Genomic DNA, 57,671 nt, shown 5'->3' on the forward strand with positions numbered 1-57,671 from the left:
ATAACCATGTTGTTAAGGGTTCAAATGCGTTGCAAGTAATTCTAAGCAATGGCCGCAAGGTGGATGCTAGTCTTGTTGGTTCAGATTCTGCGACTGATTTAGCAGTTTTAAAGATAAACTCAGCTAACGTTAAAACGGTTGCCGAATTTGGAAACTCAAACTCAATCGCGGCTGGTCAAGACGTTTTAGCAATCGGTTCACCAATGGGTAGTGAGTATGCTAATACCGTGACTAAGGGGATTATCTCTGCAAAGAGTCGGACGCTAAAGAGTGGGACAGACGGAACATTAACTTCTGTTATCCAAACTGATGCAGCAATTAATTCAGGTAATTCCGGTGGTCCATTAATTAACATGGCTGGTCAAGTAATCGGGATTAACTCGATGAAGTTAGCCGGAAGTAGTGATGGCTCTTCCGTTGAGGGGATGGGCTTTGCTATTCCAAGTAACGAAGTGGTTAAGATTATCAACCAGTTAATTAAGAATGGTAAGATTTCTCGGCCTTCACTGGGAATTAGTATGATTGACTTAAGTCGAGTAACAACCGATCAGCAACAGTCTGTTCTCAAATTACCATCAAGTATTACTAAGGGTGTCGTTATCATGGATGTTCAGAGCGGCTCAAATGCGCAAACAGCAGGTCTTGAACAGTATGATGTTATTACAAAACTTGGCGATACTAAGATTACGAATACTAGCTCGCTAAAATCAGCATTGTATAAGTACAAAGTAGGCGACACGACTAAGGTAACTTATTACCGTGATGGTCAGTCTCATACAGCAACATTGAAGCTGGCAAAATAAATTAAGTATGAGGGAGCTGGAAATTAACCCATTTAAGAGTCTACTAGGGGTTGTTCAAATACTGATCGATCAGCATTTGAACTGCCAGCCAGCTACTGCGCTGTTGCAGTATTATCTTTAAAACAGTGAAGAGGTCGGGTTATTTCCTGACCTCCTTTTTTGAAAATTGAAGATAGGTTGTCCTTAGTATTATTTGCATTATAATAAAATCATTAATAGAAGTGGGGAGAAATGAAGATGAATAATCCTAAATTTAAGTATCCTGATACTAAGGCCTATGATTTTGTGGTAGACAGGCTTGCAAAGCGTGGAGTAACTCAATCAGATTTGGCAAAGATTGTTTATGAAACCCAGCGTCAGTATGAACCTGATGTTACGCTGAAAGAGTGTGAAGATGCTGTTGTTGACGTTATGCATAAGCGAGAGTTAATGAATAACGCAATGGTCATGTTGGAATTGGATCGGTTAACAGAAGAAGGGCAAGTTGATGAGCCGCTTGCTTCAATTATTAAAAATGATGCTGGAGTGTTTGGAGTAGATGAAACAATTGCGCTTCAAATTGCAACGATTTATGGAACAATTGGAACAACAAACTTTGGCTATTTTGACCGGGTAAAGTCTGGGATCATGAAGAAGTTTGATACTTCAGACTTGCATGTTAATACTTTTATTGATGATCTGCTTTCAGCAATCGTAGCTGCGGTTTGTGGAAAGATTGCTCATAAGTATGCTTAATCTTGAAAAAAAACGAATGATTGAACTATTCTATTAGTTAAATATTCAGCAATCCACGGATCGTGATTTTGGGACCACAATCCGTGTTATTTTTTAACCAAAATTGGCTGTGAATTAGCTTGTGGAAAAGTTAGTGGAAAAATCAGCAAAATTATTTTACTATTGTAAAAGTGCCTTGATAACAGTCATTATCGATGTGTAAAACTTATCCACAAGTTGGAAATTATGTTGTGGATAAGTGGATTATCTTAAAAGCGGTAAGAGAAAATCCTTGTCATATCAAGCAATTCAAGCGTTACTGACGAACGGTTGTTTTTGTTGATAACTGTGGATAAGTAAAAAGGTAGTAAGCGCATTCAATTTGTTTTTCCTACCGAACATTCGGGAAAAAAGGAATTATAATTAATTACTTGTGGATAATCCTGTGGATAAAATGTTGAAAGTGGTGGATAAGTTGAATATTAAAATTATTGGTGTTGGCAAATTAAAAGAAAAGTATTTTAAAGCAGGAATTGCGGAATATTCAAAGCGACTTGGTCGTTTTTGCAAATTTCAAATTGTTGAAGTTCCAGACGAAAAGGCGCCAGAGTCACTAAGTCAGGCTGAAATGAATGAGGTAATGGCGAAGGAAGGCGAGCGGATTCTGGAGAAGATTAAGGATAAGGAGTACGTTTATGCTTTAGCGATTAAGGGAAAAGAGCGGACTTCGGAAGAATTTACTAAGGAGATTAACCAGTTAACCACGTATGGTCATAGTGATATTACCTTTGTGATTGGTGGTTCTTTGGGTCTTAGTCCAGAAGTTTTAAAACGTGCTGATACCCAAATTTCATTTGGTCGTTTTACCCTCCCTCACCAATTAATGCGGTTGGTATTAACCGAACAGATTTACCGGGCATTTACCATTATTAATGGTTTGCCTTATCATAAGTAACAAAAAAGTTCACAAATGCTCAAACTTTCATTTGTGAACTTTTTTTGATCAAATCCTTAAGAAATATTATGATCCAACTTAATAATATTTTCCCTGTGATGGCGTTATAGTAATATGTTACATAGAGATTACAAGGATATTACAATAATGTATCTAAAAGCGGATAAAGATAGGTTTAACCCCCTATGAAATAGTGCGGATAGATAGGAAGTAACTTTGTAATAATGCTACTTTTTATTACTAACTCACAGGAGGATTAACACATGTTATCAAAGAACAATATACAAATGATGATTCGCAAAGGTCAACCGCAAAAACAGCGGTTTGGTCTTCGAAAACTAAGCATTGGTGTAGCATCCGTTCTTTTAGGATTAACTTTCCTTGGTGCGAGTAGTGCTTCAGCCGATGAAACAGTTAATCAAGGAGAACAAGCAGTTCAAACAGAATTAGCAACACCCCAGCCAGTAGAAATTACTGGAAGTGAAAGTGCGAGGCAACCGGACAATGATGAGGTAGCGAGTAGTAGTACAGCAGAAGCGATACCAGTTTCGGGTGAAGTTACTTCGCAAGTGGTGGCAAACTCAGCAGGTGCAGTACAAGATCAGACGCCACCTAGTGCACAGCCAGTAACTAGCGCTACTCCAGAAATTATGGGGGGGGGGGACGGTAGGCTCAACTAATGACCCTGCTTCAGATATTCCACAACAGAATGGGGTAGAAATTAAGTTCCATGATCAAGATGACTACAATAGTGTCCTCCCTGACTATGTTTATATCTCTGGAAAAAATCCGGGTGATAAAATCACGATGGATGAAATTCTTAATTACCTGCCTGCAGGATTAGAAATCGTGGGTAATCAACCTCAAGAATTTGAAGTGACTGGTGAACCTTTACAAAGTATCTCAGTCTACGTAAGGCACATTATTGAAGAAAAGACGGAAAGCAAAGATGTTGAGCAGATTATCTATGGTCACTATGGGACTAATAAGGAGATTCTCAACCATCAAGTAGTGACGTTTACCAGAGTTGTAAGGTATGACAAGTACACCAACCAACTAGTTGTTGTTCAAGACTGGCAACCAAGTTTAACGTTCCAAGACTACACGGTTGTTCCTAAAGATGGTTTTTCAGCTAACCAATCAGTGGTTAAGGGGACAACGGTGAATAGTGATTCTAATACGGTAACGATTGATGTCATGATGAAGAAAAATGAAGTCAGGACAGAAACAAACACGGTCACTCGGACGATTATCCTGTACTTACCAGATGGAACAACGAGAGAAATTGTACAGACGGTAGTGTTTACTGGTAATATTATTACTAACCCGTGGACGAATGAGACAACATATGGAGAGTGGACCACGGATAAAGATTCATTTGATAGTTACCAGGCAGGAGAAATTGACGGAGTAATGCCAGACCGGACAGAGATCAGTCAAGTTACGGTTAAGCCAGGAACTAATAGCTGGATTGAGGAAATTAAGTACCCTCAAAATGAAGTAACAACGGAAACTCGTGATGTCACACGGACAATCAAACTAATCTTACCGGATGGTAATACCAAATATGTTCGCCAAACAGTAACATTTACTCGTCAAGTGATTAAGAAAGCGAATGGGGAAGTCGTTTATGGCGAATGGGATCAACCGGGAAAGATGTTTGATGACTATTATCCAGCTGAAATTGACGGAAAAAAACCTGATAAAACATATATCCCAAGAGAGGTAGCTAATCCAGATACTAAGGATTATGAAGTTGAAGTTCGTTATGAGGCAGCGTACTCAATTACAACTGAAGAAAAGGTAATTAATCGGGTAATCTACCTCCATCACCCGAACGGAACGGTTGAACCGATTAAACACTCAGTAACGGTAACTCGCGAAGTAAGGACGAATTTACAAACGGGTGAAAACGAGTACGGCGATTGGACAAGGGCTCATTTTGCAGAATTTGTTGTGCCACCTGTTGAAGGACACGCTCCAGACACTGAAAGATTCGATTCCGTAGAAGTGGATGGTGAGACAGGAGATCTAGAACACCATGTTAACTACCTTGCCCATGAAGTTAATAGTGAAACTAAAACAGTTAACCGAATAATTAAAATCGCAATGCCAGACGGAACTTTGCAGACGATTATTCAAACAGTAACATTTGTTAAGCATGTTACTAAGCACCCAGTAAATGGTGAAATTATCAGTGAAACTGAATGGGTAGTCGATGGTGATTCCGTATGGGATGAATTCACAACTCCGGCACTTGATGGTTATACACCAGATATTACAAAGCTGGATGCAGTAACTCCTGATGCTGATACTGAAGATAAGCACATTTACATTAGTTACCGAGAAAATAAGGTTGAGACTAGTGACAAGACGATTAACCGAGTAATTAAATTAATCTTGCCTGATGGTACGGTAAAGGAAATTCCACAGACGGTTACGTTCACATACGAAAAGGTTATCAACCCATGGACTGGGGAGATCATTTCTGAAGGCTGGCGCCAAAGTGAATTGTCATTTAATGAACAGGAAATTCCTGAAATTGACGGCAAGAAACCCTCAGTAAGTGTCGTTCCAGAATTAACAGTAACTCCAGATACTGAAGATTCAGTAGTAGAAGTTCGCTATGAAGCGGCATATTCAACTGCAACTGAGGAAAAGACAGTTAACCGGGTAATTCACCTTCACCACCCAAACGGCAAGGTCGAAAAGGTTAACCACACCGTAACACTAACTCGTGAAGTAAAGACGAATTTACAAACCGGTGAAAAGGAATATGGTGAATGGTCGACTGGGCAGTTTGCAGAATTTATTGTGCCAACGGTTGAGGGGCATGTTCCAAATAGTGAAAAGATTGAGCTGATGGAAGTTAATGGGGAAACAGAGGATCAGATCCACCACGTTAACTACCTGGCCCACCAAATTGATGCTAATACTAAGACGGTTAATCGGGTGATTAAGGTTACGATGCCGGATGGAACCGTAAAGACGATTACCCAAACCGTAACGTTTGTTAAGCACACTACTAAGCATCCAATAAATGGTGAAATTATTAGTGAAACTGAATGGCAAGTTGATGGGAATGGAACATGGGCTGAATTTATCCCAGAAAAGGTTGATGGTTACACACCAAGTCAGGAAAAGGTAGAAGCCGTAACGCCGGATGTTAATACTGAGAATGTGTTGGTAGAAATTAGCTACAAGCAAAATGAAAAGCCAACAGATCCGGTAGTGCCAGGTGAACCAACAGATCCGGACACCCCAGATAAACCAATCACCCCAGATACACCTGATAAGCCGGTAAGTCCCGAACAACCAGGAAATTCAAATGGACCAATAGACGCAGATAAACCAGCAGGCTCAGATACGTCGGCTAATTCAGGCAACTCCGGTCAACAGGGGAATGAAAATTCAGCTTCTGCAACTACTAGTACAGTAAATGCCGCGGCTCCGGCAACTGTTCAGCTGACTTCTGCAGCAATTTCTGAACAAGTTAATGTAAAAGAAGTTGATAATAACGTTAAGAAGACGAGTCAGGATAACCAGCAATTACCACAAACTGGTGAAAAACAGAGCCCAGGATTAATTACTGGAACAATGCTCGTCCTGGTAAACCTTCTTCTCCAATTACTAACATTTGGTTTAGTGAAAAAGAAGGGAAAGACTGAATAGTAAAAGAATAGGACTGGAAATTAACTTTCCAGCCCCATTCTTTTGTTTTAAAGGCTAAATATGGTTATGATGAAGGCAAAGACAATTGATGGGAGTGATTTCAATGAAAAAGGTTGGAATAGTTGTTGGTAGTACACGTCCTGGTCGGCGGAGCAAGCAAGTTGCTGATTGGTTACAGAAACAATTAGCGGTAAGCACAAAACTGGAATTTAATGAAATTGACTTAAGAGCAATCGACTTACCATTTTTAGATGAAAGTAAAATACCAGCACTCGGTCAGTACGAACATAGCTATACACGTGAATGGAGCAGCCTAATCTCAAGCTATGATGGCTTGATCTTTGTTTTCCCGCAATATAATTGGGGCTACCCGGCAGTACTCAAGAATGCACTTGACTATTTGGCAAACGAGTGGAAGGATAAGCCAGTCAGTTTAGTAACGTTTGGCGCTCACGGTGGAGCTCAAGCACAGATAGCAATGCGACTAGTGATTACCGGGTTTCACATGAAACAATTGGCAATTAACCCGCAATTAAAGATTAGTCCATCCGATTCAGTTGCAGAAGTTGATCGGATTCTCCATACTTATGATCCAGTTGCTCAATTACTACGAGCAGAATTTGAAAAAGATTTAACAAAAAAGGCGGAATAAATAATCTAAAAAATCTTGTAATGAAACAAATGAGTTAATATGTCTATATTCTAATGGTTATTAGGCAATTATAATTTGCAATGATCTTCACAATGATTCATAATGTAAGTGCATACAAGTAATCCAAGGAGGCTATTGCAATGAATAGACAATTTGACTTTCTGATGCCTAGTGTTAATTTCTTTGGCCCAGGTGTAATTGAAAAGATTGGTGATCGTGCTAAGATGCTGGGAATGCACAAGGTACTGGTTGTTACCCAAGATAACTTGGCTGCGATCGACAATGGACCAGTTAAGCAAACCCTTGCATCATTGGAAAAGGCTGGTGTTGACTACGCTGTCTTCACTGGTGTAGAACCTAACCCAAAGATTCGGAACATCAAGGCTGGTAAGAAGATGTACGAAGATGAAGGTTGTGACTCAATCATCACTGTTGGTGGTGGATCAGCTCACGACTGTGGTAAGGGAATCGGAATTATTTTGACTAATGGTGACGATATTACTAAGTTAGCCGGAATTGAGACTTTAAAGAACCCACTACCACCATTGATGGCTGTTAATACTACTGCCGGAACTGGTTCAGAATTAACCCGTCACGCAGTTATTACTAACGAAAAGGACCACTTGAAGTTTGTTGTTGTTTCATGGCGTAACATTCCATTGGTATCATTTAACGATCCAATGCTGATGTTAGATGTTCCTCAATCAGTTACTGCTGCTACTGGTTGTGATGCCTTTGTTCAAGCAATTGAACCATACGTTTCAGTTGACCACAACCCAATCACTGACAGTCAATGTAAGGAAGCTATTCAATTAATCCAAACTGCATTGCCTGAAGCAGTTGCTAATGGTCACAATATTGAAGCACGGACAAAGATGGTTGAAGCAGAAATGCTTGCCGGAATGGCATTTAACAATGCTAACTTAGGTTATGTTCACGCAATGGCTCACCAACTTGGTGGTCAATATGATGCTCCACACGGTGTTTGCTGTGCATTATTGCTTACTACAGTTGAAGAGTATAACATTATTGCTTGCCCAGAACGGTTTGCAGAATTAGCTGAAATTATGGGTTACGACACTACTGGTTTAACTACCATGCAAGCTGCACAAAAGTCAATTGACGGAATGAAAGAAATGTGCAAGGCTGTTGGTATTCCAGCATCAATCAAGGAAATTGGTGCTAAGCCAGAAGACTTCCCATTGATGGCTGAAAACGCATTGAAGGATGGTAATGCATTCTCCAACCCACGGAAGGGTACTAAGCAAGAAATAATTGACCTTTACCAAAAGGCTTATGATGGTATCTACTAATAAATAGGTAAGATAACACAACTAAAAACTTAAACAACTCCTAAAAAGAGCTTCAAAGTTCGAAAAAAAACGAATTTTGAAGCTCTTTTACTATTTGTTTCATGTGAAACCGTTACTTAATAGTGTTATCGCCACTAACGTTCTTGAGGTAGATGACGTTTGGCTCAGTGGTATTTCGTTCGAGCGAACCACCGCTACGATGTTTCCGCCTTAAATTGTTATCACCACTTTTAGTTGTGAGTTTAGCACCGTCAATGGTCGATTTAGTAATCGAATTATCCCCGCTTTGGTTAGTAACTGAATAATGACCGATAATAGTTAATCGCTGACCGTTAAAGTCACCAGATGTTAACGAAGAACATCCCTTGGTTAATGAAACCTTATTTAAATTAATATCACCACTAGTTGAAGAAAGTTTTGTCTGGATAAGGGACGAGTTACGAATGGTAATATCTCCGCTGGTAGTAATAATTTTTCCTTGATCAAACTCGCTGTTAAGGACATTAATGTCGCCACTATTACTCTCTAAATTAACCTTTTTGGCAAGAATTTGATTAAGCAGAAGTTCATTATTGACGTGACCTTCTATCTTAGTAAGACTTGCCTTTTGGGGAACAGTAACGATACAACGCTCTTCATCGGCATTGTTAAGTAACTGAAATTTAGCTAGTTTCGAATGGGTAACGGGTGTCTGCGTAATTTTTAGGACACCGTCTTTAACCTGAGCATGAACTGCATGGTTTTTATTTCCGTAATAGGAAACGGTAAAGTGGTTTCCTTGCTTAATAATTACATCAGCTGAACTAGCAGTAACTTTAATTTTATTAAATGACTTTCGGGTAAGAACATCACGATTAGCTGTTGATTCTTCAATTGGGGTCATTGGATCAAATGGTTGTTTATGACCTAAATAGGCGATTCCAGAAATGATTAATCCGCAAACAATAATAATGCTTCCCCATTTAAATGCGCGCTTCATTGTTTATTATTGCCTCCCAATCGCTTTTTAATAGCACTGATCACCCATTTTTTTACTGCTTTGATTAGCCATTTAATGACCCAGACAAGAATAGGAATAATGATAACCAGAAGGCCAATCTCTATAACTAATAACCCAAAATAGAAGAAACTTGTCCAGATATTACTTGACCATTGCCTCATCATTTCAACAAGTGCAATGTTAGCAAACGAAAAGCCGGTAATAAGGATAGAAAGAATAGTCATGATAGCGATAAAAATTGCTGGAAGAATTGCTAGTACACCAACGATTATTAAAATTGCAATCAGAACATCTTTAATGCGTTTGGCATTTTCCGTGTTCATTTTAATTCCTCCCGTAAATTAGAAAATTGGTGCTAGAAGGTGAGAGAATTGCTGCTTAAACTTTAGCCACCGTGATTGATTTTCAAAATACTCTTCTGTCATTGGTGTGCAGTTGATCAGGTCATCTTCAAAAATCTTTTTAAGTTCACTAGAGAGCTGTGAATTATAGGTAAATGCATTTACTTCAAAATTAAGCTTATAGCTTCGGTAGTCCTGGTTAGCTGAGCCGACAGATGCAATGTTGGAACCACTAACCATTGTCTTAGCGTGGATAAAGCCATTATCATAGCGGTAAACCTTAACACCATTTTGAACAAGATACTTAGCATAGTATTCGGTCATTCGGTAAACAAAGGGATGATCAGGCATACATGGGACCATGATTCGGACATCGACACCACTTTTAGCGGCAATGATTAATGCTTCAAGAATTGAATCTTCAGGAATTAAGTAAGGAGATTGGATATAAACATATTTCCGTGCAGTAGCGATAATTCCCTCATACCCTCGTCGAATTGCGTAATTTTGGTTATCCGGACCAGAGGAGACGATTTGCATGGGAACTTCATTCGGATCGGCTGATTGAGGATGCTCAATCGTAAAGTTCTTTAGTTCATCATCAATAGAAAACTTTGGCTTATGGGTTTTGCGGCAGGTGGTATTCCAATCCATTGCAAAACGAATCTCCATCATGACTGAAGCTTGACCAACCACTCTTAGATGAGTATCACGCCAGTAACCAAATTTAGGACTATCACCAAGATACTGATCGCCGATATTAAAACCGCCAATGTAGCCGATCTTGTGATCAATAATCACTAATTTTCGGTGGAGGTGGTAGTTAAGTCGTGGTGAGGTATACCACTTAGATGAACTTGAAATAAATGCTTGAGCCTCACCACCAAGAGCTTCTAGTGATTCAAAGAACGATGGCTTGGTTCCACGAGAGCCACTAGCATCATAAAGAACACGAACTTTGACCCCTCGTTTAGCAGCACGAATTAATGCGGCAAGAATCCGTTTGCCAAGGTGATCAGCGTAAAAAGTATAGTACTCAACGTCAACTATTTTTTTGGCGTGGTTGATATCGTCAATTAGCTGTTCAAACTTAGCATGACCGTCAGTAAAGACTTCGACACGATTATCAAAGGTTAAGAGTGCCTCGTCATTATTAAGGTTTAAATTAGCAAGCATTCGTGCCCGGGGTTTCTGATTGCTTTGCGGTAGTAATTCGTGTTTTTCTAATAGTTGATGTTGTTTCTTGAGGAAAGTATTTTGATATTTAGCTTGTTCTTCTTGAATTGTAAAAATATCATCATGTGATAATTGACGACCAACGAACATATAGAGAATAAAGCCGACTACGGGAAATACTGATAGGACGAGCAGCCATGCCCAAGTAGCGGCAATATCCCGTCTGCTCCGAAAAACGGTCCAAATAGCAAATCCAATGTTAATTAGCCATAGTACTTCAATGATGCGCCGGATAACGTCCCAGGTCCAAATCATAATTTCTCTCCTTAATCGCTCTTACTACATAATAAAACTATTCTAGCATAATTAACGAAGAGGGTAAGTTAATGAGATAGGCAGCAAAACGAAGAAAAAGAAATCATCCCCACATTCTGAATTAAACAGAGTATGGGGATGATTTATCTAATAATCTCTATAATTGTTCGACATAATTTTTAATCAGCTGCCACATTTCAGAATGTTGGTCATTGAAGAACTTTGGTGGTTCTTTTGCAAGATCAAAGTACTGGACTTTAACAGTTTCATCGGGCTTAGTATTAAAGTGCTTTTGCGTAGCCAATTTAACGAGGTAGAAGGCATTAACTGGTTGAACTTGATCACCGTTTGGATAAGTATAAAAATCTTGATCCTGAAGTTTCAACAACTTCACGGGAGTAATTTCAAAACCAGCATCTTCTTTAAATTCTCGTTTGACAGTGTCGCTAAACGACTCACCGTATTCCATATAACCACCGGGGAAGCCCCAATCACCAGTATCGGCACGAGCTTGAAGAAGAACATGCTGATCGTGGTTAAGCAATGCTCCTGAAGCACTAGTCATGATTAAGGGCTCGTGACCAACCATGCTCCGGATCTTTTTAATGTATGGCATTATCCTAGCACCTTATTCCCGTACAAAATTATTGGCGACAAATTTTGTACCAAATTCAAGGGTATTCCTTACTGGACACTTCTTTTCGACATCGGCAAGAAACTGTTTAATATCTTCGTCAGATTCGTCTGAGCGAAGGTGGGGTGTAAAGCGGATTTCAGTAAATTTCCGTCGACTTTCTCCAGTAGCGACATCTTCGCGGTCAAGATCACCGTCAATATCGATCCAGAAAGCTTGTAAGTCGAAATTCCGCTTGTCCGCTAAGGCTTGGGCTGTAATTGCAGTACAAGCACCAAAAGAAGTTAAGAGAATTTCTACCGGATTCATCCCTGTATTAGTACTATTTGGTTCATCAAAGGTAATTTCAAATCCTCGTGTTCCAGCAGCAACCTGCATTCCAGTAGTAGTTTTTGTGGCTTTTACCTTAAATGTACTCATTTGCTTATCCTCCCTTTATTTGGTAGCAATGGATCTAAACTTTTATCCAACTGTTTCAAGTATGCCTGAATCGATGATGGTAAGCAATAAAAATGCTTGTTCAAATTAATGGCTGTTCCTTAGCAAATTCTCATAAAAGAGAGTAGGACAGAACTATCTTTAAAATAGTAAAGAGACTGGGTTAATTCCCAGCCTCTTTGCTGAATTGGAATGAGTAAAGTAGTAATTCCCAGACGCTTGGGGAACATCTGGGAATGGAATGTTAGCACACAAAAGAAAAGGGATTACAAGGATACTAAATTATTCATTCCTCAATTGATTAAGAGATTACTAATATTCTAATTCATTTTTAATTAAAGTCAATAACTTTTTAAAATTTTTTGGATTTTTTGATACTCCACACTTGTGTTATACCACAAATGTGATATAATTATTAATGTAAAGGAAGTGAAAATATGCGGATTAATATTAAACAGTACTTGGAAGTCCATAACTTAACGATTTATCAGGTATCAAAACGTTCCGGATACGGTTACACCACTTTACATAAATCCTTTAATAAGCCACAGTCGAGCGCAACGCCACTGAATTTAAGGGATTTGGATGCTTTAGCTCAGGCACAGCATAAACATATGTGGGAGGTCCTGAAAGAATTAGAGGAACACTATTTAACATAGATAATGCGTTATATTAGCTTCGAGATATGAAAGCACCTATAATAAACATAACAATAAATTTTTTGTTAATTTGATTAAAGGAAATTAAGGGAGGAATGTACTTATGGCACAAAATCCAATGAACCCATTTGACGGAGATATGAACGACATTTTTAACCAATTAATGGGTGGAATGAATAGTCTCAATTCTGATAACCGCCGCTACCTCATTAATGGTAGAGAAGTTACTCCTGAAGAATTTGCTCAATATCGTCAGACTGGCAAGCTACCTGGTGGGGCTGCTCCACAACAACCAGGTCCACAACCTAATGAAGGTAAGGAAAGCATCTTATATAAGTTGGGACGGAACCTAACTGAAGAAGCTCGTCGTCACGAACTTGATCCAGTTATTGGACGGAATAAAGAAATTCAAGAAACTGCTGAAATTTTAAGTCGGCGGACTAAGAATAATCCAGTATTAGTTGGTGATGCTGGTGTTGGTAAGACTGCTGTTGTAGAAGGACTTGCTCAAGCAATCGTATCTGGTGATGTTCCAGCAGCCATTAAGGATAAGGAAATTATTAGTATCGATGTTTCTAGTCTTGAAGCTGGTACTCAATACCGTGGTAGTTTCGAAGAGAACATGCAAAAGTTGATTGATGAAGTGAAGAAGGCTGGCAATATTATCCTCTTCTTCGATGAAATTCACCAAATCATTGGCGCTGGTTCTGCTGGTGATGCTGATGGCTCTAAGGGTATGTCTGATATCATGAAGCCAGCACTATCACGAGGTGAAATTACCGTTATTGGTGCAACTACTCAGGATGAATACCGAAACACAATTATGAAGGATGCAGCTTTGGCACGGCGGTTTAACCCAGTAACAGTTAACGCTCCAAGCAAGGCTGATACAATTGCTATCCTAAAGGGAATTCGTGACTTGTATGAACGTCACCACAACGTTAAGTTGCCAGATGATGTTCTTCAAGCTGCAGTTGACTACTCAGTTCAATACATGCCACAACGGTCATTACCTGACAAGGCAATCGACTTAGTAGATATGACTGCTGCTCACTTAGCTGCTAAGCACCCAGCACACGATGCAAAGCAAATTGAAAAAGACATCGAAAACGAAAAGAAGAAGCAGAAGGAAGCAGCCAAGAAGGAAGACTACAAGACTGCTCAAGCTGCTAAGGAGAAGATTGCTGATCTTGAGAAGCAATTAAAGGAAGGCTCCGAAAATGACAAGGTTACAGCAACCCCTGAAGATGTTGCTAACGCTGTAGAACAAATGACTGGTATTCCAGTTTCTAAGATTGGTGCTAGCGATGTTGAACGATTAAAGGACATGGACAAGCGGCTTGAAGGCAAAGTCATTGGTCAAGATAAGGCTGTTGAAGCAGTAGCTAGAGCTATTCGTCGTAACCGTGCTGGATTTGATGAAGGCGACTCACCAATTGGCAGTTTCCTCTTCGTTGGTCCTACTGGTGTTGGTAAGACTGAACTTGCAAAGCAATTAGCTCTCGACATGTTTGGTAGTAAGAATGACATTATTCGTTTGGATATGTCAGAATACTCAGACCGGACAGCCGTTTCTAAGTTAATCGGTGCAACTGCTGGTTATGTTGGTTATGATGACAATGGCAATACCTTAACTGAAAAAGTTCGTCGTCACCCATACTCAATTATCTTGTTAGATGAAATTGAAAAGGCTAACCCGCAAGTTATTACCCTCTTGCTCCAAGTTCTTGATGATGGTCGTTTAACTGATGGTCAAGGAAACACTATCGATTTCAAGAACACGGTAATTATCGCAACCTCAAACGCTGGATACTCCAATGATGCTCCAGTTAAGTTAGGTAACGACAACGATGAAGAAGACTTGATTAAGAAGTTAACTAATTACTTCCGTCCAGAATTCTTGAACCGGTTCAACGCAATTGTTGAATTCCACAGTTTAACTAAGGAAGACTTGAAGAAGATTGTTGACTTGATGTTAGCAGATGTTAACAAGACTTTGGCTAAGAAGGGAATGGACGTTAAGGTTACCCCAACTGCAAAGCAATACCTTATTGATGAAGGTTATGATGAAGCAATGGGTGCTCGTCCACTTCGCCGGGTTATCGAACGTGAAATTCGTGACAAGGTAACTGATTACTACCTTGACCACCTTGATGCAAAACACTTGGTTGCTGAAATGAAGGATGGTAAGTTAGTAATCGTTGATGCTAAGGATGCTGCCAAGGATGACAGTGACCAATACAAGTCAGAAAAAGCTGACAAAGACGAAGATAACGATAAAAAAGCTGAAGACGACAAGTAGTCATTAGGCTTTGATGAGGAAAGAAGATAGGGAACTTGTTTCCTATCTTTTTTCTTTTTAAAATGAAACTATAACGATGATAAACCTAAGGAGAAATTTACCGAATGAAGGCAAAAGAAGTAAAACGAGGGGACATTTTTTATGCCGATCTTTCACCGGTAGTGGGTTCGGAACAAGGAGGGCAACGACCGGTTTTGATTGTTCAAAATGATATCGGCAACCACTTTAGCACGACCGTTATTGTGGCACCAATCACCACGCATTCACAAAAGAAGCCAATGCCGACACACGTTCCACTGACGGCTGAAGTAACCGGGATTCTCCGAAATTCAGTTGTTTTGCTGGAACAAGTTCGGACGATTGATAAGCAACGACTAATGGATCGGATTGATCACCTTGATGCTTTGGTAATGAAAAAGGTTAATCATGGATTGCAAGTGAGTCTTTCTTTGTAATTAAAATGACGGGGTTAGAAAAGTATATCATTTTCTAGCCCCGTCGTTTTATTCTTTTATTATTTTAAGTGCTAATTAAGCAGCGTTCTTTTTTAGTTGGTTGATCTTAATTTCAATCAATCCAGCTCGTTCACCGAGATCAAAAAATTCTTTTTGAAGCCTAAAGAGGCGACTTTGGATTGCTGTACTAGTAGGCAGCCATTGTTGGTTTAAGTACATCTTCCAGAAGTCATCATCTGGCTTTAAGCCAATCCGCTTACTAAGTTGTTCGATTTCTGGATGAATCTTTTGGATCTTATTGACTAGTTCATTGTGTTGGCGAACTAAATGACCAAGATCATTTTTTGCGTACTGCATAAAATCCCTCCTATAAGTAAAGTTATATCTTACACTTTCTATTTTAGCAGTCCTTTCATAAAGTCGTTAGTAATTCTTGTAACTTTGTAGCCATGATTGAGATTTAGTTCAAAGGCAAGCCGTCTTGGGTCGTTTTTGTCATTAACAGTAACGTTGCCACAACGAACGAAGCCCAAATTGCGAGCCAACCTTTGCATTTGTTTATTCTTTTCGTGTGTATCAAGGCGGAAGTCATTACGTCCTTGGAGTTGACCAACAGTAATTAAATTACTAAACAGAAACTTAGCAAGGCCTTGACCGCGATAGCTACTGGAAATAGCGACCCGATGAATTGTGGCGTATGGAGCGTGAGGATGGCTCCACTGACCGTTACTAATATTCTGGTATGAAGGTTCAGGAGCAAGTTGGAGAACCGCGGTTCCAGCAATTCGATTGTTTACGATGAGAACCCAACTTATTTCCTGGGAAATATCACGACTAATCATTGCCCGATCAGGATGGCCATCTTGCCATTGTGGATTATCTGCTTCTTTAAGCGCTATACGAGCCTCTTCGATAATTTCCATAATGGTGTTTAAATCTGCTAATTTAGCGCGTCGAAGATAAATTGTTGACATAGTTAGGTTAACCTCAATTCATTAATAAATTGGCTATATTATAAAACAAAAAGAAAATCTTTGGAGTGGCCGTTGGTTATCTAATTTTAATGAGTTAGAATTAAGGAGACAAAAAGGGGGTGCCGTAATTGATACTAACGTGGAGTGTTATTAAATGGCTGTTGCTAGCAATCGTTGTTATTAACGAAATTGCGGCACTATTTACAGTTTTTAGAGAAAAACGGGATATTGCTGCAACTTGGGCATGGTTGCTTGTGCTGCTTTTACTACCGGTAGTTGGTTTCATTATTTATGCGTTTCTTGGTCGAAAGTTGCCACAGCGGCGGTTAGAGAGGATTAAATCGCAGACACAGTTAAAACTAAAGCAGGCAGTTGATCGGCAAAAGGTTCAGTTTCAAAACATGCCGAAGCCTAAGCATTCAACTGCTCAGATGTATCGACGGACGGTAATGCTTTTTCAAAGTTTAGATAATGCCTTCTTAACTCGTCACAATAATGTCAAAGTTTATGTAGATGGTGATAAACTATTCCAACAGCTTTTTGCTGACATTGAAGCAGCCCAAAAGAGCATTAATATTGAATTTTATACAATCTATAATGACCAGATCGGAAATGAATTGCGAACCTTGTTAGAGCAGAAAGCAGCAGAGGGTGTAGAGGTTCGTGTGCTTTATGATTCATGGGGTTCGATGGGGGTTCGTGCTGATTTCTATAACGGCCTTCGTAAGCGTGGTGGCTATGCAACACCATTCTTGATGACCCATAGCAACTTTATTGATTTTCGGTTGAATTACCGTGATCACCGAAAAATTGTTGTAATCGACGGCAAGATTGGCTATGTTGGTGGTTTTAATGTTGGTGATCAATATCTCGGGCGGGTGAAGAAGTTCGGCCCGTGGCGTGATACTCATCTCCGAATTATTGGTGGTGGCGTATATAGCCTGCAACAACGGTTTATTCGTGACTGGAATGCTTCAGTCAAACATCAAGAAAGCCGAATTAAGCATTTTCGGCGGTTCTTCCCTGAAATTAAATTAGATAAGAATCAACTTAAGAATGAAACATCGCTGCAGATTGTTTCTAGTGGTCCAGAATCACCACAGGAAAACATTAAATTAGGTTATCTGCGGTTAATTAACGCGGCGACTGATCATATTTGGATCCAAACACCATATTTAATTCCAGATGATAGTGTGATCGATGCGCTTCAAGTGGCTGCTCATTCGGGAGTAGATGTCAGGATAATGATTCCATGTAAACCAGATCATCCATTTGTTTACCGAGCAACCCAATATTACGCTCGGGTATTAGCAAATCATGGTATTACTATTTACTTTTACGAAAAAGGCTTTTTGCATGCCAAAACGATTATGATTGATGGCAGAATGGCAAGTGTTGGGTCTGCAAACCTTGATTTCAGAAGTTTTAAGTTAAATTTCGAGATTAATTCCTTTATTTACGATCGCGATATGACGGATAAGCTAGAGCAAATCTTTGTCAATGATATCCGTAGTTCAAGGGTGATTACTCCAGAAATGTTTGCTAGCCAATCGCGGTGGCTACGGTTTAAACAGACGTTTTCACGACTGCTATCGCCGATTCTGTAAGATTTTATAAGTTAGTTTGATAGGGAGAGAAAAATGGCAGGAATTCCATCGATTGGAACGTTAATTTACTTATTACTTGGCGGTGTTGTTGCGGGAATCTTAGCTTCAGCAGCTTCTTTTGCTTCGCTGGCATCATATCCACTCCTTTTGAGTGTTGGTGTAGCTCCAGTTTATGCCAATGTGACAAATGATGCAGCACTGATTTGGAATAGTCTTGGCGCAGTATTTGCGTCTGGAAGGGAACTTCATGGCCACTGGCGTCAGGTATGGATCTATGGTTCCTTTACTGTGATCGGTTCAATTATTGGCTGCTTCCTTTTACTTGCTTTTCCGGGGAAGGTTTTTGAACGGGTGGTTCCGTTCTTTATCTTAATTGCGGGTGCAATGATTTTAATTTCAGGGAAGCACCAACCCGACTTAACTAAACAGAAACCCCAATGGCTAAAGAGTTTGTACATTTTTCTTCTGATAGTTGTTGGAGGGTATGCAGGCTACTTTGGTGCTGCAAGTGGAATTGTGATTCTAGTATTATTAACATACCTGAGTGATGAGGACTTTCTAGTAGCAAACGCAATCAAAAATGCAGTTTGTGGTTTTACTAATCTCGTTGCCTTGATTATCTATTCGTTTACATCAAAAATTTATTGGTGGGACGCAATTCCAATGGCGGTGGGAATGTTTATTGGTGGTTATTTAGGACCAATTGTTTTACGTTATATCCCTGCTAAGCTGATGCGCTGGGTGATTGCATTACTTGCCTTAATTCAAGCGGTCATCTTCTTTAAGCAGGCATACTTATAAAAATTTTGGAGTGGGACTTTGCTACTAATGGACTGCTCCTTTTTTAAATAACTTACCTAAACATTTGTTCGATGTCTATGGTAAAATAAAATCTGAATTTATGCGAAAAGGATGGATCATCATGGGAACTCTAGGCTTTGTTTTAGGCACTCGTGCAATGGATCATGAACAGGTAATGATCGATCAACTGGCTGACCAAATGAAGAAGGCCTCAGCTGAAGACCGGTTTTTCTACTTGGTTCCTAACCATATTAAATTTGAAACGGAAATAAATATTTTAGCAGGGTTACGAAAGCGGATGGGCCTTGATAATGATCAACGCTTTGCCTCAGAAAAGCTTCAGGTACTATCCTTTAGTCGATTAGCATGGTTCCTCTTACGTGATACACCAGCATTTCAAACGCCACGGATCTCTAAGATTGGAATGACTATGTTGACATCCCAAGTAGCTCAGGAGTATGCAAAAGAACTACACCTTTATGCAAGCGAAATTAAGCGACCGGGTTTTATTCAGAAAATGACGGAGCAATTAGAAGAATTAAAAGGCGCCAATATTTCAGCAGATGATTTTTCAATGATACTGGGTCAAATTCAGCAAGATCAATCATCAGGAGCTAACCGCGTCTGGTTAACTAAGATGCATGATATTGAGATTATTTACCATGCTTATGAGAAACAACTTCAGCAAAATTTCCTGGGAAATAATGAACTTTATTCGCAGTTGGTTAAGTATTTGCAAACTAATAAAGAAGTCCGTCACATGCACTTCTTTATTGATCGATTTGCACAATTTACTGCAAGCGAACAACAAATAATTGATGCTTTAGTAGAAAATGGGGCAACCACAATGGTTTCACTAGTTCTCGACCGGGGGTATCCTGATCAGAATCATCCTAGTCCGAGTGAAATTCCTGCTGAAAATGATTTGTTTTATTCCTCAGCGATGGTTTATCGACGTCTCTGGAAGCTGGCTCAGCAGGCTCCACAACAGATTAAACTCCAGCCGAATGTGTGGTTTGCAACACACCCGCGAGTTAATGATGATCTTCAAGAAGTTGACCATTACTTTAAGCGATATGCAGCAGGACCAATTTCAACAACAGAAACCAGCCGGTTGACAGCTCCTTCGACGGTTCAGTTTTATACAATGGCAAATCATCGTGAAGAATTAGAAAAAGTTGCTACCAAAATTAGGCAGATGGTTGCTACTGGCAAGTATCGGTACCGAGATTTCTTAGTTTTGACTCGTCACCTTGACGGTTATCAAAACATGATCGCACCGATCTTTGCACAAAATCAGGTACCGGTTTTTGATGATCATGAGCGCAAAATGGATCAGCATCCGCTTGTAATCCTATTAAGCACGTTGCTTAGTATTGACCAACGAGGATATCAATTAGGGGATATTATGCAGCTGCTGAAGACGTGGTTATTGGTACCACGATTAGCGACTGGTGATTTAATGCCAATTAAGATTTTCCAAGAAGCAGTCTTTACCACCGAAAATTGGTGTTTAAAGCAGGCAATTCGCGGGAAACAGGATTGGATAAAACCAGATCTATGGACTGTTAAAGATGCCGATGATCAGCGAGAAAAAGCAACCGCATCACGAGTAGAACAATTAAACCAGCAATTATCGATTGTTCATAATTATGTTACTGAAATAATTGTGCCGTTCTTAAGCCAACTAAAGAAAGTAGAATCAGGCCAAGAGTTAGCAACGACGCTGTTTAACTTCTTGCAACAAAATGGGGTTACTGAACGACTATATCAATGGCAACAATACCAGAGTACTCGTGATCTTGATTTGGCACGTCAGCCGCAACAAGTTTGGGAAAAATTTTGTCAGATTCTCCAAGAATATGTTGAGATTCTTGGAAAAGATCGTCTGGACAAGGATAATATCAACGATTATCTTGAAAAATTTAATGAGATTATCCAAGCCGGATTTTCAGCAGCTCAATACTCCCAAATTCCAGCAACGCTTGACCAAGTGGTTGTTTCCGAAACTGGAATTGTGCAAAGTCAAAACAAAAAGGTTGTCTTTATGATTGGCTCGACTGATGATGTGATGCCAGAAGTGCGCGAAAACGATGGATTATTGACTGACCAAGATAAGCAGATCTTAGCTCCATATTTAGACGATGATTTTCAGTACTTACCGGCTGACATGATAACAGAGTTGAATAATGAACCATTTGTGCATTATTTAGGGATGCTTTCCGCAAAGCAACAGTTAATTTTCACAGCGCCACAAGCAACCAATGATGATAAAGAGTTAACAATTTCACCATACATGCGCGATTTGGCTGCCTATCTCCAGCGGCCGATTATCAATTCGCCACTAGTAACTAGTAAGGTTGGCAGAGAAAACGCCCAGCAGTTTATCAGCAGTCCGGAAGCTAGCTTAAGTCAATTGGTGCGTGTAGGTCGTCAAGTACGGGATGATCAAAAATCAATTGCTACTCCAGTCCAGATGCCACCAGCTTGGAAAAAAGTTGAACAGGATTTGATTTTATTAGCAAAGCAGTGGCAACTAAGTCCGGATGCTGTTGATAATGCTTTAGGAAAGAAGCTTCAACAGCGCCTAGAAATGGTAAATCAAGGATTTAATTACCATAACGTTGTGGATGATATTGGAGCAACGTTAGCCCAAGCCTTATATCTTCATGCTACTCCAAATAAGAGTGGGCAACGGGTTTTGTATGCTTCGATCTCACAGTTGCAAAACTTCTACATTAATCAGTACGAATATTTCTTAAAGTACGGTTTACAACTTCAAAAACGGGATCGTCTTGAGATGTCCGCTGATCGGATCGGAACCTTTTTCCATAAAGCAATGGAGACGTTTATTAATAATACCCGTCAACAACAAGTTGAATTAAAGGAGTTAGTATCTAATTCACAGGAACTGAGAAGATTTATTGATGAAGCGTTGCGGACGGCTGAAAAAAGCCAGCCTGATTTAGTCCGACTAACAGAATCATCAGCCCAAGCGAAGTTTCAGTATCATCAGTTACGAACTATTGTGACGACGATGCTTGAAACAATGTGTCAACAAGCCCAATATACTGAGGCACGACCCTTTAAGACTGAAGCACAATTTGGCCGAATTGGCAGTCCAAACCAAGTTAATCTGAAAGCACTAGACTACCCATTAGCTTCTGGAAACCGGATCTATTTGCGTGGCCGAATTGACAGAATTGATCGTCTGCCTAAGGAGCAGCTAACTGATCTCTTGCAGCCGAGTGATTTTCTTACCGTTGTTGATTACAAATCAAGCAACCATACCTTTGACCTTACATCAGCATACTATGGTATTTCTTTGCAGCTATTAACCTACTTAAACGGTCTACAAAACAATCTTCAAGAACTAGACGAGCCAACAGCACGGCTTGCTGGGGCATTATACTTGCACTTAAGTAATCCCAAATTTGATTGGAAACGAAACCAACATAAGGAATTAGAAGAGTTACAGTTAAGTGCTCATGAATACAAGGGAATCCTCTTGAATGAGCCAGCGATCCTCGACTCGCTCGATCAGAAACTTCAAGATAATCAGTCAGCCTTATATCCACTAAAAGTTACTAAAAAGGGTGGCATTTCTGCTAAAAAAGATGCGCTCCTAGTTACTTCCGATCAGTTGCAATGGCTTCAGGAATGGAACAAACAATTAATTGTTGACGCGGGGGACAAAATCCTTGAGGGACAAGTTAAACTAAATCCTTATCGGTTGATTGAGGGAAGTAAACGGGCAACGGGACTAGACTATAGCGACTTTAAAGATATTTACCAATTTGACAATATGTTAGATCAGCAACGTTATCGTCAGCTTGATCCGCAGAAAGCAAAGGAAGACTTTGATAATGCGAAGAAAGAAGGAAGGACTAAAGAGTAATGGCAACATTTAATCCAACACCGAGTCAACAACGGGCAATAGATGATCGCGGAAAGAATATTCTTGTTTCTGCCTCAGCAGGGTCAGGAAAAACAGCGGTCCTAGTTGAACGTGCTATTAAATTGATCAGAGAGGGAATTCATGTTGATCGAATGTTGATGGTGACCTTTACGGACGCCGCGGCAAAGAGTATGCGGGATAAAATTCGTGAAGCACTTCAAGAAGCGGTGCGTCAGCCAGTGCATAACGCGGAAGAACAGCAACAGCAGCGCCAAATGGTTAATGAAATTAATCGGTTAGCCACAGCTGATATTAGTACTATTCACGCTTTTTGCCTAAAGCTAATTAAACGCTACTATTACTTAATCCATTTAGATCCCCAGTTCCGATTATTAACAGATGACACTGAGCGGCTCCTCCTTCAAAAAGAAATTTGGCAACAAGTTAGTGAAAAACTATATGAATCATCACTTGAGCAAGCTAGTGACGAGCGGGCAAGTTTTAGTGAACTGGTGACTAATTTTTCTAATGACCGTGACGCACGGGGGTTAGATGATCTAGTTTTGAAGTTATATGAAACAGCAAATGCTCAACCAGAACCGGAGAACTGGTTACACGGACTAGCTGATAATTATTTCCTGGGAAATGATTCAATTACGAATACCAAATTTTATCAGGAACAGTTAAAACCAGTTGTTAAGAATAATTTGGAACAGTTAGTGAATGACTACGCCGAATTGAGTATCCGAATGGCAGACCTCGGTTATGATAAACCAGCTGAAATTATCAAAGGTGACCAGGAACACATCAGTAATTTGATCACATGTTTGGATCAAGACCAGTGGGGAGACATCAGAGCCGCGTTTCAAGGAGTTAAATATGCCCGGATGAGTGGTGGCGCAAAGAAGAAAGATCCTGAATATGAGACTTACCAATCCTTAATAAAGACACGAAACGGGCTTAAAGAACAACTGAAATCCTTAGTGACGGATTATTTTGAATACGATGAGCAACGGTTCCGACAAATTGCTAATCATGCGGCCGGGATTCTAAATGAATTATCAGCGGTTACAATTGAATTTTCACGAGCTTATCAACAAGCAAAATTGAACCGTCATGTTTTAGAATTTAGCGATTTGGAGCACTATGCTTACCAAATTTTAACGCCACCGGCAGATCAGCCAGATTGGGTTACCCTTGTTAATGAATTACGTGAACACTATCAAGAAATCATGATTGATGAGTATCAGGATACGAACCCACTTCAAGAAAAGATCTTGATGCAGTTAGCTAATCCAGATCAGCAAAACTTATTCATGGTTGGTGATGTGAAGCAGTCAATCTACCGTTTTCGTGAAGCAGATCCGACTCTTTTCCTTACAAAATATGAAAATTACCGTAAAGGAAAGGGTGGCGAATCAATTGTTCTAGCAGAGAACTTCCGGTCAATGCAAAATGTGACTGGTTTTACAAATGTTTTATTTGAACAATTGATGGATCGTCAGGTTGGTGAGATTGATTATGATAAGGATGCTCACTTAAAGTATGCTGCAACTTACTATGATGAAAATCCAGATAATCGAGTTACTCCTGCTGAGGTACTACTTTACGATGCTAATGTTAATCCTAAGCTTCCCCAAGAAGACGATAAGCTAACTGGAGAACTACGAATGGTTGCCATGCGAATTAAGCAGATGGTAGCTAATAAAGAATTAATTTTCGATAAAAAGACACAGCAAATGCGGCCGGTTCAATATGGGGATATTGTTCTCCTCGAGCGAACAAAGAACATTAATAATACTTTAATGGAGCAATTTAACGAGCTGGAAGTTCCGTTGACAGTCCATGATGTTGAAAGCTATTTTCAAGCAACGGAAGTTAGGGTAATGATGGCATTGTTAAAGATTATTGATAATCCTAAGCAGGACATTCCATTAGTTGCAGTTCTTCGTTCACCGATTGTTGGCCTTAGTAATAAAGAGTTAGCTTTCATTCGTCTTCAAAACCGTCGAGCAGACTTTTATACGGCATTAATGACGTGTCAGAGTAACTTTGAAAATCACAGTCTTCAGCAATCATCAGCGTTGAATCCAGATCAATTAACACGTCTTCAGCAAAAAATAACTACTTTCATTGAGCAGTTAACCGAATTTCGGCAAGTAGCCCAACAACAAACTTTAGTTAACTTAATTTGGCACATTTATCAGGAAACTGGTTACTTAGACTATGTTGGTGCAATGCCTGGTGGGCAACAACGACAGGCCAATCTTCATGCACTATATGAACGGGCGCATACTTATGAGCAAAGTAGTTTTAAGGGGCTTTACCAGTTCACGCGCTTTATTGAAAAAATGCAGGAACATGATCAGGATCTCGGGGTGGCGCCAACACAATTAGACACGAATACCGTTAATGTAATGACGATTCATGGAAGTAAGGGCCTTCAATTTCCGGTTGTTTTCTTGATTAATACAAGCCACCATTTTAATAATGTGGCAGTTCGGGAAAATGCGGTTGTTGACCCGAATTCTGGAGTTGGTATTAAGGTAATGGATCAACAACGGCTGGTTTATGATACGCCCCAGCGACAAATTATTTTAAATAGTATTCAGCAGGGAGAACGAGCAGAAGACTTACGGGTCCTTTACGTTGCACTAACCCGAGCTGAACAGCGACTAGTCATTACGGCATCGTTTAACGAAACGCGAAGGGGCCAAAAACTAGTTGAAGCATGGAATAGTTGGCAAAAGGCATTTCAAAGCAGCCAGCAATTGCTTGGCTCGCAGTTACGGATAAACGCGAAGTCTTTTATGGACTGGATTGGTTTAGCTCTTGCACGGTATTCTAACCAGTTTAATGCCGCTAAGTTAAGCATTTCAGGGGATGACATAACAGATAAGGGAATTGTTCTGGAAGAGAGTCCTCTTAATACAGGGAAAAAGTTTACCGGGATGGCGACAGAACCATTTTTCATTGCCAAAACTTTCACCGCAACTGATGTTGATCAACAACTGGAAAAGTTAACTAGTCCAATCAACGTAACGGGTGATGAAGATTTGCAATCACTCAAGTCCCTGTCAGCAGAAGAAATTGATCAGATCCTTGCTTTTCGTTATCCACATGAAGTTGCAACCAAAACGACGGCCTACCAATCAGTTACGGATGTAAAACGGGTGTTTGAAGATCCGGATAATCGTGAAATGGGCCAGTGGGATTATGAACAACAACGAAAGGCGAAGAACCGCGGACTATATTTAAGAAACGATTTTGCGACACCACAGTTTATCCAACAGGGTGATCGGTCGCCAGCAGCAACAGAGGTTGGGACAGCTACCCACCTGGTATTTCAAAAATTGCCACTGGATGGCAAAGAGATCACGTTGGCTCAAGTTCGTAATGAGATCCGGCAGCTGGTCAAGGATCGCCTAATTAACTCTGCAGTAGCACCGTTTATTAATGCGGAAGGGATTGCTGCATTTTTCCAAACAGATCCAGGACGACAGGTTATCGCTAATGGTCAAAAGTATCATCGAGAAGAACCCTTTGCGATGATAATGAATGGCCATGAACTATTTAAAGAGGTTCAAGCAAAAGATGATGAGCGGATCCTAATTCATGGGATTATTGATGGCTATTTAGAAACTCCCAAAGGAATTATTTTAGTTGATTACAAAACTGATCATATTGATCCCCAGTATCGAGAATTTGAACTAGCTAAAATTACTGGTCGTTATCGTGGTCAGCTAGAGTTATACCGACAAGCATTAAATATTATGAAGCCAATACCGGTTGTTCAGATGGGACTCTACCTGGTAGAATTAGGTGAGTTTATTCCATTTGAAATCGAGGGACGGCCGTAATGGTAACAATTAAGGACATTGCAAAACAGGCGGGAGTATCCGTTTCAACGACATCACGGGCGTTGAATGATAATCCGCGAATTAGTGCGGAAACACGAGAACGGGTTAAGAAGATTGCGGCAGAGTTAGGGTATCAACCTAACTACACTGCGCGGAACCTTACTCGTGGAGAATCGAATATGGTTGGGTTAATTTTTCCAGTTACGGAAGATACGGCACCAGCAAACCCATTTCATATTGACCTCATGCGGGGAGTTAGTACAGCACTTCAGCCACTACACTACGAAATGGTGGTAGCAATTGCTGCAACTCAAGATGAATTGCTTGAAGAGGTTCGTTCAATGGTTAATCAATCTAAAGTGCATAATTTCCTGGTTTTCTATGCAATGAGTAATGATCCTATAACAGCTTATTTACGACAGAATAACCTTAACTTTGTTATTATTGGTCACCCAACGGATCATTATCCGGATCGATTCGTTGATAACGATAACGTTGCTGCCGGGAAAGCAGCAACAGAACAACTGTTAAAAATCCATCATTTGACTCATCCGGCTTTTCTTGAATCGGTTGATCCTTGGCTGTTTGAACGAGAACGGGCTGCTGGTTATGATGAATGCATGAGTACTCATCATTTAGAAGCAGTTGTTTGGCAATTGGGTACGAATGCTGATTCGTTGGATGATTTTCTTAATAACCATCCAGAAACGGATGGTTTATTGTTCTCTGATGATTTGTTATTTGTTCGGTTTTCTCATGAATTACAAAAGCGCTCGTTGCCAGTATTTTGCTTTAACAATAGTCGGTTAATGGGAATGCTGACAAATAGTGATGGGCGGATTGATTTGCGTCCCCGTGAGTTGGGAAGAGAGGCAGTTAAGTTGCTTTTCGATCCAATGAGGCACCACAGTTATGTCACATTTCAAGTTAATTAATACGAGAACACACTAGTTAAAATTAAAGAAAAAATTAGGCTGAAATTATTGATATTTCGGTCTTTTTGTTTTTGTATAAAGAAAACCCTTCCAAAAATTTTGTGCAAACGGTTGCGCAAAAGTGAGGAATCTGGTATATTATTAATTGTAAAAAGTCATGAAGCGCTTTCATGACGAGAAGCATTAATTTTAAGATAATTAGGGGTGTAATTATGAGTCAAGAAAAGCCAGCGGGCGCAGGCTTGCCAACACTCTCCAAGAGTACGATTTGGATGATCAACTTCGGGTTCTTGGGTGTTCAGACTGCCTTCACCTTGCAAAGTTCACAAATGAGTCGGATTTTCCAAACTATTGGTGCCGATCCTAACAACTTGGGATGGTTCTTTATCCTACCACCTTTAATGGGACTTGTTGTTCAACCAATCGTCGGTTACTATTCTGACCGTACTTGGGCACCAAAGCTCGGTGGTCGCCGTCTCCCATACCTTCTTTTGGGGATGATTGTTGCTGTTATTGTTATGTTACTGTTGCCAAACTCAGGTAGTTTTGGTTTCGGGTATGGTTCACTGGCTGCTTTGTGGTTTGGTGCTATTACCGTTGCCTTCCTTGATTTGTCATCTAATGTTGCAATGCAACCATTCAAGATGATGGTTGGGGATATGGTTAATGATGACCAAAAGAGTTATGCATATGGTATTCAAAGTTTCTTATCAAACACCGGTGCCGTATTAGCCGCTATCTTCCCATTCTTGTTCACTTGGTTTGGGGTTAAGAACATTGCTCCTAAAGGGGTTGTTCCTGATTCTGTTAAGGTTGCTTTCTATGTTGGTGCTGCTTTGCTGGTTATTACTAGTTTGTTCACTGTTTTCCGGGTTCATGAATATGACCCAGCAACATACGCTAAGTACCACGGAATCACTGAAGAAGATAACAAGGAAGGTGGAAACTGGGTCACCTTGCTAAAGACTGCTCCTAAGGCATTCTGGACTGTAACCCTTGTTCAATTCTTCTGCTGGTTTGCTTTCCAATACCTCTGGACATACTCAGCAGGTGCTATTGCTAAGAACGTTTGGGATACTACTAACGCTACTTCAGCAGGTTACCAAGCTGCTGGTAACTGGTACGGGGTTTTAGCCGCTGTTCAATCAATTGCCGCTGTTGTTTGGTCATATGTTTTAGCTAAGGTTCCTAACAAGTACCACAAGCTAGGTTATGCTGGTAGTTTACTTCTTGGTGCATTTGGTTTTATTTCTGTCTTCTTTATCCACGACCAATGGACATTGATTATTTCATACATCCTTGTCGGGATTGCATGGGCCGGAATGAACACTTACCCATTAACCATTGTTACCAACGCATTGTCTGGTAAGCACATGGGTACTTACCTTGGACTCTTTAACGGTTCAATTTGTTTACCACAAATCGTTGCCTCATTGCTTAGTTTTGCATTGTTCCCACTCTTTGGTCACTCACAAGTTAACATGTTTATCCTTGGTGGAATTGTGTTAGCTCTTGGTGCTCTTTCAGTTGGTACAATTAAGGAAACTTACGCTGAATAAGGCGGATAAGCTGAATAATAAAGTAAATTAAACTAAAATAGGACTGTGACGGGAATTAGCCACAGCCCTATTGTCTAAAGAAGGAAGGAATTGAATTATGAAACAAACATTTGAAATTGCTCCATGGCACGTTGCAACTCATAAATGGGATCCTGAAGATAAACGTCTTCAAGAATCAATGACTAGTTTAGCTAACGAAAATTTGGGTATGCGTGGCTTCTTTGAAGAAGGATACTCAGCCGACCACATGCAAGGTGTATACCTTGGTGGTGTTTGGTTCCCAGACAAGACTCGTGTTGGTTGGTGGAAGAATGGTTATCCTAAGTACTTCGGTAAGATGATCAACGCAGTTAACTTCATGAAGTTAATTATTAAGGTTAACGGCGAACAACTTGACCTTGCTAAGCAAACGCCAAAGGACTTTAAGCTTGATCTTGACATGAAGCGTGGTGTCCTAGAACGTGAATTTACTGTTGAAATTGGCGGTACTGAAATGTACTTCAATTTTGAACGGTTCGTAAGTGCTACCCAAAAGGAATTAGTTGGTCAACGTCTTCACATCAAGAACCGTGGTACTGGTGATGCTAAGGTAGAAATTACTAGCATGATCGATGCTGACGTTTACAACGAAGATGCTAACTATGATGAACAATTCTGGAATGTTCTTAACAAGTCTGCTAATGGTGAACATGCCGAATTAACTTCCATGACTAAGAAGAATGATTTTGGTACTCCACAATTCACTGTTGGAATGAAGACCACTTCCAAGACCGACCTTGATCATGTTGGTGATGGAACTGACGAAAAGGATGCCTACAACACCTTTGCTGGAACAGTTGCTGCTGGTAAGGAAGTTAACTTCGAAAAGCGGACAGTTGTTGTAACTTCACGTGACTTTGACTCTCAAGAAGCAATCGAAAAGCACCTTGATGAATTAAGTGAAAAGCTTGATGATCAAAGCTTTGACGATCTTCTTGAACCTCATGTTCAAGAATGGGCAGATCGTTGGGTTAAGTCTGACGTTGAAATTGATGGTGACGATGAAGCACAACAAGGAATTCGGTTCAATCTTTTCCAACTCTTCTCGACTTACTACGGTAATGATTACCGCCTTAACATCAGTCCAAAAGGATTTACTGGTGAAAAGTACGGTGGTGCTACTTACTGGGATACTGAAGCTTACTGTATTCCAGTTTACCTTGGGGTAGCTAACCCTGAAGTTGCACGGAACCTGTTAATGTACCGTTACAAGCAATTAGACGGTGCCTTTGTTAACGCTAAGCAACAAGACCTTGATGGTGCATTATTCCCAATGGTTACCTTCAACGGGATTGAATGTCACAACGAATGGGAAATTACTTTTGAAGAAATCCACCGTAATGGGGACATTGCTTTTGCTATTTACCTTTACACTAAGTACACTGGCGATAAGTCATACGTTCTCAATGAAGGTGCAGAAGTCTTAACTGAAATTTCTCGTTTCTGGGCTGATCGTGTTCACTACTCACAAAACAAGAACAAGTACATGCTTCACGCTGTAACCGGTCCTGATGAATACGACAACAACGTTAACAACGATTGGTACACTAACCTTCTTTGCCGGTGGACTCTTAAGTACACTCTTGAAATCTTAGACGAAGTTGACGATAAGGTTGCTAAGAAGCTTAACGTTTCCGAAGACGAAAAGCGTCGTTGGAAGGGAATCGTTGATAACATGTACCTTCCTTACGATAAGGAACGTGACATCTTCCCAGAAAATGATGGCTTCATGGACAAGGACTTAACACCAGTTTCTGAAATTCCAAGTGATCAGTTACCACTTAACCAACACTGGTCATGGGACCGGATCCTACGTTCACCATACGTAAAGCAAGGTGACGTTATCCAAGGTCTTTGGGACTTCATTGATGACTTTACTAAGGAACAAAAGAAGAACAACTTTGACTTCTACGAACAATTTACGGTTCACGAATCAAGTCTTTCTGCTTCTGTTTACTCAATCATTGCTGCTGATATTGGTTACGAAGACAAGGCTGTTGAATTATATGAACGTTCAGCTCGTCTTGACCTTGATAACTACAACAACGATACTTCAGATGGTTTACACATCACTTCAATGACTGGTTCATGGCTTGATATCGTTCAAGGATTCGCTGGCATGCGTGTTCGGGGTAACGAATTACACTATGCACCATTCCTTCCTAAGAAGTGGAACTCATACCAATTCCGTCAAATGTTCCGTGGTCGGATCTTGAAGGTTAAGGTTGACAAGCACGGTACTAAGATTGACTTGGTATCAGGTGATCCAATTACCATTGATCTTGACGGTAAGAAACTTGAATTGAAGTAATTACTGGGGGAATTTCGATAATGAAGTTTGAAGATTTGAAAGGTTTTGCTTTTGACCTTGATGGTGTAATCGCTGATACTGCCCGTTTCCACGGCCAAGCATGGCACCAACTTGCTGATAAAGTTGGCACAGAATGGACTCCTGAACTTGCGGACAGTTTAAAGGGTGTTAGCCGGATGGATTCCCTAGAATTGATCCTGAAGGCTGGTGGTCACGAGAATGACTATACTCAAGAAGAAAAAGAAGCATTGGCTACCGAAAAGAATGACAACTACATTAAGTTAGTTGAAACATTGACTCCTGCAGATATTCTTCCAGGGATGAAGGACTTCTTGGACGAATTAAAGGAGAACAACTACCATATTGTTTTGGCCTCAGCTTCTAAGAATGCACCTAAAGTATTAAAGTACTTACAAATTACTGATTACTTTGAAGGAATTGTGGATCCTGCTAAGTTAACTCACGGTAAACCAGACCCAGAGATTTATAGTGAAGCAGCTAAGTTAATGAATCTTCCTGCTGACCAAGTAGCAGGATTAGAGGATGCTCAAGCAGGAATTGAATCAATTAATCGTGCTGGTGAACTTTCCATCGGCTTCGGTTCAGAATTGAAGGATGCCGATGTTAAGTTTGCTGAAACTGGTGATGTTTCGCTGGCAGCAATTAAGAAACAAATGAACTAATGTTAACTCTCTATCAAATGAATAATTAAGAATATTAGTTCAGTTGGATAATTGGGAGGAGGATGGATGGTATTAACAGCTAAATCCATCCTTGCTAAAAGTGAATATCACTGCATAAGGGAAATGCAACGTTGAAATTCTTCGTTGTGTTTCCTTTTTTGGTTAGATCGAGGGGTGAACGATGAAGCGACAAAGGATAATTAAATTTTTAGGATTAGTGGTAGTTGTAATTGGAATAGGAGGAGCTGTAAGTGTTGCGCTAAAAGATAGTCACAGTGAGAAAACAAAAACCGTGCAGGAAACCAGTCAGAAGTCGCGGCTAAGGCTAACTGATCAACAGTTGAGCATTTTAGTTGGTTTAGAGATGGATCCAAAGTGGTTGACAGAACAGCTTAATAACAATCAACTAGTCTATGGAGTCGTTAAACCGTCAGATACCGTTCCAAAAGGAGTTGGGGAGAATGAGAGCTTCCTAATTGCAGCAGGTGAGAGGCAGAGAATCATCTACTTTTCAGTTAATGAAGATCAAACTGTTGAGATTAAAGATAGTCAAAATAACCAAATAAGACGAAAAAAGGAAGTAACGGTAAGACAATTAGCAAGGAGGTTTTATCAAACTTCGAAACAGCAACAACAAGTTAATGAGTTGGTTAGTGAGTTACGAACAGAATAAAGAATAGGCTAAAAGTTAGTGAATGAATAAACACTTAAATTTTATTTGTACTATTACCTAAACGACAGCCTAGTTCAGTAGTGAACTTAATAATCTTTAGTATTTATGGTTGAATATTGCCTTAGAGGAACATAACATGTATATTATTAGAAAATAATGAGAGAGTTATGAGGAGGGACAGCAATGTTCAGTCAAATTGGTCAATTAATCTTTGATAATGAGGCTGTTGCAAAGACTCAGGATTTTACAATGGGCCTTGAAATCGAAATGCAACGGGTGGATGAGAATGGCAATATTAGTCAGGAACCATATCCATCAGCGATTGGCGACGAAAAAACCAATCCATGGATTACCAATGATTTTTTGGAAACAATGTCTGAAACGGTAACGCCGTCTGCTCAACACGCACTTGATGCAATGCACTACTTATATGTCATTAATAATTCGTTACGTTCAGCATTAGCTCCTGGAGAATTGCTTTGGCCATTATCAATGCCGCCACGGTTGCCAAAGGATAAGCGAAAATTACGGCTTGCTAAGATGGGCCCCGAAAAAGAGGCGTATTTAAAAGAATGGGCAAAACGTCATGGCTACTCACAAGGAACTCCCTGTGGCGCGCATATTAACCTAAGCATTGATCAGCACGTTATTGCACTAGTTCAAAAACATTTCCCGGGAAAGTTTAAAGATGAGCGGGAAGTTCGCAACTACCTCTATACAATATTAGCGCAAGGCTTTGTTCGCTATCGCTGGTTTATCACTTACCTGTTTGGCGCTAGTCCAATTGCGGAAGCAAACTACTTTGAAAATGGTCAGGGACCGCAGCACCCACTTCGGAGCATTCGCCAAAGTAAGTATGGATTCGGTACTAAGTTTACTGGTGACTTTACCAATCTTGATCGATACATTGCGCGAATTGAAAAGGGAGTTAAGGATGGTGTCCTAACATCAGACTATGAATTCCACGGCTCAGTTCGCTTTAAAGGTAATCGCAATCTTAAGGATTTGCCGAAAAACGGAATTGAATATCTTGAATTACGAATGCTCGATCTTGATCCAAGTAGTTCAGTTGGGATTCGTACAGGGACGTTACGGTTTATTCGGCTACTTGCTAGTTACTTCATCATGCATCCAGCATTAAATGAAGAGGAAGTTAATGATATCCTTAAAAATGCTGATAAGATGAATGAGGTTGTTGCGGAAGAAGATCCACGAGAAAATTGCAAGTACCAGGCAACCGCTCGGGCATTAGTGAAGAGCCTTGAGCGCTATGCAAATCAAATTCAATTGGGACCAGAATATGCTGAAGTACTTGAAGATTTGGAGGACCGGGTTGAAAACCCATTGACAACACCAAGTGCTAAATTACTGAACTACGTCAAAGATGGTTCGTTAACGGAATATGCACTTCGTCGAGCAAAACGGTATCAGGTTGCAGCTCAGGAATCGATTAATCCATTTAAAGGATTTGAAGATGGGAAAATTTATAGCTCAGACGAGTTACGAAAAGCATTAAGTAGATAAATAAAGAGAAGAGGCAAGTCTTTCTTGCCTCTTCTCTTTATTTATTCTTGTGCTCGTTGAATTAGATCAGCGAAAAGCGCTTGTGAATAATCATAATGCTTAAACATGTTTTCTGGATGCCATTGAACAGCCAGAACACGATCATTATCGATCGATTCAATAGCTTCGGGAATTTGGTCATCAGCCCGTGCTGTTACTCTTAGGTCGTTTCCAATTTGGTTTAATGCTTGGTGATGACGAGAGTTAACATAGGGCCGTGAACCAACCAAGTTAAAGATTCGACTGTCTTGTTTCACATTAACATGGTGGGATGGAAAGTTTCCCGGAGCATTTTGGGAGTGCTTTAGCGTTTGTCGAGGATCTTCTGATAAGTCTTGAAAAACAGTTCCACCGAGTGCAACATTGATTACTTGCATTCCGCGACAAATCCCCATTAATGCCTTATTTGCTTTTAGCGCAGCTTTAACTAACGCAACTTCAAATAGATCGCGCTTGAAGTATGTAGATCCTAATTCTTGATGCGGTTCTTCACCATAGAAAGTAGGGTCAACATCGCTACCACCTGCAAAAATAATCCCATCGAAAAGGTCAAGATAGTTGGGAATTAATTCAGGATCCACACTAGGAAAAATTACTGGGAGGCCTCCTGATTTAACAATTGCTTCGATTAGTGGCCGAGGAGCATAAGCGGCGTTGCGCTCATTAATGATATTAGTAGCCTCAGTTAAAGTGTCTGCTGGAATTGCAATTCGTGGTCGCATAGAAAACCTCCTTGAAATATTTTAATAGTATTATAATAGAATTTTAATGAAGTAGAAAGTCACATTTTAAAAATTACCCTAAATGGGAGAAAGACTATATAATAGTAAGTATGAAAGAAGTGAAAAAGAATGATTGAATTAACTAACATTAACTCAAAGATGAATTTAAATAACGGGACCCAAATTCCGTGTGTCGGTTACGGGACGTTCCGGACTCCTGCTGACGTTGCTGAAAAAGCGGTTGCGGATGCGATTAAGGTTGGCTACCGTCACATTGATACGGCCGCTGTATACGGTAATGAAGAAGCTGTTGGTAAGGGAATTAAGGATTCTGGAATTGACCGGAAAGACCTTTTTGTAACCAGTAAGTTGTGGAACGACAATCGGGGTTATGAATCGACAAAGAAAGCCTTTCAAGAAACTCTGGATCGGCTTCAAATGGACTACCTTGACTTGTATTTAATTCATTGGCCGGCAAACCAAAAGCAATTCGGCACTGATGCAAGTACAATCAACGCTGAAACATGGCGGGCAATGGAGGAGCTGTATAAAGAGGGCAGAATTAAGGCAATCGGTTTAAGTAACTTTATGCCGCACCATATTGTTGACTTGATGAAGACTGCAACGGTAGCTCCAGCTGTTGACCAAATTGAGGTGCATCCTGGTTGGCCACATACTGAACAAGTAAAGTATTTACAAGCACATAATATTCTTGTGGAAGCTTGGGCCCCGCTTGGCGGACAAGGAGCAAGCGTAATGACTAACCCAACAATTCTGCAAATTGCTGATAAATATGATAAAACTCCTGCGCAAGTTAGCTTGCGATGGATTATTCAACAGGGGATTGTGCCACTACCAAAGTCAATTCATGAAAACCGGATGATTCAAAATACCGAAATCTTTGACTTTGCACTGACTGACGAAGAAATGAGAGAAATTAGTCTTCTAACCAACCTGGGTGGCCAATGTGCGGATCCAGACGAAGTTGATTTTTAAGAGCTGATATTTAACTAAGTGATCCTAGACATAGTTGTCGGGATCATTTTTTTACATTTTATCGACCATTTGTTCGATTAAGATGTTATAATAAATAAAAATAGTGAAAGGAATATAGCTGATGAATGACCAACAGAGAATCTATATGGCGATTGATCTGAAATCATTTTATGCATCGGTTGAGTGTATTGCGCATCATTTGAACCCGTTAAATGCTAACTTAGTTGTTGCAGATCGGTCACGAACTAATAAGACAATTTGTTTGGCAGTATCACCAGCTTTAAAGCAATTTGGAGTTCCTGGACGACCACGCTTATACGAAGTTCAACAAATTGTTGATCGGTTAAATCGGGAGCGGGCAAAGAAAGCAACGTGTCACCACCTTTCGAAACATGATTCAATTTATCGGGGGAAGTTGTTAAAGTCACCTAATTTACGAATTGGTTTTCAAATTGTTCCGCCGCGGATGCACTTTTATATGGAAAAAAGCGCGGAGGTCTATGGAATATATCTACGGTTTATCAAACCCGAGAACATTCATACCTACTCAATTGATGAAGTAATGATGGACGTTACAGATTACCTTCATGATCATCAGGTATCGCCTCATACCTTAGCAAAACAGATTATCCAACAAATTCAGTTAGAAACCGGAATTACTGCAACAGCCGGGATTGGTACAAACCTTTACTTAGCAAAAGTTGCGATGGATATTGTTGCTAAACGAATTCCTGCTGATCAAGATGGTGTCCGGATTGCCCAAATGAATGAGTATCAATATCGTCGCTATCTTTGGGCACATCAGCCCCTGACAGATTTTTGGCGAATTGGTCGCGGTTATGCAAAACGGTTGGAAAAATTAGGCTTGCATACCATGGGTGACATTGCCCGTTGTTCGCTTGGTAAACTGTCGGATCCGTTCAATGAGGAAATCCTCTACCGTGAGTTTGGGAAAAATGCTGAGTTGCTAATCGACCATGCTTGGGGGCATGAGATGGCAACTATCGCGGATATTAAAAACTACCATTCAGAAGAACACGGAATTTATTCCAGTCAAGTATTGATGAAGCCGTATAAGTATCATGAAGGGTTAGCCGCGGCTCAGGGGATGGTTGATTCAGTTGCATTGAGTATGGTTAAGCGGCATGTAGTCAGTGCTGATTTTGGTATTGTCATTAACTACGATCCGCAGAGTCTTCAGTATGCGCCAAACTATCAGGGACCGGTAGTTGAAGATTTTTATGGCCGAAGAACAGCTAAGCCCAGTCACGCGCACAAAAAGCTTGATCTGCCAACAGCCGCTGGTTCAGAATTAAGGAAAATCTATAAAGAGTTGTATAAAAAATGCACTAATCCTAGCCTACTAATCAGGAAGATAACGTTAATTGTGACTCACATGATTGATGAAGATGTTGCAGCGCAAACCCCGTACTTCAAACAGGTTAATCTTTTTGAGGATCCACAAAGGGAGATTAAGCAGGAACAAGCAGCGGCAATTAAGCGGCAACGTGACCAAAAACTGCAAGCGACAATTCTTAAGCTTCAGCAGAAACTAGGTAACAAAAACGTTATCCTTCACCTAGCAGATTTGAAAAAGGGATCGACAACTAAGGAACGAAATGATCAGATTGGGGGTCACCAAGCATAGTAATGGAAGAGAAAGAGATAATTGAGCAAAAATTATTTACCGATACTTCTCAGTATAACGACATCATGAAGCGTCCTTATCAACATTCAAGGGGACACATGCCGATGCCACAATCGGATCGTGCTGGTCAATTTTCACCTTTTGCAGCTTTGACGGGGTTTAATAATTTAATTCACCAAAAGGCAGTAATTTATTCTCATAAAAAGTATCTTCCTGCTAAAACACAAGCACATCTGCTTAATGTCCTTCAGTCTTTAGCTGGGACGAAAAAAACAGTTGTGATTAACTACTTTAATGATGAAGTTGGCTACTATGAAGAATTCCGTGATCAGGTATCGGTAGTTAAGCTTGAGCGGGGGAGAGTCTTCTTTAATCACCATCCAGCCATTGCACTTGCCAATATTAAACAGGTTCGTCAATGATGAGTGCTGTATAATGGTGAGGACATAAAATACACTAACTGAGCAATTGAAGAGGGAGTAGTTTTGAAAGCAATTTGGCGTAACCTTTGCCAGTATTCAAAGAATTTTTGGCAACATTGGATATCTTTTATTATCTTATTTGTAGGGATAGATCTTGCTAACCAGCTGATCTTTATCCCGCTTTTTCGGTTAGCAACGACCTATATCTTGCAAGCGGGTGGAATCCCGTTTATCTCTTACCAAAATATTGGAATACTAGTGACACAACACACAATGGTAGTTATTGGACTATTAGTTGAATTAGTTCTCTTGCTTCTTGTGATCTATTGGCAGTTTGCATGTCTTTTATTGGGACTTCGGCTGATTTTGGGAAACCAAATTAGTTTCAAACGTTTGATGAAGGAGTCATGGTTGGTGATGCAGAATATTCGTCCTGGATCTTTGCCATTAATGCTTCTTTATTTTGTTCTGGTCCTGCCGTTTGTCGATCTGGTATTTCGGACACCACTGCTATCAAAGGTTCAAATTCCTGAATTTATCTTTGATTTTATGACGCGAAGTAATATGCTTTTGGCTGGATTGATTGTTTTCTACGTTATTATTACGATTCTTGGTATTCGGTTAATCTTAACCTTGCCTTTGATGATTTATCAACGTTACCGAACTCGCGATGCTTTAGTTGTAAGTTGGCGACTTACCCAAAAATTAAAATGGTGGCAGTACGTTAAACAGTTAATTGTTCTTGGAATAGTGACCACAGTTAGCTTAGGGCTGTTTTACCTATTAATCTATGGATTGCAGACGGTAATGGATTTATTTCCCGGGAAATTAGCGTTTGGAATGGCAATATTTAATTTGACCTTAATTCAAGCTATTAGTGAATTGTTGACAATTTGGACAGGAACAATTGCACTACAGGTGGTGATTTCCCTAATTGATGATTTTTCAGCAGATAAGAAGCAAATAAGGGGAACCAGCTGGTATGGTTGGACATTTTTCACCTTATTAGCAATATTTGCTGGAGGCCTTATCGTGGTTAATAATTACTATTATCTCAAGGGTTCTGGATTGACGCGACCAGATACCATTTCTCACCGAGGAGTTGCAGAAGAAAATGGTGTTCAAAATACAATTCCCGCAATGAAAAAGACCCATCGTCTGCAGCCAACGTATGTTGAGATGGATATTCATGAAACTAAGGATCATCAATTTGTCGTCCTTCATGACGAAAATCTAAAGAAGTTAACGGGAATTAACAAAACTCCTCATGAATTAACGTTAGCTCAACTAACTAAGTTGACAGCGCGTGAAAACGGGCACCGTGCAAAAATTGCGAGTTTTGATCAGTATCTTAATGCAGCGGAAAAACTTCATCAAAAATTGTTGATTGAAGTAAAAACAACCCCTGCAGATTCTAAAGGGATGCTTAGGCGGTTTAACCGTCAATATGGAAACAGAATTATTAAGGATCATGATTTAGTCCATTCACTTGATTACCGTGTTGTTGCGGGATTAAAACAGTTGAATCCTGGGCTAAAGGTCTTGTACATCCAACCGTATAATTTCTCCTACCCGCGGAGTGTTGCTGATGGCTATTCGATGGAATACTCCACGCTGAACTTCGAGTTTATTCAGCAGGCACATCATCAAAAAGATACGGTTTATTCTTGGACGGTTAACGATGCCGATGTTATGAAGCAGATGATGTATAACCATGTTGATGGAATCATTACTGATAATTTAGGTGAGTTAAATTCAACTATCGATGATTATTTAGGTACGAAGAGCTATGCTAACCGGATTCTCAACTTTATTTTAGCTGTACCTGCTAATGGGGGACTAGAACCATAATTGAGTTAATTTAAATTGGTTAATCTCTGAAAAATTATTAATATTTCAGCACTAATTATTTGTCTAGCTTAATTTGAAGGCATTATAATTATAATATAACTATTAATAATTTTATAATAGATGGGGCGATCGTGATTAGTGCAAAACAAAAGATTCCGCGAAAACTTTCTTTCATGTCGATTTATTTTTTAGGAATTAATGGTGTCATTGGATCAGGAGCATTTTTACTGCCACAAGAAATTTATAAGGATATGAACTTGGCGGGAGTTCTGGTAATGTTATTTGCGGCAGTAACGGTTAGTTTAATCGCTCTTTGTTATGCCGACTTAGCCAGTCGTTTTTCTAACTCGGGAGCTGCTTGGATCTATTCCTATAACGCTTTTGGGCGTTTCTGGGGCTACGAAGTCGGTATCTTTGTGTGGTTTTTAGGCTGCTGTACACTTGCTGCAGAGATTGTTGCCTTCCTAACAACCTTAAAGAGTTTTATTCCGGCATTTAATAATGATTGGTTGTATTATTCAAGCGCTTTTGGATTAATTATTTTCTTCTCAATTATCAACTTCTTTGGCCGAACGATTGTTAAAGCATTAGATAATCTTTCTTCGGCTGCTAAGATGCTGACAATTATTATCTTTATTGTTGTTGGGATCTTCTTTATTCACTTTACAAACTTCTCTCCTGTCATTCCACAGGTAGCAACTACTGGTTTAATGCCGTTTGCAAAGCATTTTGGAGCGGCGTTTAGTGTTACTTTTTACATGTTTTGTGGTTTTTCTTTTATTCCAATTGCCGCCAAACAAATGGAGAATCCAGAGAAAAATATTCCGAAAGTATTAGTAGCTGTAATGGTTACAGTTACTGTCTTTTATGCGTTAATGATGGTTGTTGCGATTGGGATTTTGGGACCAGCTACCGCAAAATATAGTACACCGATTGCTCATGCCTTTAGAACTGGAGTTGGTGAGTGGGGATATATACTCGTAATTGCAGGGATGTTGATTAGTATTTTTGGTGTAGCTTTTGCAATTTCTTTTGATACCCCATCATTAATTGCTTCTTTAGCTAGTGAGCACAAAATGTTGCCAAAGTGGATCGGGAAGAAGAACCGGTATGATGCCCCATGGGTAGCAATTCTGGTAACGGCGATTGTGGCTGCTTTTCTGGTAACGCAATCATACCTTTTCTTGGTATCTTGTATTGTGTTGGCTAGTTTTATTCAGTATGTTCCGTCAATTCTTTCGGTAATTAAATTTAAACACACGGGGCAGTTTCCTAATCACGGATTTAAGCTGCCGGGAAAAGATATAATTCCGGTAGTTGCCTTAATAATTTCTGCGTATATGATTACTAACTTTACTATTAAGACATTAATGGTTGCCGTAGTTGTGGCTACTTTGGCTGCGCTCTCCTATTTCTTTATGAAACGGTATAATGAGAAACAACACTAAATGTACCAAAAACTGTGATAAACTTAGTGTAATTATTTAGTAGTGATTGAGGAGAAATTAATGAAGACGGTTCTGGATAGGCTGTTAACGGTTATTGATGCCGTTGTGACAGCGATAATAGAATTAGTTGCCAGTACGCTATAAAAGGTTGTTCTAAATAAAAGCAAGAAGCTGAAAATTTAATTTCAGATTTCTTGCTTTTTATAATTATATTAAGGATCCCTTATTGCTAAAGTGTTTTCTGAAAGCTTGTTATAATAAAAACTAGTTAAAAGATAATAGGAGTGTTGATCATGTCGATCTATGGCCCTTATGAAGAAACATTAGAGGCAATTCTTTCTGACGTTGAAGAACGAATTCGCCAATTAAATCAACAAGAAATTGATAATCATCGACCAAAGTTATATGAACACTTAATTGGGCGGGTCAAAACAGCCGCTAGTATGGAAGAAAAATGCCAAAGGAAAAATTACCCGTTAACGGTCGAGTCTGCATTGCGTCGGTGTCGGGATGCCGTGGGAATTCGAATTGTTTGCAACTTTATTAGTGATATCGGCCGGTATCTTGCAATCCTGCGTGATGCTGATTGGTGTTCAGTTGTTAAAGAGAAAGACTATATCACAAAGGCAAAGCCAAATGGATACCGGAGTTATCACTTAATTTTAGATGTAAGCGAGAACTATCGAGATGTTGATGGTCAAAATCCTGGTCACTTTTATGTAGAAATCCAGTTGCGAACAATTGCAATGGATTCTTGGGCTAGTTTGGAACACGAAATCAAATATAAGCACCAGATAAAGAACCCAGAACGAATCGGTAAGGAATTGAAACGGTGTGCGGATCAGCTTGCTTCCTGTGATATTCAGATGGAAACCATTCGACAACTAATTCAAGAAGATTAGGTGGTAATTAAACATGAGAATTTTACTTGCAGAAGATGAAGAGCAACTGGCACGGGTGTTAAAAATGGCCATGGAGCAAAGCAACTATCAAGTAGACGCTGTTGGTGATGGTCAGAAGGCAGTTGAGCTTTCAAACAAAAATGCTTATGACGTATTTTAGACATTATGATGCCGGTAAAGGATGGTCTTGAAGCGCTAAAGGAAATTCGTGCCCGTGGTGACCGAACCTATATTATGATGTTAACCGCGATGACTGAAGAGGATGATCGAGTTAATGGGCTAGATTTAGGGGCTGATGATTATTTAACAAAGCCGTTTTCACTTAAGGAACTGCTTGCTCGATTGCGGTCACTAGAACGGCGAACAAAAGAATATAGTGATGAGAAGCTTCAGTTTGCTGATCTGCATTTAGATAGTAATGAGCAGGTTCTGGAAAGTAGTAACTCAATTAGCTTATCGCGAGAAGAAACTCAAATGCTAGAGTATTTTATTCTTAATGCAGGCAAGCAGTTAACCGCTGCTGACCTGCTTCACCATGTTTGGACTACTGATGATGAGGCTGATACTGAAGAAGTTTGGATTAATATTTGTTATTTACGTCAAAAACTGCAGTCAATTCAGTCAAAAGCAAAAATTGTTGGTGAAAAGGGCGGCCCATATCGGTTAGCGGGGTGAAAAATAGATGATTCGACATTTTCGGAAACAATTTATTGCCTTTTCAACGTGTGCGCTGTTACTAGTCATTGTCACGATTGTGGGAAGTATCAGTTCAATTACTTATTTTCGCGCGCATCAAGAAGTTAATTCCGTTTTACGGATTTTGAGTGATAATGAAGGTGAGATGCCGGCGCGGATGATTCCCAATCAACCCCAATTATTCTCGCAGCCTCACTTTACGCGTGAGAGCCTTTACCAGTACCGTTATTTTAGTGCCACGCTTAATCGACAAAATAAACGAATGACCATTCAGGACGACCATATTCTATCTGTTTCTCCAGGAGAAATTCAAAAGTTAACACAGCGGGTGTTAAAACGTCAACGAACCCAAGGCCGAGTCTTTTATAAGCAAACGGTCTATGTTTATCGGGTAAAGAATAATGGTGAAAAATCTAATGTTGTTTTTTTGGACGAAAGCTTAATGTTAACGAAAGCGCGGGAGGTTACATATTTAGGAATCTTTCTTGGAACAATTAGTTTGCTGCTTTATACGGTTGTTCTTGTTTTATTCTCTAATTCAGCAATTCGACCAATTATTCAAGCAGAAAAACGGCAAAAAGAATTTATTACGAATGCGGGTCACGAACTAAAGACACCATTAAGTGTTATTTCAGCGAATACTGAAATGCAAGAATTGTTAAATGGTGAAAATGACTTAACGAAAAGTACAAAAGAACAGGTTGGACGGTTAACGAAGCTGATTAATTATTTTGTTTCGTTAGCACGGTTGCAGGAACAACCACAAATGATTCTATCTGTAATTGATGCAAGTCAGATTACTAATCAAGTTGCTGATAATTTTAAGAACGTTATTCTTCAAGACGGCAAACACTTTAAGAAGTCTGTCACTTCTGGTCTTGCAGTAAGGGCGAATGAACATTACTTTTATGAGCTAGTTAGTATTCTACTTGATAATGCTAATAAATACTGTGATCCGCACGGGGATGTTTTTTTGAACTTGAAATTGGGTAAACGAAAGAAGAATGTTATTCTCTCCGTAACTAACTCGTTTGTGGATGGTAAGGATGTAGATTATAATCGGTTCTTTGAACGGTTTTATCGCGAAGATAAGGCCCGAACAGTCAGTAAGAAGAAGTCGGGCTATGGAATTGGCTTATCAATGGCCCAAAGTATTGTTAAGAGCTTTGGTGGACAGATTAAAGCGAGCTATTCCAATGGGAAAATTTCGTTTATCGTCACAATTAAAAGGCAAATTAAAAATAAGTGATTGACATCTGGAAAAATCAGTGTAGTATTCTAATCAAGATTTAATGAAAGGAGCCAAAACAATGAAAACACGTTATCAAAACAGTTGGCAAGCTTGGTACACTTTTGATCGTATTTAGTGTTTTCACACGGGTACGGTCATTTTGAGGTTTCTCAAAGCGTACCTGTGTTGGCTCGATAAATTATCAAAGACCACACAGTTCAGTACTGCGTGGTCTTTTTGGATCTTCCAAACCATTTACGCTTCGAGATCGGTTTTTGAACAGTAAATGATATTGGAGGATTTTTTATGTCTGGAGTAATTTCTTTAACAATCCTGCTAGTGATATATGCCGCTAGCGAATATGTTTCCCGAAAAACTAACGGAATTATTGACACGGTTCTAACGATTTCAGTTTTAGCGTTAATCGGCTTCTGGACTGGAATTTTGCCGAAAGATCTTTTCGCAAATAGTGGGGTTGAAGAATTTGGGATGGCAATTGTTGGATTGATGTTAGCCTCACTTGGAACCACGATTAACCTTGCTGAGCTAAAGCGTCAATGGAAGGTGGTTATGATTGCGATCCTTGGAGCAATCGGTTCATGTGTTTTAATTGTCGCTGTTGCCGTACTAGTAAAGCAGAAGAACTTTGGCATTGTCGGTGCCCCGATCTTTGCTGGTGGAAATGCAGCAACACTGGTCTTGCTGAATGCGATGCGGGCAAAGAATATGCAAGTGCTGTCTACTTACGCCTTAGCAGTATTAACGTTCCAAAACATAATCGGAATTCCAATCGCTACTTACGCGATGCGGCGGGAAGCTCACCGTCTTCTTCAGGGTAGCGGATCAGAGCTTCAGGAAGGGCGAACTGAAATTACCACGCGGCGCCGCCCATTACAATTATCTGCACTTTTTGATACACCAATTATTAACCTTGCTAAGTTGGGCCTCGTTGCCTCGTTAAGCTATGGGGTTAGCCTGCTAATTCATGGCACGATTAATTACCTGGTTCTGTGCTTTATTCTAGGAATTATTTTTAATCAATTAGGCTTCCTTGACGACCATATTATGGATAAAACAGCTTCTAGTGGCATGATTACATTTTTGGTAACTATCGTGATTTTGGCAAGCCTTGCGAATACAACGCCACAAACTGTGATGTCTGTTTTACTTCCATTATTGGTTTGCCTGATTGTGGGAACGATTGGGGTAGTGATAACTTCTTTCTTGACCGCAAGAATCTTCAATGTTTCACGTGAAATGGCAATTGCGTTGGGAATGACGTGTACTTTCGGCTTCCCAACTACAATGATTTTATCTCAGGAAATAGCAGCAAGTGCCGGACAAACTGAAACGGAACAAGTAGCACTAGAAAATTATTTCTTACCAAAAATGATTACGGCTGGATTAGTCACCGTTACTTTAGTGTCAGTTTTCTTTGCTGGTTTCGCAATTAATTATTTATAGAAGACGATCAGGCTCAAAATTAGGTCAATTAACTAAGTGGAGGGAATAATGATGGATCAAATTACGAATTATTTACAAGAACAATTTTCAGCGATGATTGAGTTAACAGAGAAGATTATCAATGTCGATAGCCCGTCTAATGACATTGCCGGTATTCAAAAAGTAGCGGATATTCTTAGCGCAAAAATGCGCGAAATCGGAATGCAAACTCGTCAACGAGATAGCGGAAAGCAGGGGATGGTTTTAATCGGTGAGCTACCAGGAGAAAAAGAACTTCAGCCAGTGATTTTACTTGGTCACATGGATACCGTTTTCCCCAAAGGAACCGTAAAGCAACGGCCGTTTAAGATTGAGGGGGATCAAATGACAGGTCCGGGAATCTTTGATATGAAGCCTGGATTGGTGATTGGTTTATTTGCCATCCAAGCTCTGGTAAAACTGAAATTGAATCGGCGCCCAATTAAAATGATCATCGTGAGTGACGAGGAAAAGCTCCATCTGGATTCAAATACGTACGATATTATTACAGATGAATGCCGAGGTGGTGTCTATGGTTTTAATCTTGAAGGAACAAAGAGTGATCCAAGTCATGTTGGAACTCATAACCGTGGTGGGATGATTGTCGACGTTATTGTTCATGGTCGAGCTGCTCATTCTGGAGCGGAACCGGAGAAAGGACGAAGTGCAATTATTGAATTGGCTCACCAAATTATTAAATTAAGCGCACTCAGTGATTTGCAAGCGGGTATCCATGTGAATTGTGGAATGATTAAGGGCGGGACTAGTGAGAATATTATTCCGGATCGGGCAACAACTAGCTTGGGTGTTCGGTTTAGGACTAACCAGCAGCGAGATCGGTTACTGGAGCGAATTAAATTAATTGCTGCTACGCCAACCATTCCAGATACAACCACTACGGTAAAAGTGCGGACGAAGATCGATAGTATGGAGGAGACGCCGGCGGTTAACGAGCTTTTTGCTGAGTTAAATCAGGTTGCTCAACAGGTTGGCTACGGTAAACTTCAAGCTGTTGGTGGCGGTGGGGCATCCGATGCGGGAATTATGGCTGCTCGGGATGTCCCGACAATTGATGCTTTAGGGGTTGTCGGGGATGGCGCGCATAGTAAAGAAGAACGGGCCAGTGCGAAGTCGTTACTGAAGAGGTCATCACTGATTGCTAACTTTATTGCTCAAAGAGGCTAGTGTTGATTTCGTTAGTTAATAAAAATAGGGTAAACTGTAACTAACGAATAAAGCAATTAAGGAGCGATCAGAATGAAACTAACGGAAGCAATTAATTCTCGTCATTCAGTTCGGCAGTTTACAGATCAGCCTGTTGATCGAGATCTCATTAAGAAAGTTGTGAAATTAGCACAACAGGCCCCATCATGGGTTAATTCGCAACCATGGCAGGTTTACTGTGCTATGGGCAAGTCATTGGCGCAAATTAAGACAGCATATCATGAGGAAGATCTAGCAGGGAATCACGGTCATCCTGATTTGGCAGTGATGTCACGGGAAGACTGGAGCGATGGAACGCAGGCTAATATGAAGCAGTGGCGACACGGTATCGTTCACCACTTTGCAACATTTGACGAGGCTCACCAGCAAATGACCGAAGCTAGTCAAACGCTCTACAATTCTCCAGTAATCCTCTACATTACGATTCCAAAGGCTTCACCTGATTGGTCGATTCTGGACGCGGGAGCATTTGGTCAAACACTAATGTTAGCGGCAACTGATCTGGGCTTGGGTTCAATTCCAACCTATAACAGCGTTCGTTTTCCTGATATTTTGCACCAGATCCTGAATGTTCCTGACGATGAGCGCTTTATTGAAGGAATTTCACTGGGCTACGAGAAAAAAGCGAAGATTAATTCTTACCGGTCCGAGAGACGTCCTTTGGGTGAAGTTTTGCATTTTAGTGATTAATGCATATAGCAAAAAAGAGATCGTGAAAAATCATCTGATTTTTCACGATCTCTTTTGGCTTTTATTTAGAAGTTAGTAGTGTTTTTACTGCGATATAGCTGAGACACACTCTGGTTTAAATGTGCTCAGCCTAACTTTCCTCGAGCTAACGGCTTCACACTCTGGTTTAAACGTGTTCGCCGTGATCGTAATCTCCGTCTAGGGTTCTAGACAACATAGTCAAGATCTGCTCGCAGGGAAGCTCCTATAGACAACAACCTCCCTCCCAGATGCTTTCAGCATCCAGTCGGGAGAAAATGTTGTCTTACGGACCTTCTTTACCTGCTCGCACTCTGTCTTTAATAATCCCCATTCATGATGGAGTTTTTAACGATTACGTAATCGACGCGGCGGATTGATTCAAGATCACGACCACCGGCGTATGAAATTGATGATTGAAGATCCTCCTGCATTTCCCGAAGAGTATCTTTAATTGAACCCCGGTAAGGAACGAGCATTTGCTTACCTTCAACGTTTCGGTAAGCACCCTTTTGGACTTCAGAAGCGGAACCCCAGTACTGTTTATAACGCTTACCGTCAATTGTGATGATGTGACCTGGTGATTCAAGATGACCAGCAAGCATTGAACCGATCATTACCATTGAAGCACCGAAGCGGACAGACTTAGCAATATCACCATTATGGCGGATCCCACCATCGGCAATGATTGGCTTACGTGCGGCTTTAGCACAAAGGCGGATTGCGGCTAACTGCCAGCCTCCAGTCCCAAAACCGGTTTTTAGCTTAGTAATGCAGGCCTTACCAGGGCCAACACCAACTTTGGTAGCGTCTGCCCCCGCGTTTTCCAAGTCACGAACTGCTTCAGGAGTTGCAACGTTTCCAGCGATTACGAATGCGTTGGGAAGATTTTTCTTGATGTATTGGATCATTTTAATAACAAAATCGGAATGACCATGGGCAACATCAATTGTAATGTATTCTGGATCTAAATGTTCGGCTTTTAGTTGATCGATAAAGTCGTATTCAGCATCCTTAATTCCGACAGAAATGGAAGCAAAGAGCCCACACTCATGCATCCGCTTGACGAATTCAGCACGCTTTTCGGGTTCGAAGCGGTGCATCACATAGAAGTAATCATTTTGGGCGAGCCAAATAGCAAGGTCTTCGTTGATCACGCTTTCCATGTTTGCGGGTACAACAGGGATCTTGAATATCTTTGGCCCAAACTTAATGCTGGTATCAGCCTCTTTCCGACTCTTAATAATGCACTTGTTTGGGACTAGTTGGATGTCATCGTAATCGAATGTTTGCACGAGAACAGCTCCTTTACTTTCTTAAAAATTCCGTATGCTATTATGCACTGTTTACTGATTATCGTCAATAAAAAACATCGGACATTTATAAAAATGTTCAGAAAAATTGTTCGTTATCTCCTTGACGAAGATCCTGAAGTCCGGTAATATAGTGAAGTAAAAAACGTCTTTTACAAATTAATAGTTTGAGGTGAAAGAATAATGTCATCAGTTGTGATTGTAGGTAGTCAATGGGGAGACGAAGGGAAAGGTAAGATGACCGATTACCTTAGTCAAGAAGCGGATGTTGTTGTCCGTTCCCAAGGTGGAAATAATGCCGGTCACACAATTGCGTTCGATGGCAAGAAGTTTGCTTTGCGGCTTGTGCCATCCGGAATTTTTGGTAAAGATAAGTTAGCGGTTATCGGTAACGGTGTTGTTATTAACCCGCCTGCATTATTGAAGGAATTACACTACCTTCAAGATAACGGAATTGACATCTCTGGCTTGCGGATTTCCAGCCGTTCCCACGTGACATTCCCTTACCATATTCTTTTGGATAAGTGCCAAGAAGCAGCTAAGGGTGATCACAAAGTTGGAACTACCAAGAATGGGATTGGACCTACATACATGGATAAGGTTTCCCGTGTTGGTATTCGGATGTGCGACTTGTTAGAAAAGGATACCTTTGAAACTAAGTTACGCCGGAATTTAGCTGAAAAGAACGAATTGTTCACTAAGTTGTACCACGTTGATCCAATTAACTTCGACGATATTTTCGAAAGTTACTATGAATACGGTCAAGAATTAAAGAAGTATGTTACCGATACTTCCCGGATCGTTAACGATGCCCTTGATGGTAACAAAAAGGTTCTCTTTGAAGGAGCTCAAGGGGTAATGCTTGATGTTGATCAAGGTACCTACCCATACGTTACCGCATCCAACCCAATCGCTGGTGGTGTATGTACTGGTGTCGGTGTTGGTCCGAACAAGATTAATACTGTTGTTGGAATCTGTAAGGCTTACTCAACCCGGGTTGGTGCTGGTCCATTCCCAACAGAATTAACCGATGAAATTGGTGACCAAATTCGTGAAACCGGTCATGAATACGGAACTGTTACTGGTCGTCCTCGTCGTGTTGGCTGGTTTGACAGTGTGGCAATGCGTCATGCACGACGCGTTTCAGGTTTATCCTGCCTTAGTTTAAACCTGTTAGACGTCCTTACTGGTTTGAAGACCGTTAAGATTTGTAAAGCCTACAAGCTTGACGGGAAGGAAATTGATTACTACCCAGCTAGCTTAAAGGAACTTGACCGGTGCGAACCAGTTTATGAAGAACTCCCAGGTTGGGATGAAGACATTACTGGTGTAAAGAAGTTCGAAGACTTACCAGTTAACGCTCAAAACTACCTTAAGCGGATTAGCGAGTTATCCGAAACCCCACTCGCAACTGTTTCCGTTGGTGCCGACCGAATCCAAACCATTATTGTAAAGGATCCGTGGGAGTTATGAGAGTGCCTTCGCTCCAAAGAGTTTTCGGAAAGCTAGCAATTTCTCCTGACGAAGGCGACTTGCGCCTAGGAAGGAGGTTGCTAGCTCTAGAAAACTCGAGCGAAGTACGTTTAAAATAGAGTGTGAGCAGGTAAAGAAGGCCCGTAAGACAACAATTTCTCCCGACTGGATGCTGAAAGCATCTGGGAGGGAGGTTGTTAGCTCTAGCAAGTTTCTGGCGAGCAGATCTCGACTCAGTTGTCTAGAATAGCTAGGCGGAAGTTGCGGTCACGGCGAGCACGTTTCCACTCTGTTACAGTCGGACACGCTAGCTCTAGCGAATTCCTGGCGAGCACATTTTGACTCTGTAACATTAGAACGCTAGCTCACCCACATAATTCAAATAAACATTCTAAAAGGGAACGTGACAGAAGTCATTTATGACTTCGTTTTCACGCCCCCGCGAGCGCAAATAGGGTTCCAGAGTTCGGTTATACCGGACACTGGAACCCATTTGCGTACCGCGCTGTTCGTATTTGAACTTGGTAAAAGTACTTATGTCACAATCCCTTTTCTTTCATGTGCTATAATGCAAACGGATTAACAAGGAAATGTGGAGGATACTATGGCAAAACCAATTTTAACGATTCAACGACACTATCTTGATTGGCCACTGGGACAGTCAATCGTCAATTCAGAATTGATTAACCAGTTTGGAATTAAAGCAACGAGTGATGGTCGTGACCTAACCGATAAGATTACATTTAACTTAACCCAAGTTAACATTAACCAGCAGGGTGAATATCCAATTGCCGTTACAGTAATGGATAGTGATGGTCAAACTGCATCAGATCACTTAACCTTAAATATTAAGCCTCGAGAACAAGTCCAATCACAATCGAATCGGGATCACCAATCAACTGCACCGAAAAAACATCATCGTGGCTGGTTAGTAGCATTGATCATTTTACTGGCAATAATTGTTGTATGGTGGGCGGTTTCAGCACATAACCGTAATCAAAATCAACAAGCTAATAATGCTGAGCAAAGCAGCCAAATTAGCGATAACTCCAGTAGCATTAGTGAGCTGAGTTCTGATAACCAAAAACTTGCGGAACAGGTTGCCGCGCTTCGGGGAGCTGCTCGGCAATACGAAAAAGATCATGACCAACAAGAACTCCAAAACCATTTGAATAACATTTCAAACCAAAATCAACAGATCGAGAATCAGCTAAACAGCAATTCCGCTAAGCGAAAACTGAATGACATTGACCAGACTATTACTCAGGTTCAACAAGACCCTGATAATGCTACTAGCACAGTTAATAACCTTAAAAACAAGGATGGCTTCAGTCAGATTTGGGACAATATCACTTCCATGATGGAAAATTGGTTAAGTAAGCACGCTAGTCAGAGTAATAGTAACCAATGATAATTATTGACAGGCTTAGACGAGACGCTTAAAATACTGGTAATAAGAGAAATATCGCCTTTAACCTGATTCCGTGAAATCAAGAAGGAATAAATAAGTAATTAGACCCTTCCTCACAGTTTCAGTGAAGAAGGGTTTTGTAAAAATAAATTGATTAAGGGGAAGTGACCAGGATGGCCCATGAAATTGTTGATGGATCAAGTATGCAACGGGCATTAACACGAATTACTTACGAAATTATTGAACAGAATAAAGGGGTTGAAAACCTTGTCTTTGTTGGGATTAAGACCCGGGGAGTTTACCTTGCTGAACGACTAGCTAAGCGGCTAAACCAACTTGAAAATGTTGAAATCCCAGTTGGCGCGCTCGATATTACCTTATATCGGGATGATCGGCACATTCCCGATCACCATAAGGAACCAACAGTTAAGACATCTTCACTTGGAATTGATATTAACGATAAGCATGTCATCCTTGTTGATGATGTTCTCTTTACTGGGCGGACAGTCCGGGCGGCCTTAGATGCCTTGATGGATATGGGACGGCCACAACAAATTTCACTTGCTGTGTTAGTTGACCGGGGTCACCGTGAATTACCAATTCGGCCTGACTTTGTTGGCAAGAACATTCCAACTGCAATGAATGAAACAGTTCACGTTGCCGTTGAAGAATATGACGGTCACGAAGATATTACAATCGAACATCACGAATAAATTCTGGATAACCATTTAATCTGCTCCAGTGAGGGCGAAACGGTGTTATAAGCGGAGAACGCAAAAGCACCAGGCTCTCTTTTCTGAGGAGCACTGGTGCTTTTTTAGGAGGAAAATTATGGAACGCTTTGAACCAATTGTTGCTATTGATGTCCCTGATAAGCGGGAGGCTGTTCAACTCTTTGATCGCCTTTCTAACGATACTGATCATATGCCGATTATCAAAATCGGGATGGAGTTATTCTACGCTTTTGGCCCTGGAATCATTAAACAAGCCAAGGAACGTGGATTTAGGATTTTTCTTGATCTAAAGGCGCATGATATTCCGAACACGGTTGAACGGGCAATGGCACAGGTTGGTCGATTAGGAGTTGCGTTTGTCACTGTTCATGCTGCTGGTGGAAGTGAAATGATGAAGGCGGGGTTACGTGGGTTGAAGCAAGGAGCTGCTGAAGCACGCAATTCAGTTCCCAAGATGTTGGCAATTACCCAGTTGACATCAATTGACGAGGAAATTCTTCACAACGAACAGAAGATTAACGGTACCGTAATGGAATCTGTTCAAAACTATGCCCGGTTGGCCGATGAGAGTGGCTTAGCAGGAGTAGTTTGTTCCGCTAAGGAGATTTCTGCAATTCGTGAAGTTACCAACCCGGACTTTCTTTGTATCACACCAGGGATTCGGCCTGACTTGAATACTCATGATGACCAGAAGCGGGTAGTGACACCAAAGCAAGCCGCCGAAATGGGAAGCAACGGAATTGTTGTTGGTCGGCCAATTACCCAAAGCGACGATCCGGTAGCAGCATACAAGAAGATTCGTCATGAATTTCTTGAAGGAGAAAACGCTGATTAGGCTGTTATTCTAATAAAAATAAGGAACTGAGAAAATTTTGTTTTTCTCAGTTCCTTATTTTTATTTTTTAAGGTAATGAAATCTTTCTAGTAGTTCGCGTGAACGCTGGTCAGCGGGACGGTAGCCAATGTTGAAGGAGTGTTTGAAGTACATCATGTTGTAGAAAATTGCAAACACAAGTGAAGGCCACGGGAATTGCATTAACCAGTTTAAACCGAAAAAGAGAACTACTAATGCGTAATCAAGATCAAGGACGATCATTAAGAGAAAGTTATAGTAGTCGCCCCGGAATAGTGCTGGTAGGGGACCAAACCACAGCGTTGTCCATGAAATCCCCACTTTGGCGATCCTAATTTGCCCCTGATCGTTAACGACTTTGGCATAATTTGGCGGTAATGGGAGATTATTGAGATCAAACGGGTTTTGGTCATTATTATTGTTATTACCAAATGGGTTTTGCATTAATCTTCTCCTTCTTTCATATTATAAGTATAAATTTTAACACAAACTGATTACAAGTCCTAATATCACTGCTTTTGTTATGGTACACTTAACCTGTTAACGTAGAAAAGGAGAAAAGCAATGTTATTCTTTCTGAACGATAATATTCAGCATAATAAGTCAGGCATTGAACACGCGCAAATCAAGCGGTTGCACCTGTTTGAGATGTTTGACGAACCAGCTAAGATCGTTACCCGGAAGTATTCAAATGAACTTCACATGGTAACTGAAGAAGCAGGGATTGCTGATGAAGACTTTGTAAACTTATTTGATTATTTCCAAGAAGCACGGGTTTTTCCACAAAAAGATGTCACCATTAAGGATGTTGATATCGATCCTACCTGGGACCGTAAAGCTGACGGAATCAACTATAACTACTATCGAAACGGTAACCGAATCATGTATGTTCTGCGGCGTAATGATAAGGAAAAGCATATCATTAACCTTCAGTACTTTGATCACTTTGGCAAGTTATTGAAGGTTAGCTGGTATGATAACCGTGGATTTATCTCGGTTGAACAAGTTTACGACTGGGATGGCAACATTGCAACTGAAAACTACCTTCGTCCTGATGGTTCTATCGCTATTCAATTAGAACACCAAAAGAATAAGCGGAATAAGGGAGTTGATACTTACCACCTTTTTAATTATAAGGGACAGGACTATCAGTTTGCTAATCTCGATGAACTGACACGGTTCTTCTATGATGAAATCGTAACTGATCCTGAATTAGTTGGGGATGGACCAGTCGGTTTGGTAGTTGACCGGACATACGAAGTTGGTTGGTCGGTACTCCACATGAAACACCGGGTTTTCCGGACAATGCAATTGCACAATGATCACGTTAATGATAACAGTGATATGTTGCACTCAACCTTAAATTACAACTATACTTGGGGACTTAACCACGTCAAAGATTGGGATGGGATCATCACTTTGACTCCCCAGCAACAAAAGGATGTTAAGGACCGGTTTGAAAAATACGGGACAAAGATTTACCGGATCCCAGGTCCAATTGTTCCTAAGGCGGTCTTAGAAGCTAAGCACATTCCGTTTGAACAGCGGACAAAGAACCAAGTCGTAATGGTCGCACGGCTTTCACCAGAAAAGCAACAGGATCACTTGCTTAAGGCATGGCCAAAGATCTTAGAAAAGGTTCCGACGGCAAAACTGGACTTCTGGGGATACGCGAACGATAACTTCGACAAGACGTTAAAGAAGATCGTGAAGGATGAAGATCTCGGTAATTCCGTAACTTTCCATGGTTACACTAATGATCCGAATGCGGTTTATAATGACGCCCAACTATTGATTTTGCCAAGCCGTGCTGAAGGATTGCCATTATCATTAGTTGAAGCGCAGTCACATGGTTTGCCAATCGTGGCGAACGACATTAAGTATGGACCAGCTGACGTTGTGATTGACGGCCAAGATGGGATCCTTACCCAAAATGGGGATGTTGATGGCCTAGCCAAGGCAATTATCGACCTTCTGACAGATCAAGAAAAATTGGCAAAGTTCAGTGAAAATGCCTACCAAGATAGTGAACGTTACTCTGAACCCAATGTCATGAAACTATGGAACGAACTAGTTGATGATATGAAAACAAAGGAGGCCGCTAAATAATGTTCTTTTTCGTTAACCAATACTTATTGAGCAACGATTCAAGTATTGAACACGCTGAAATGAAGCGGCTGAAGCTCTTTAAGGATCACAATGCCGAAGCCAAGTTAGTTACGCGGAACTATGACCAAATTATTCACGCAACTCTGCAACGGTTTGGCTTAACTGACGACCAGCTTGTTAATATGTACGACTTCTTTGCGGGAACAACCGATTATGTGGGGCATGATCTCCATGTCAGTGATCTGAACCTGCCGATTGAATACCAGGTAGGGACCGGGAATAACTACCAAGAAGTTAAGGACGGGGATCGCCTAGTCTGCATCGTTTACTTTACTGGTGGAACTGTCGGCCTAGTAAATCACGTTGATTGGTTTGACGTTGCGGGGAATGTCACCCTTCGTCAACAGTATGATCTTCGGGGATTCAAGGCGGTTGATCAGTTTATCGGTGAAGACGGTCAAATTAGTTTTGAACGGTATTACCGCCCTGATCAAACCATTTACATGGAACGGTATTACGTTAAGTCGGTTCAGAATACCCCGATTAACTCATTGAACGTCCTCAAAAATTACCAGGGACACGATCGCTTCTTCGATAGTGAAGAAGATCTGTTTGCCTTCTTCCTTGATGAATTGAATAAGGCAAATGGTGAAAATAATGTCTTTATTGCTGACCGGCCAGCAGTTGCAATCCAGCCAGTGATGGACATGCAAACTGCCGCTAAGAAGTACCTTTGGATGGCAATGAACCACGTCAACGATGGCAATAACCTGAAGAATGGCCCGCTTAACCCAATGCTTCAAGGGCCGCTTACTACTGATCTTGATAAGTGGGACGGCATCATTACCATGACTGAAGCTCAGGCCGAGATGATTCGGAAGCGGATTGGTGACAAGAAGCCAGTTTACGCAATTAATGGTGTTCCGGTTAAGAGCAATAACCAACGGACTGACATGAAGTACCGGATTGCGGGACAAATTATTTATGTTGGTCGTCTTGGTGAAGATAAGCAGACTGGAAAGCTAATTGAAATCTTTACCCGGATTCATAAAAAGGTGCCAACTGCTAAGCTGACTCTTTACGGATATGGCAATCCTGACGATGTTAACCGGTACAAGAAGCAGGTTGAAGATGCTGGTTTGACCGGAATCGTTGTCTTTGCTGGTTACCAAGTGAAATTAGACCCAGTTTATAATACTGCTCAATTGTTCATGGATACGAGCCGGATCGATGCCCAGCCATTAGCAATGGGTGAAGCATTATCTCATGGTGTTCCAGTTGTGACTTACGATTACATGTATGGCCCAAGTGAAATGGTCAAGTCTGGCATCAACGGTGAGTTAGTACCACTAAATAACGCAAAGAAGATGGAAAAGGCCGCCGTAGACATCCTGACCAATCCAAAACTCCTGCAAAAACTCAGCACCGGCGCCTACGATTCCCTCGATAACATTAGTAATCTGAAGACGTGGAAGCAGTGGAGTAGACTGTGAACCGCGACGAATTAGCAACTGAGCACTAGAAAATCCCGGACGATGATTGGCTTGCAATCAAGGACGGGATAGCTAGGCGGAAGTTGCGGTCGCGGTGAACAGCTTTCGACTCAGTTTCAGTAGAACGCATATAGCAACTGAACAGCGAGTCTCTGCTATACATTAATTCAGTTAATGTTATTTTAGTTAAATTTAATAAACATCTAAATCTAAAAAAAGGAAGATTGCTTGTTTAATTAGTAATCTTCCTTTTTTTATCAGTAGATAAGTTCTATAATTTGTTTGATATATTATTTTATGCTTTAGGGGAGGATTAAGCGAAAATGCTATCAAAGAATAACAACTACGGACGGTTAATGAGGTCCAAATCAAAACAAGATCATTTCTCACTACGGAAGTTATCCGTTGGTGTTGTTTCCGTTGTGATCGGCACCACATTGTACTTGGGGGGGGTAAATTCCTCAGTCCTAGCTGACACGAACTCAAGTGACAATGTAACTGCAGAAACTAATAGTGAAGCACCAACCGACGGCAAGACAGCGGTATTGCCTAAAGTAGCTAGTGACAATGATAATAATGAAGCTGTAGCTGTAAAAGTAAATAGTAATCAAGAAGTAAATAAT

General features: G+C 40.5%; 47 protein-coding genes and 1 pseudogene (2 of these 48 cut by a window edge). 38 read left to right on the plus strand and 10 right to left on the minus strand.

Annotation, left to right across the window (positions count from 1 at the left end):
* The 7 genes from PRK60_RS09355 to PRK60_RS09385 all read left to right on the plus strand — a co-directional run.
* Window positions 1-803: the 3' portion of a S1C family serine protease gene (locus tag PRK60_RS09355; RefSeq protein WP_273646036.1), read on the plus strand. It extends 445 nt beyond the left edge of the window; 803 of the gene's 1,248 nt are visible here — the last part of the coding sequence; its start codon lies beyond the left edge, outside the window; it ends in the stop codon at window positions 801-803.
* Window positions 804-1,040: 237 nt separating this feature from the next.
* Window positions 1,041-1,538: a phosphatidylglycerophosphatase A family protein gene (locus PRK60_RS09360; RefSeq protein ID WP_102168507.1), complete on the plus strand. Its 498-nt coding sequence runs from the start codon at window positions 1,041-1,043 to the stop codon at window positions 1,536-1,538.
* A gap of 454 nt (window positions 1,539-1,992) precedes the next feature.
* On the plus strand, window positions 1,993-2,472 hold the full coding sequence (gene rlmH / locus PRK60_RS09365; protein WP_273646038.1) for a 23S rRNA (pseudouridine(1915)-N(3))-methyltransferase RlmH: 480 nt from the start codon (window positions 1,993-1,995) through the stop codon (window positions 2,470-2,472).
* Between the two features lie 263 nt (window positions 2,473-2,735).
* Window positions 2,736-3,152, plus strand: a complete 417-nt coding sequence (locus PRK60_RS09370) for a YSIRK-type signal peptide-containing protein (protein WP_102168509.1) — start codon at window positions 2,736-2,738, stop codon at window positions 3,150-3,152.
* A gap of 127 nt (window positions 3,153-3,279) precedes the next feature.
* The gene (locus PRK60_RS09375; protein ID WP_273646039.1) at window positions 3,280-6,144 is read left to right on the plus strand and encodes a mucin-binding protein; all 2,865 of its coding nucleotides are present in this window, start codon (window positions 3,280-3,282) and stop codon (window positions 6,142-6,144) included.
* 103 nt (window positions 6,145-6,247) lie between these two features.
* Complete coding sequence (locus tag PRK60_RS09380) at window positions 6,248-6,796, plus strand: NADPH-dependent FMN reductase (RefSeq protein WP_102168511.1); 549 nt, start codon at window positions 6,248-6,250, stop codon at window positions 6,794-6,796.
* Window positions 6,797-6,936: 140 nt separating this feature from the next.
* The gene (locus PRK60_RS09385) at window positions 6,937-8,109 is read left to right on the plus strand and encodes an iron-containing alcohol dehydrogenase (RefSeq protein ID WP_191910972.1); all 1,173 of its coding nucleotides are present in this window, start codon (window positions 6,937-6,939) and stop codon (window positions 8,107-8,109) included.
* Window positions 8,110-8,221: 112 nt separating this feature from the next.
* Here the strand turns inward: PRK60_RS09385 and PRK60_RS09390 are convergent, their stop codons facing one another.
* The 5 genes from PRK60_RS09390 to PRK60_RS09410 form a co-directional block, all read right to left on the minus strand.
* Window positions 8,222-9,088, minus strand: a complete 867-nt coding sequence (locus PRK60_RS09390) for a DUF4097 family beta strand repeat-containing protein (protein WP_178695961.1) — start codon at window positions 9,086-9,088, stop codon at window positions 8,222-8,224.
* Complete coding sequence (locus PRK60_RS09395) at window positions 9,085-9,432, minus strand: hypothetical protein (protein WP_273646040.1); 348 nt, start codon at window positions 9,430-9,432, stop codon at window positions 9,085-9,087. Before PRK60_RS09395 ends, PRK60_RS09390 begins: the two co-directional genes overlap by 4 nt.
* An 18-nt stretch (window positions 9,433-9,450) precedes the next feature.
* Entirely contained in the window at window positions 9,451-10,941 is a 1,491-nt protein-coding gene (cls, locus tag PRK60_RS09400; protein WP_273646041.1) for a cardiolipin synthase, read from the minus strand.
* Between the two features lie 157 nt (window positions 10,942-11,098).
* Window positions 11,099-11,557 (minus strand): NUDIX hydrolase, encoded by a 459-nt coding sequence (locus PRK60_RS09405; RefSeq protein WP_273646042.1) that lies wholly within the window; start codon window positions 11,555-11,557, stop codon window positions 11,099-11,101.
* Window positions 11,558-11,569: 12 nt separating this feature from the next.
* Window positions 11,570-11,995, minus strand: a complete 426-nt coding sequence (locus PRK60_RS09410) for an OsmC family protein (protein WP_102168517.1) — start codon at window positions 11,993-11,995, stop codon at window positions 11,570-11,572.
* A gap of 455 nt (window positions 11,996-12,450) precedes the next feature.
* On the opposite strand from PRK60_RS09410, the gene PRK60_RS09415 reads away from it, so the two are divergent.
* From PRK60_RS09415 to PRK60_RS09425, 3 genes are all read left to right on the plus strand, one after another.
* Window positions 12,451-12,672: a transcriptional regulator gene (locus PRK60_RS09415; protein ID WP_102168518.1), complete on the plus strand. Its 222-nt coding sequence runs from the start codon at window positions 12,451-12,453 to the stop codon at window positions 12,670-12,672.
* A 103-nt stretch (window positions 12,673-12,775) separates the two neighbouring features.
* Window positions 12,776-14,974: an ATP-dependent Clp protease ATP-binding subunit gene (locus tag PRK60_RS09420; RefSeq protein ID WP_273646043.1), complete on the plus strand. Its 2,199-nt coding sequence runs from the start codon at window positions 12,776-12,778 to the stop codon at window positions 14,972-14,974.
* A 104-nt stretch (window positions 14,975-15,078) separates the two neighbouring features.
* Complete coding sequence (locus PRK60_RS09425) at window positions 15,079-15,429, plus strand: type II toxin-antitoxin system PemK/MazF family toxin (protein WP_273646044.1); 351 nt, start codon at window positions 15,079-15,081, stop codon at window positions 15,427-15,429.
* A gap of 75 nt (window positions 15,430-15,504) precedes the next feature.
* Here PRK60_RS09425 and PRK60_RS09430 read toward each other — a convergent pair whose 3' ends face one another.
* Window positions 15,505-15,786 carry a hypothetical protein gene (locus PRK60_RS09430; protein WP_102168520.1) on the minus strand — a complete coding sequence of 94 codons (282 nt, stop codon included), beginning with the start codon at window positions 15,784-15,786 and terminating at the stop codon, window positions 15,505-15,507.
* A 38-nt stretch (window positions 15,787-15,824) separates the two neighbouring features.
* A complete protein-coding gene (locus tag PRK60_RS09435; protein WP_191912463.1) occupies window positions 15,825-16,403 on the minus strand; it encodes a GNAT family N-acetyltransferase in 579 nt (192 codons plus the stop codon).
* A 128-nt stretch (window positions 16,404-16,531) separates the two neighbouring features.
* On the opposite strand from PRK60_RS09435, the gene cls (PRK60_RS09440) reads away from it, so the two are divergent.
* The 10 genes from cls (PRK60_RS09440) (at window position 16,532) to PRK60_RS09485 (ending at window position 34,293) form a co-directional block, all read left to right on the plus strand.
* Entirely contained in the window at window positions 16,532-18,010 is a 1,479-nt protein-coding gene (gene cls, locus PRK60_RS09440; protein ID WP_102168522.1) for a cardiolipin synthase, read from the plus strand.
* Between the two features lie 33 nt (window positions 18,011-18,043).
* Window positions 18,044-18,811 carry a sulfite exporter TauE/SafE family protein gene (locus PRK60_RS09445; RefSeq protein ID WP_102168523.1) on the plus strand — a complete coding sequence of 256 codons (768 nt, stop codon included), beginning with the start codon at window positions 18,044-18,046 and terminating at the stop codon, window positions 18,809-18,811.
* Window positions 18,812-18,932: 121 nt separating this feature from the next.
* A complete protein-coding gene (locus PRK60_RS09450; RefSeq protein WP_273646045.1) occupies window positions 18,933-22,709 on the plus strand; it encodes a PD-(D/E)XK nuclease family protein in 3,777 nt (1,258 codons plus the stop codon).
* A complete protein-coding gene (addA, locus tag PRK60_RS09455; protein WP_273646046.1) occupies window positions 22,709-26,569 on the plus strand; it encodes a helicase-exonuclease AddAB subunit AddA in 3,861 nt (1,286 codons plus the stop codon). Before PRK60_RS09450 ends, addA begins: the two co-directional genes overlap by 1 nt.
* Window positions 26,569-27,504, plus strand: a complete 936-nt coding sequence (locus PRK60_RS09460) for a LacI family DNA-binding transcriptional regulator (RefSeq protein ID WP_102168526.1) — start codon at window positions 26,569-26,571, stop codon at window positions 27,502-27,504. The genes addA and PRK60_RS09460 overlap by 1 nt, the downstream gene beginning before the upstream one ends.
* A gap of 212 nt (window positions 27,505-27,716) precedes the next feature.
* Window positions 27,717-29,063, plus strand: a complete 1,347-nt coding sequence (locus tag PRK60_RS09465; protein ID WP_273646047.1) for an SLC45 family MFS transporter — start codon at window positions 27,717-27,719, stop codon at window positions 29,061-29,063.
* A gap of 97 nt (window positions 29,064-29,160) precedes the next feature.
* On the plus strand, window positions 29,161-31,413 hold the full coding sequence (locus tag PRK60_RS09470; protein ID WP_273646048.1) for a glycoside hydrolase family 65 protein: 2,253 nt from the start codon (window positions 29,161-29,163) through the stop codon (window positions 31,411-31,413).
* 20 nt (window positions 31,414-31,433) lie between these two features.
* The gene (pgmB, locus tag PRK60_RS09475) at window positions 31,434-32,096 is read left to right on the plus strand and encodes a beta-phosphoglucomutase (RefSeq protein WP_003716262.1); all 663 of its coding nucleotides are present in this window, start codon (window positions 31,434-31,436) and stop codon (window positions 32,094-32,096) included.
* A gap of 181 nt (window positions 32,097-32,277) precedes the next feature.
* Complete coding sequence (locus PRK60_RS09480; RefSeq protein ID WP_102168529.1) at window positions 32,278-32,769, plus strand: Lreu_0056 family protein; 492 nt, start codon at window positions 32,278-32,280, stop codon at window positions 32,767-32,769.
* A 183-nt stretch (window positions 32,770-32,952) separates the two neighbouring features.
* Window positions 32,953-34,293 (plus strand): glutamate--cysteine ligase, encoded by a 1,341-nt coding sequence (locus PRK60_RS09485; RefSeq protein WP_098045200.1) that lies wholly within the window; start codon window positions 32,953-32,955, stop codon window positions 34,291-34,293.
* Window positions 34,294-34,334: 41 nt separating this feature from the next.
* Here PRK60_RS09485 and PRK60_RS09490 read toward each other — a convergent pair whose 3' ends face one another.
* Window positions 34,335-35,054, minus strand: a complete 720-nt coding sequence (locus PRK60_RS09490) for a gamma-glutamyl-gamma-aminobutyrate hydrolase family protein (RefSeq protein ID WP_102168531.1) — start codon at window positions 35,052-35,054, stop codon at window positions 34,335-34,337.
* 129 nt (window positions 35,055-35,183) lie between these two features.
* Between PRK60_RS09490 and PRK60_RS09495 the strand changes: the two genes are divergently transcribed.
* The 11 genes and pseudogenes from PRK60_RS09495 (at window position 35,184) to PRK60_RS09545 (ending at window position 47,644) form a co-directional block, all read left to right on the plus strand.
* On the plus strand, window positions 35,184-36,050 hold the full coding sequence (locus tag PRK60_RS09495; RefSeq protein WP_178695963.1) for an aldo/keto reductase: 867 nt from the start codon (window positions 35,184-35,186) through the stop codon (window positions 36,048-36,050).
* 121 nt (window positions 36,051-36,171) lie between these two features.
* Entirely contained in the window at window positions 36,172-37,698 is a 1,527-nt protein-coding gene (locus PRK60_RS09500) for a Y-family DNA polymerase (RefSeq protein WP_273646049.1), read from the plus strand.
* Window positions 37,699-37,700: 2 nt separating this feature from the next.
* Window positions 37,701-38,120: a hypothetical protein gene (locus PRK60_RS09505; RefSeq protein WP_102168534.1), complete on the plus strand. Its 420-nt coding sequence runs from the start codon at window positions 37,701-37,703 to the stop codon at window positions 38,118-38,120.
* A gap of 63 nt (window positions 38,121-38,183) precedes the next feature.
* A complete protein-coding gene (locus PRK60_RS09510; RefSeq protein ID WP_178695966.1) occupies window positions 38,184-39,971 on the plus strand; it encodes a glycerophosphoryl diester phosphodiesterase membrane domain-containing protein in 1,788 nt (595 codons plus the stop codon).
* A 173-nt stretch (window positions 39,972-40,144) separates the two neighbouring features.
* Window positions 40,145-41,419, plus strand: coding sequence for an APC family permease (locus PRK60_RS09515; RefSeq protein WP_102168576.1), 1,275 nt, complete (start codon window positions 40,145-40,147; stop codon window positions 41,417-41,419).
* Between the two features lie 293 nt (window positions 41,420-41,712).
* Window positions 41,713-42,321: a GTP pyrophosphokinase gene (locus PRK60_RS09520; protein WP_273646050.1), complete on the plus strand. Its 609-nt coding sequence runs from the start codon at window positions 41,713-41,715 to the stop codon at window positions 42,319-42,321.
* Window positions 42,322-42,334: 13 nt separating this feature from the next.
* Window positions 42,335-42,996, plus strand: a pseudogene (locus PRK60_RS09525) (response regulator transcription factor).
* A 7-nt stretch (window positions 42,997-43,003) separates the two neighbouring features.
* Window positions 43,004-44,266, plus strand: coding sequence for a sensor histidine kinase (locus tag PRK60_RS09530; RefSeq protein ID WP_273646051.1), 1,263 nt, complete (start codon window positions 43,004-43,006; stop codon window positions 44,264-44,266).
* A gap of 288 nt (window positions 44,267-44,554) precedes the next feature.
* Window positions 44,555-45,712, plus strand: coding sequence for a 2-hydroxycarboxylate transporter family protein (locus PRK60_RS09535; protein WP_178695969.1), 1,158 nt, complete (start codon window positions 44,555-44,557; stop codon window positions 45,710-45,712).
* Window positions 45,713-45,760: 48 nt separating this feature from the next.
* Window positions 45,761-46,915 (plus strand): M20/M25/M40 family metallo-hydrolase, encoded by a 1,155-nt coding sequence (locus PRK60_RS09540; RefSeq protein ID WP_273646052.1) that lies wholly within the window; start codon window positions 45,761-45,763, stop codon window positions 46,913-46,915.
* Window positions 46,916-46,987: 72 nt separating this feature from the next.
* A complete protein-coding gene (locus PRK60_RS09545) occupies window positions 46,988-47,644 on the plus strand; it encodes a nitroreductase (RefSeq protein WP_102168541.1) in 657 nt (218 codons plus the stop codon).
* Between the two features lie 338 nt (window positions 47,645-47,982).
* Here PRK60_RS09545 and PRK60_RS09550 read toward each other — a convergent pair whose 3' ends face one another.
* Entirely contained in the window at window positions 47,983-48,957 is a 975-nt protein-coding gene (locus PRK60_RS09550) for a GMP reductase (protein WP_273646053.1), read from the minus strand.
* Window positions 48,958-49,158: 201 nt separating this feature from the next.
* Between PRK60_RS09550 and PRK60_RS09555 the strand changes: the two genes are divergently transcribed.
* From PRK60_RS09555 to pyrF, 4 genes are all read left to right on the plus strand, one after another.
* On the plus strand, window positions 49,159-50,448 hold the full coding sequence (locus tag PRK60_RS09555) for an adenylosuccinate synthase (RefSeq protein WP_102168543.1): 1,290 nt from the start codon (window positions 49,159-49,161) through the stop codon (window positions 50,446-50,448).
* A 604-nt stretch (window positions 50,449-51,052) separates the two neighbouring features.
* On the plus strand, window positions 51,053-51,859 hold the full coding sequence (locus PRK60_RS09560) for a DUF5011/hyalin repeat domain-containing protein (protein WP_102168544.1): 807 nt from the start codon (window positions 51,053-51,055) through the stop codon (window positions 51,857-51,859).
* A 173-nt stretch (window positions 51,860-52,032) separates the two neighbouring features.
* Window positions 52,033-52,572 (plus strand): bifunctional pyr operon transcriptional regulator/uracil phosphoribosyltransferase PyrR, encoded by a 540-nt coding sequence (gene pyrR, locus PRK60_RS09565; protein ID WP_003716245.1) that lies wholly within the window; start codon window positions 52,033-52,035, stop codon window positions 52,570-52,572.
* 118 nt (window positions 52,573-52,690) lie between these two features.
* Window positions 52,691-53,428: an orotidine-5'-phosphate decarboxylase gene (gene pyrF, locus PRK60_RS09570; RefSeq protein WP_102168545.1), complete on the plus strand. Its 738-nt coding sequence runs from the start codon at window positions 52,691-52,693 to the stop codon at window positions 53,426-53,428.
* A 60-nt stretch (window positions 53,429-53,488) separates the two neighbouring features.
* On the opposite strand, the gene PRK60_RS09575 is transcribed toward pyrF, so the two are convergent.
* Window positions 53,489-53,890: a hypothetical protein gene (locus PRK60_RS09575; protein ID WP_102168546.1), complete on the minus strand. Its 402-nt coding sequence runs from the start codon at window positions 53,888-53,890 to the stop codon at window positions 53,489-53,491.
* A 120-nt stretch (window positions 53,891-54,010) separates the two neighbouring features.
* On the opposite strand from PRK60_RS09575, the gene asp1 reads away from it, so the two are divergent.
* From asp1 to PRK60_RS09590, 3 genes are all read left to right on the plus strand, one after another.
* Window positions 54,011-55,555, plus strand: a complete 1,545-nt coding sequence (asp1, locus tag PRK60_RS09580) for an accessory Sec system glycosyltransferase Asp1 (protein ID WP_273646054.1) — start codon at window positions 54,011-54,013, stop codon at window positions 55,553-55,555.
* The gene (locus PRK60_RS09585; RefSeq protein WP_273646055.1) at window positions 55,555-57,048 is read left to right on the plus strand and encodes a glycosyltransferase; all 1,494 of its coding nucleotides are present in this window, start codon (window positions 55,555-55,557) and stop codon (window positions 57,046-57,048) included. Before asp1 ends, PRK60_RS09585 begins: the two co-directional genes overlap by 1 nt.
* Window positions 57,049-57,371: 323 nt before the next feature.
* Window positions 57,372-57,671: the 5' portion of a YSIRK-type signal peptide-containing protein gene (locus PRK60_RS09590; RefSeq protein WP_273646057.1), read on the plus strand. Its footprint extends 558 nt past the window's final position; 300 of the gene's 858 nt are visible here — the first part of the coding sequence; it begins with the start codon at window positions 57,372-57,374; its stop codon lies beyond the right edge, outside the window.

It is taken from the genome of Limosilactobacillus portuensis, assembly GCF_028607025.1.
GTDB lineage: Bacteria > Bacillota > Bacilli > Lactobacillales > Lactobacillaceae > Limosilactobacillus > Limosilactobacillus portuensis.

Excerpts from the sequence above, each read along its gene's own strand:
- PRK60_RS09360 (WP_102168507.1), top strand. The coding sequence starts at position 1,041 with ATGAATAATCCTAAATTTAAGTATCCTGATACTAAGGCCTATGATTTT.
- PRK60_RS09370 (WP_102168509.1), top strand. The coding sequence starts at position 2,736 with ATGTTATCAAAGAACAATATACAAATGATGATTCGCAAAGGTCAACCG.
- PRK60_RS09375 (WP_273646039.1), top strand. The coding sequence starts at position 3,280 with ATGGATGAAATTCTTAATTACCTGCCTGCAGGATTAGAAATCGTGGGT.
- PRK60_RS09380 (WP_102168511.1), top strand. The coding sequence starts at position 6,248 with ATGAAAAAGGTTGGAATAGTTGTTGGTAGTACACGTCCTGGTCGGCGG.
- PRK60_RS09385 (WP_191910972.1), top strand. The coding sequence starts at position 6,937 with ATGAATAGACAATTTGACTTTCTGATGCCTAGTGTTAATTTCTTTGGC.
- PRK60_RS09390 (WP_178695961.1), bottom strand. The coding sequence starts at position 9,088 with ATGAAGCGCGCATTTAAATGGGGAAGCATTATTATTGTTTGCGGATTA.
- PRK60_RS09395 (WP_273646040.1), bottom strand. The coding sequence starts at position 9,432 with ATGAACACGGAAAATGCCAAACGCATTAAAGATGTTCTGATTGCAATT.
- cls (WP_273646041.1), bottom strand. The coding sequence starts at position 10,941 with ATGATTTGGACCTGGGACGTTATCCGGCGCATCATTGAAGTACTATGG.
- PRK60_RS09405 (WP_273646042.1), bottom strand. The coding sequence starts at position 11,557 with ATGCCATACATTAAAAAGATCCGGAGCATGGTTGGTCACGAGCCCTTA.
- PRK60_RS09410 (WP_102168517.1), bottom strand. The coding sequence starts at position 11,995 with ATGAGTACATTTAAGGTAAAAGCCACAAAAACTACTACTGGAATGCAG.
- PRK60_RS09415 (WP_102168518.1), top strand. The coding sequence starts at position 12,451 with ATGCGGATTAATATTAAACAGTACTTGGAAGTCCATAACTTAACGATT.
- PRK60_RS09420 (WP_273646043.1), top strand. The coding sequence starts at position 12,776 with ATGGCACAAAATCCAATGAACCCATTTGACGGAGATATGAACGACATT.
- PRK60_RS09425 (WP_273646044.1), top strand. The coding sequence starts at position 15,079 with ATGAAGGCAAAAGAAGTAAAACGAGGGGACATTTTTTATGCCGATCTT.
- PRK60_RS09430 (WP_102168520.1), bottom strand. The coding sequence starts at position 15,786 with ATGCAGTACGCAAAAAATGATCTTGGTCATTTAGTTCGCCAACACAAT.
- PRK60_RS09435 (WP_191912463.1), bottom strand. The coding sequence starts at position 16,403 with ATGTCAACAATTTATCTTCGACGCGCTAAATTAGCAGATTTAAACACC.
- PRK60_RS09445 (WP_102168523.1), top strand. The coding sequence starts at position 18,044 with ATGGCAGGAATTCCATCGATTGGAACGTTAATTTACTTATTACTTGGC.
- PRK60_RS09450 (WP_273646045.1), top strand. The coding sequence starts at position 18,933 with ATGGGAACTCTAGGCTTTGTTTTAGGCACTCGTGCAATGGATCATGAA.
- addA (WP_273646046.1), top strand. The coding sequence starts at position 22,709 with ATGGCAACATTTAATCCAACACCGAGTCAACAACGGGCAATAGATGAT.
- PRK60_RS09460 (WP_102168526.1), top strand. The coding sequence starts at position 26,569 with ATGGTAACAATTAAGGACATTGCAAAACAGGCGGGAGTATCCGTTTCA.
- PRK60_RS09465 (WP_273646047.1), top strand. The coding sequence starts at position 27,717 with ATGAGTCAAGAAAAGCCAGCGGGCGCAGGCTTGCCAACACTCTCCAAG.
- PRK60_RS09470 (WP_273646048.1), top strand. The coding sequence starts at position 29,161 with ATGAAACAAACATTTGAAATTGCTCCATGGCACGTTGCAACTCATAAA.
- pgmB (WP_003716262.1), top strand. The coding sequence starts at position 31,434 with ATGAAGTTTGAAGATTTGAAAGGTTTTGCTTTTGACCTTGATGGTGTA.
- PRK60_RS09480 (WP_102168529.1), top strand. The coding sequence starts at position 32,278 with ATGAAGCGACAAAGGATAATTAAATTTTTAGGATTAGTGGTAGTTGTA.
- PRK60_RS09485 (WP_098045200.1), top strand. The coding sequence starts at position 32,953 with ATGTTCAGTCAAATTGGTCAATTAATCTTTGATAATGAGGCTGTTGCA.
- PRK60_RS09490 (WP_102168531.1), bottom strand. The coding sequence starts at position 35,054 with ATGCGACCACGAATTGCAATTCCAGCAGACACTTTAACTGAGGCTACT.
- PRK60_RS09495 (WP_178695963.1), top strand. The coding sequence starts at position 35,184 with ATGATTGAATTAACTAACATTAACTCAAAGATGAATTTAAATAACGGG.
- PRK60_RS09500 (WP_273646049.1), top strand. The coding sequence starts at position 36,172 with ATGAATGACCAACAGAGAATCTATATGGCGATTGATCTGAAATCATTT.
- PRK60_RS09505 (WP_102168534.1), top strand. The coding sequence starts at position 37,701 with ATGGAAGAGAAAGAGATAATTGAGCAAAAATTATTTACCGATACTTCT.
- PRK60_RS09515 (WP_102168576.1), top strand. The coding sequence starts at position 40,145 with ATGTCGATTTATTTTTTAGGAATTAATGGTGTCATTGGATCAGGAGCA.
- PRK60_RS09520 (WP_273646050.1), top strand. The coding sequence starts at position 41,713 with ATGTCGATCTATGGCCCTTATGAAGAAACATTAGAGGCAATTCTTTCT.
- PRK60_RS09530 (WP_273646051.1), top strand. The coding sequence starts at position 43,004 with ATGATTCGACATTTTCGGAAACAATTTATTGCCTTTTCAACGTGTGCG.
- PRK60_RS09535 (WP_178695969.1), top strand. The coding sequence starts at position 44,555 with ATGTCTGGAGTAATTTCTTTAACAATCCTGCTAGTGATATATGCCGCT.
- PRK60_RS09540 (WP_273646052.1), top strand. The coding sequence starts at position 45,761 with ATGATGGATCAAATTACGAATTATTTACAAGAACAATTTTCAGCGATG.
- PRK60_RS09545 (WP_102168541.1), top strand. The coding sequence starts at position 46,988 with ATGAAACTAACGGAAGCAATTAATTCTCGTCATTCAGTTCGGCAGTTT.
- PRK60_RS09555 (WP_102168543.1), top strand. The coding sequence starts at position 49,159 with ATGTCATCAGTTGTGATTGTAGGTAGTCAATGGGGAGACGAAGGGAAA.
- PRK60_RS09560 (WP_102168544.1), top strand. The coding sequence starts at position 51,053 with ATGGCAAAACCAATTTTAACGATTCAACGACACTATCTTGATTGGCCA.
- pyrR (WP_003716245.1), top strand. The coding sequence starts at position 52,033 with ATGGCCCATGAAATTGTTGATGGATCAAGTATGCAACGGGCATTAACA.
- pyrF (WP_102168545.1), top strand. The coding sequence starts at position 52,691 with ATGGAACGCTTTGAACCAATTGTTGCTATTGATGTCCCTGATAAGCGG.
- PRK60_RS09575 (WP_102168546.1), bottom strand. The coding sequence starts at position 53,890 with ATGCAAAACCCATTTGGTAATAACAATAATAATGACCAAAACCCGTTT.
- asp1 (WP_273646054.1), top strand. The coding sequence starts at position 54,011 with ATGTTATTCTTTCTGAACGATAATATTCAGCATAATAAGTCAGGCATT.
- PRK60_RS09585 (WP_273646055.1), top strand. The coding sequence starts at position 55,555 with ATGTTCTTTTTCGTTAACCAATACTTATTGAGCAACGATTCAAGTATT.